The organism is Mesorhizobium sp. LMG17149, assembly GCF_024518695.1.
GTDB lineage: Bacteria > Pseudomonadota > Alphaproteobacteria > Rhizobiales > Rhizobiaceae > Mesorhizobium.
This window is the reverse complement of sequence record NZ_JANIFL010000011.1, coordinates 168,247-223,030: the sequence shown is the minus strand read 5'-3', so window position 1 is coordinate 223,030 and position 54,784 is coordinate 168,247. Positions and strand designations below refer to the sequence as shown.

Genomic DNA, 54,784 nt, shown 5'->3' with positions numbered 1-54,784 from the left:
GCCGCTGATCGCCATCAACCACCTCGAAGGCCATGCCCTGACCGCAAGGCTGACCGACGGGCTCGACTTTCCCTATCTCTTGCTGCTGGTCTCCGGCGGCCATACGCAAATCGTCGCCGTGCGCGGCGTCGGCGATTACCAGCGCTGGGCAACGACCATCGACGACGCGCTCGGCGAAGCCTTCGACAAGACGGCCAAGATGCTTGGCCTGCCCTATCCCGGCGGGCCGAATGTCGAGAAAGCGGCACAGGCCGGCAGTGCCTCGCGCTTTGCCTTTCCGCGCCCGATGAAGGGCTCGGCCCAGCCCGACTTCTCCTTCTCCGGCCTCAAGACCGCCGTGCGCCAGGCGGCGAGCGCCATTGCGCCGCTGAGCGACCAGGACGTCGCCGACATCTGCGCCTCGTTCCAGGCAGCGGTGGCCGATGCGCTGGCGGACCGCGTTTCCCGCGCGCTGACGCGCTTTCGCGAGACATTTCCCGGCACGAAAAACCCGGCCCTCGTCGTTGCCGGTGGTGTCGCCGCCAACCGCACGATCAAGATCATGCTGGAGCGGCTCTGTGCCGAGACCGGCTTCACCTTCATTGCACCACCGCTGAAGCTCTGCACCGACAATGCGGCGATGATCGCCTGGGCCGGCATCGAGCGGCTGCGCGCCGGCATGGAGCAGGAGAACGGCTTCGATTTCGTGCCGCGCTCGCGCTGGCCGCTGGACAGCATCTCGGCGCCGATGGTCGGCTCCGGCCGGCGCGGAGCCAAGGCATGAACGAGCGGGCAATGAGCGGCAACGACACCGCGCCAACCGGCTGGCGCGTTGCCGTGCTCGGCGGCGGGGCCTGGGGCACTGCCTTGGCCTTGGCCATGCTGCGCGCCGGCCATTTCGTCCGCCTTTACGCGCGCGACCCGGAGACGGTGGCCGCGATCGACCGCGGCGAAAATCCACGCTATCTGCCTGGCATCACGCTCCAGCCCGGCATCGTGGCGACGAGCAACATCCAGGCCGCGCTCGACGGTGCCGACTGCGTGCTGGCGGTGACGCCGGCCCAGTCGCTGCGGACTACGCTGGCGGCAGCGAAGGACCATATGCCGGCCGGTGTCCCGCTGGTTCTATGTGCCAAGGGCATCGAAAGCGAGACCGGCGCCTTGCTGTCGGCGATCGTCGAAGAAATCCTGCCGCTAAATCCCGTTGCCGCTCTGTCGGGTCCGAGCTTCGCCACCGACGTCGCCCGCGGCCTGCCGACGGCCGTTGTGGTCGCTGCCCGCGACGAAGCATTGGCCACCGATCTCGCCGCCCGCTTTTCCGCCGAAAACCTGCGCTGCTATTCGAACGACGACCTGATCGGCGTCGAGATCGGCGGCGCCTTGAAGAACGTCTTCGCCATTGCCGCAGGTGCCGTCACTGGGGCGGGTCTCGGTGCCAGCGCCCAGGCTGCCATGGTGACGCGCGGCTTTGTCGAGCTGCGCCGCATCGGCGCTGCTTTCGGCGCCAGGCCCGAAACGCTGATGGGGCTTTCCGGCCTTGGCGACCTGCTGCTGACCTGCTCGTCCACCCAGTCGCGCAATTTCGCCTATGGCCTGGCGCTCGGCCAAGGCAAGCCGCTTGCCGGATTGCCGCTCGCCGAAGGCGTGCCGACGGCGGCGATCGCTGCCCGCATCGCCACCGAGCGCAACATCGACGCGCCGATCATTGCCGCCGTCGCCGCCATACTGGAGGGTGCCATCACCGTCCGGCAGGCTGTGACGGCCTTGATGACCCGGCCGCTGAAGACCGAAACCAACGATTGATCCCCACGACTTTGAACGATCAGGAGAAAAAGATGCTGTTTGCTGTGATTTGCAAGGACAAGCCCGGAAGCCTGCAGGTGCGCCTCGACACGCGGCCCGAGCATATCGCCTTTCTCGAAGGGTTGAACGGCGACAAGAAGCTGGCCTTCGCCGGTCCGTTTCTTGATGCCGAGGGCAAGCCCAATGGCAGCCTCGTGGTCGTCGAAGCGTCCGACCTGGCTGGCGCCCAGGCTCTTTCGGCGGCCGACCCCTACGCCAAGGCCGGGCTGTTCGAAAGCGTCGAAATCCGCCCGTGGAACTGGACGTTCAACAAGCCGGCGGCTAGTTAATCCCGGTCGCCCGCGCGACGCCTAGGAGGAGAAAGACATGAACTACTGGCTGTTCAAATCCGAGCCATTCAAGTTCTCCTTCGAGATGCTGAAGGCCAAGGGCAAGGCCGGCACGCAATGGGACGGCGTGCGCAACTACGCCGCGCGCAACAACATGAAGGCGATGCAGATCGGCGATCTCGGCTTCTTCTACCATTCCAACGAGGGGCTGAACGTCGTCGGCATCGCTGAAGTCTGCGCGCTTGCCCATCCCGACACCACCTCGGACGATCCGCGCTGGGAATGCGTCGACATCCGCGCCGTAAGGGATGTGCCGAACCCGCCGACGCTGGAGCAGGTCAAGGCCAATCCCAGGCTTGCCGACATGGCGCTGGTGCGGCTGGGCCGGCTTTCCGTGCAGCCGGTGACGCCGGCCGAGTGGAAGGAAGTCTGCCGCATGGGCGGCTTGACGCCGGCTCCGTGACGGCGCTGACGCCCAACAGCGCGAGGCAATTCATTCTCGACAACACGGCGCTGATGGCGCCGCCGCACGTCCCGGAGATCCTGCTTCATCTTGCCGACGAAGCGCATGATTTGTGGCAGCGGACCGAGGATGAGCTGGTCGAGATCGGCCTGCCGCCGCCTTTCTGGGCCTTTGCCTGGGCCGGCGGCCAGGGCCTTGCCCGCTATATCCTGGACAATCCCGGCACGGTGCGGGGCAAGCGCGTGCTCGACTTCGCTTCCGGCTCCGGCCTTGTCGCCATCGCTGCCGCCAAGGCAGGTGCCGCCAAGGTGACCGCAGCCGACATCGATCCGTTCTGTGCCACCGCGATCCGGCTCAACAGCGAGATCAACGGTGTCGGGACCGAATTCCTCGGCACGGATTGCATCGGCACCGATGCAGGTTGGGACGTGGTCCTGGCCGGTGATGTTTTCTACGACAAATCTTTCGCGGACCGGCTGATGCCATGGTTCGCAACGCTGAAGGCGCGCGGCGCCGAAATCCTCGTCGGCGATCCCGGCCGCTCGTATATGCCGAAGGCAGGGCTGGAGCCGCTTGCCGTGTATGAAGTGGCCGTCACGCGGGCGCTGGAGGATGCGCTGGTCAAGCGCACGACCGTCTGGCGGTTCGCTTGACGCGATCGCCGAACAGGCGTTCCATCACATACAAATCAGAGGGGGAGCTCATGGATTTTTCGGCAGTGAACTGGCTGGCGGTGGTCGCTGCCGCGATCGCCGCGTGGCTGTTCGGCGCCGCTTGGTACATGGGCCTGAGCAAGGCGTGGCTGAAGGCCGCCAAGCTCGATCCGGCGACGATGAAGAAATCGCCGCTGCCCTTCGTCATCAGCTTCCTCGCCGAACTGGTCATGGCCACCATATTGGCCCTGGTCGTCGGCGCGATGACCGGCGGCGAGCCGACATGGATCGCCGGACTTGTCTTCGGCTTCGTGCTCTGGCTGGGTTTCGTCGCCACGACGCTCTCGGTCAACCATCGCTACGAGAATTTCGGCTGGGACCTGACCCTCATCGACGGCGGCCACTGGCTCGGCGTGCTGCTGATCATCGGCGCCGTGATCGGCTGGTTCGGCGCGGCGGCAACCTGATCAAGAAGGGAGTAGGGCAGTAGGGGAATAGGGGGCAAACGGCACCGACTGCTATCCCTACTGCCCTACTGCCCTACTGCCCTACTGCCCTACTGCCCTACTGCCCTACTGTCCTACTGCCCTTTGTCCGTGGTCCGCGTCTTGGCGACTTCCTCGAGCATCCATTCGCGAAAGGCGACGATGCGCGGATCGGCGGCGGTATTTTCGGGATAGACCAGGAAGTAGGCGAACTCGGGCGCCACCCGCAGGCCGAGTTCGAAAGGCTGCACCAGCCTGCCCTGGGAAAGGTCGTTCGCCACCATGGCGAAATCGGCGAGCGCAACGGCATTGCCGTCGAGCGCTGCCTGGACGGCATCCGTTGAGTTTCCGAACACGACGGTCCGGCTGTCGTCGAAATCAGTGATGCCGGCCGCGGCCATCCACATCCGCCAGTTCGGCCACGTCACGCCTTGCCGCGACCATTCGATATGCGCAAGCGTGTGGTTGAAGAGGTCGCGCGGCTCACGCAGCGGCGACCCCGACGTCAAAAGGCTCGGGCTGCACACCGGAATGAGGATGTTGTCGAACAGCCGGTGGGTGCGAAGACCCGGATATTTGCCGGCGCCGAAACGGATGCCGACATCGATGTCATCGAGTTCGAAATCCCGCACTTCATAGGCAATGTCGAATCGCAATTCGATATCGGGGTGATGCTTGCGAAAATCGTCGACGCGTCGCATCAGCCATTTTGACGCGAACTGCGCGTCGAGCGTTACCTTCAAAAGGGCGGTGCCGCGCGCCAGCTTTTGCGCCCGCGAAACGGCCCGGCCAAGCAGGTCGAGCGCGTCGGCCGAGGCGTCGAACAGCACCGTTCCCGCCTCGGTGAGCCGGATCGTGCGGCTGGTGCGTGTGAACAGCACCAGCCCGAGTTGATCCTCGATTTCCTTGATCTGATGGCTGACGGCGGCCGGCGTCAGGCCGAGCTCATCGGCGGCGCGGGTGAAATTGAGGTGCCGGGCCGCTGCTTCCAGTGTCCTCAAGGCACGAGTCCCGGGTAGAAGACGAGCCATCCTATCCTCAAATAAAACTTGATGATCCAGAGAAAACTACTCGTTTCTCGCAGGGATTTCAATCTGGCATGATGCGATCATCGACACATCATCAAGCCGGATTTGATATCCGGAGACAACGGATCATAACCATGTCCATCATCGTTTTGAATTCATCGACACCCCGCCCGGCCTGGCTGGCCGAAACCCTCGACTGGCTGCGCCACGCCCGGGTCGCGATACGCCTCGCCCGCCGCGACATTACCTACCAGAACGTCGAGGATCTCTCCGATCGCCAACTGCGCGATATCGGCGGCGAGCGCCGTGACGTCGCTCGCGCAATGGACAGAGAACTTGGCCGGCTGGGCCTGCTAGAATGGGCTGGCAGAGACCGCGAAGGTCAGGGAATAGGCAGTAGGAAATAGGCAGTAGAGGAAAATTTAAGTCAGCGCCGACAGGTAGCCTACTGCCTACTGCCTACTGCCTACTGCCTACTGCCTACTGCCTACTGCCTACTGCCTACTGCCTACTGCCTACTGCCTACTGCCTACTCCCCTACTCCCCTACTCCCCTACTCCCCTACTCCCCTACTATCTCACCACCCTCACCACCGTCCGGTCCGACAGCAGCGGCAGCAGCCGCGCCATGGTTTGCGCCGTGACAGCCACACAGCCTTGCGTCGGCGTGAAGCCGGGGCGCGCCAGATGGAAGAAGATGGCGCTGCCGCGCCCGCGCCGGCGCGGCGACAGGTTCCAGTCGAGCACAAGGCAGGCGTCGTAGAGCCGGTCGTCGCGCCGCATGCGTTCGTGGCTGGCGCCATAGGGTATCTTGACCGGCCTGTTGTAGTTGCGGTCGTCGGGCACTTCGCACCAGCCCAGATCGGGCCCGATCGGCGTCATCGCCAGACGGGTCCTGCGGCCGCTGGAGAACTGATCTCCCCGGAAATACCCCGACAGGATCCGCATCGCGGCCAGCGGCGTGGCGCCATCGCCTTCGCGCTTGCCGGCCGAGATGCCACCGCGCCCCAACGCACAGGCAAACACCGTTTTCCCGGCCTGCAGCAGGCCCTGGCTTGGATGCCCAGGCCTTGCCCGCACGGTCAGCACACGCAGCCCTTTTCGCAAAATTGCGCCGGCTGCATTGCGATCGTGTTTTTTCTTGTATGATCGTGCCACGGAACAAATCACTGTGAACGGCTGTTGCGCCGGTCAGCTTCCGCATAAACAGGCAGCGGTCAACTGAATTTTCTTTTCAAAACAACGGATTGATCCATGACTTCACGCACCATACTGATCGTCGACGACGATGACGACCTGCGCGGCACACTGGTCGAGCAATTATCCCTTTACGAGGAATTCGACGTGCTGCAGGAATCGACTGCGGCAAAAGGTGTCGCCGCAGCGCGCGGCGGCCTCATCGATCTGCTCATCATGGACGTCGGGCTGCCCGACATGGATGGCCGCGAAGCGGTGAAGATCCTGCGCAAGGGCGGCTACAAGGCGCCCATCATCATGCTGACCGGCCACGACACCGATTCGGATACGATTCTCGGTCTCGAAGCCGGCGCCAACGACTATGTGACGAAGCCGTTCCGCTTTGCCGTGCTGCTGGCACGCATTCGGGCGCAGCTGCGCCAGCATGAGCAGAGCGAGGACGCCACCTTCTCGGTCGGGCCTTATACTTTCAAGCCCAGCCAGAAACTGCTGCTCGACCCGCGCGGCGGCAAGGTGCGGCTGACGGAGAAGGAAGCCTCGATCATCAAATATCTTTATCGCGCCGACCAGAAGGTGGTGACGCGCGACGTGCTGCTCGAGGAAGTATGGGGCTACAATTCCGGTGTCACCACGCACACGCTGGAAACCCATGTCTACCGGCTGCGCCAGAAGATCGAGCGCGATCCTTCCAATGCGGAAATTCTTGTGACAGAAAGCGGCGGCTACAAGCTGGTTCCTTAAACATTTCATTATCCAATGAGCGGTCGGGCGGGGCCGCTTTCGGGTACGATCCAGTGGAGGGTGGTTTGGATCGAACTCGCAGAGGAGGAGTCGGACTGTCGGTTCGGGGACATAGCTAGATGGCGCTGGATGACGACATCCGCGTCCTGTCCGCCGTGAGGCTCTTCGAGGGCTTCACGCAGGAACAATTGCGCCTGCTCGCCTTTGGCGCCGAGAACACCAGGCTGATTGCCAACCACAAGCTTTATCGCGAGGACGACGAGGCCGATTCCGCCTATATCGTCGTCAGTGGGCGCATCGTGCTCTACCGGGAGCAGGGTGGTGAACGCATTCCGATTGGCACGGCAGGCCCCGGCACGATCCTGAGCGAACTGGCGTTGATCGCCGACACCAACCGGTTGACCAGCGCCTCGGCCGAGATCGATTCGGAAGTGATGCGGCTCAGCCGCAAGATGTTCCGCCGCATCCTGGAGGAATATCCCGAGATCGCGGTCAAGCTCCACCAGCGCATTTCGGAGGAATTTCAGGCGATGATCCGCCGCATCGAGGAACTGGCGCCGCGCTTCTCCGGCTGAAGGCTGCCCGCCTGCGAAGCTGTTGTTTCGCGGCCAAAGGCGGAAGCGCGGCAGCGCTTTTCAACGACATTGGCCGCGATGAACTGATCGTGGCGCACTGCGACCGAAGCGGGAATCGCCAAGGTTCGTTCATCCGGACGCCCGGATCCAGGGGCAAGGGTCCGTTGACAGGCCCGAGGTGAAATCCTAAAGCACCCCGAAGGCGGCCGGCACAGCAGGCGCCATCACCACCAGGCTCCTGGGGGGAGCGAGCCATGCCGTCAGGGCGGTACGAGACGATTATCTTGTATTCCCGCAATGACGCGTTCGGCGACGGATTGATCCGGATTCCGGCTTTGCGCGCCGCCAGAACGGCATTCCCCGATAGTTTCATCGTCTACGGAACCACCCGGTCGTCGTCCCTTGAACATAGCCTCAATCGCCATGCCGGCCATTTGGTCGATGCGATCAATGTGCGCACGCCGCTGGCGCGCCTGGTCGCCGATCACCGCAAGGGCAAGGGGCGATTGGCCGTTGTCGATTTCCGCATCTCGGCGCGTTGGCTGCTTCAAGCCTCGGCATCACTGCTCGGCCGCGGCATCGCCTATGAGGCAAACTTTCCGGCTTTCGCCCTTTCCTGGCGCCTGGGCCAAAGGCCTGAAGCACGACCCGGGCACAATGCCTGGCGCTACCACCGCCTCATCGAACGCCTTGCCGGCAAGCGGCTGCCTTTCGATCATCGGCTGGAGCCGGGCCCGGCCGCGCGAGCGGCGGCCAGGAGCCTTGCGGACGGCAAGCAGGCTCCGTTGATCATTATCGCTGCGCACGGCAGCGCCAGCAAGCGCATGTCGGCGGATCAGGTTGCCGCGATCGCCGACAGCCTGATCGCCGACGGGGCGAACCTTCTCTATGTGAAAACCCCAGGCGATGGTCCCGATATGGCTGAACTGGCTCAGCGCGTGCCGAAGCTGCGGCTTGTCGATTCCGCCGCGATCGGAGGTGTCGATATCGGTGACGTCTTGCTGGCGCTCGGCGAGTTTGCCGATCTTTACATCGGCGCCGAAGGCGGTACCGCACATCTCATGGCAACCGTGATGACGCCGATGGTTATCCTCAGTGGCGGCGCCAACATGGCCCGTTGGAGGCCGCTTTCGAACTGCGTGGACGTGATCGAATCCCGCCATGCCAGTCCGACCGGCCTGGTCGCCAATGTGCCTGCGCCGACAATCATCGAAGCGGCGCAACGGATGCTGGCGACGCGCCGCCGCGACCATCCCCATCTGCCGGATCTCGCTGGCCTGTCAGCCCAGCAATTCGCGACAACGACATGCATGAAGACTTGAAGCGCGCCGTTTGAACTTGAATTCATTTGGTCGCGCTTCGAAGCGCGTTGAGATTCAGGTCGGCCATTTGCAGGCCAGCCTCACCTGAACATCGACGCCATGGTACAATGGGTTCGGTGGGGCGAAGCGCTGCAACCCTGGTGACCACCGGCACATGCAGACGGAGTCTCGGCGGCAGATCTGGCGGCTGTCGCATTTTGGTTCCAATGGAGTTCCTCTCAGTCCTCAATGAGAATAGCAAATGCCAGAGAACAACGCGCTGAACACCAAGCATGGCGGCGAATGGACGATAGCCTGGCGCTTGGTCATACTGGCGGCGACGGCGATTAACGTCGCGATGCTCTTAGCCGCTCTGTTCGTTGCGCAGATTCGTGGTCTGGACGCTTGGATCTTTTATCGAGATCCATCTGCGGTCGCCGAAGTCGGCTTCTATACAGGGTGGATTTCGTCCCTGGGTGCTTCACTGTGGATCGGCTCCGGCGCGGTGACCCTGTTTGCCGGCCTGCTCACGCATCGATGGGATTGCACGTTTCTCGGCGGCCTTACCCTGTTCCTGGGGCTCGATGACCTGTTGTTGATCCATGAGGACGTGCTCCCCATGGTTGCGATACCAGAGATCGTTGCGATGATTGTCTACGCCGCCACCGGGTTGTTCTGGTTCTTTCGGCTGCGACGGAAGACATTCGACGGCACGATCGTCTTTGTGGCCGCAGGCTTCCTGCTCGCGCTGTCGGCATCCATCGACCAGATCGGAGATCTGTTTCCCACCCCTGGTTCTGCGGCAGCCATCGCCGAAGACGTCGTCAAAGAGCTTGGCATCTTCCTTTGGGCGGCAGGTGCCGTTGGGTACGCGGCGATGGTGACACGATTGGGCCGTCCGTGGGTGGATCCAGCCGACTCCACCTCTGCCGACTGACTGCCGCACGCGGGCATTTTCGACCAGACTAGAGCATTTCACCGTTTCACGGAAACGGCGAGCTGCTCTAACTCTTTGTTTTGACGCAATTCTAGACGGAAAACCGCTTCACACTTTTCCTAGAATTGCTCTAGTCCAGATCGAACCGCGCGATGACAGGCACATGGTCCGACGGGCGCTCCCAGCCGCGCGCCGGACGCAGGATCTCGTAGCCGGAAAAGCTGGGCACCAGGTTTGGCGACGACCAGACGTGGTCGAGACGACGGCCGCGATTGGACAGCTCCCAATCCTGCGCGCGATAGCTCCACCAGGTGTAGAGCTTCTGCTCATGCGGCACGTTGAGCCGCATCAGGTCGACCCAGTCGCCGGCGCGGCGCATCGCCTCGAAATTTTCCGTCTCGATCGGCGTGTGGCTGACCACGTTGAGCAATTGCTTGTGCGACCAGACGTCATGTTCGAGCGGGGCGATGTTGAGGTCGCCGACCAGCACCGAGCCGGACACCTCGTCATGTTCTGCCCGGATGGCATTCATCTCGGCGACGAAGTCGAGCTTGTGCTTGAACTTCCTGTTGATGACAGGATCCGGTTCGTCGCCGCCCGCCGGAACGTAGAAATTGTGGAGCAGGATCGCCTTGCCGCCGGCCCGCACCGTCACCGAGAGGTGCCGGCTATCCTCGATTTCGCAAAAGCGTCGCTTTTCGACCACCTCGATCGGCCGCCGAGCCACGGTTGCTACGCCGTGGTAGCCCTTCTGGCCATGGAAGGCGATGTGCTCGTAGCCGAGCTTGCGGAAAGCCTTTTCGGGGAACAGTTCGTCGGGAACCTTGGTTTCCTGCAGGCACAGCACGTCGGGCGCATGCTCGACGAGCAGGCGCTCGACGATCGGCATGCGCAGGCGAACGGAGTTGATGTTCCAGGTGGCGATGGAAAAGGGCATTGGCAATCCAGGACAGCGTGCGACCGGCCAGAACCGATGGGCCCTGGCGGGGGAAGACGCCTTTCGACGGAGTCAGTCCGGGAAACTGCCAGCCGCAAGCCGCAAAGACAAGCCGGGCCACGCCCGCTGAGGCGTGACCCGGCGCTTTCCACAGCTATTGGTGCGATTGGCCTAGCGCGCCTTGTTGGTGTTGAGTTCGCGGTTCGCCGTGTAGTCGATGGCGAAAGTATCCGGCGCGAAGCTGACGCCTTCCTTGGTGTTGAAGATCATCACCGTCGTGTCCTTGCCCTGCGCGTCGGTGATCGTCCACTGCCGCAAGTCGAAGGTTTTCGGATCGAACATCATGGTGATCTTCGAATTGCCGAACACCGATTTGTCGGCGAGCTGGATGGTGGTGAGGTCATCCTCCTGCTTGACGCTTTTGACGCGGTCGCCGGAGAGATCGATCCTGTTGTCGAGCAGCAGCTTCAAGGGTGTCTTCGACAGCGGATAGAGATCGGACGTGTTGAGCCTCTTGTTCAGGATGACCACCGACTGGCCGTCTGAAATCACCCGGAAGTTTGAAGAGCCGTCGTAGTTGAAGCGGATCTTGCCTGGCCGTTCGAGGAAGAACTTGCCGCCGGTCTGCTCGCCCTTGGGGCCGAACTGCACGAATTCGCCGCTCATCGATTTGACCGAGGAAAAGTGGTCGGCGATCTTCTGCGCAGCGGTCGGCACAGCCGCCTGCGCCGAAGCCAGCACCTGGAAGCCGGGCACCGCGTTGAAGGCTGCCGCCCCCGCAAACGCCAGGCCGAGGCCCAGCAACTGACGCCGGGATGGAGCAAATGTGCTGAGCGCTGAAAGATCGTTTTTCATGTCGGTCACTCTCATCTGATTCCTGAGTTGTTCTGTGCTTGGACCCCCAGTTAGGCTGAAATTTGGCGGGTCAGACGTCCCTTGGTCGCTTCAACGCCTTGAAAGGTTCAAGGTTGCCGGACCGGGATGTCACAAGGGTCAGGCTTTGTGGTCAGAACTTGTCCTCTTCGGTCGGCACCAGGATCTCGCGCTTGCCGGCATGGTTGGCCGGGCCGACGATACCTTCCTTTTCCATCTTCTCGATGATCGAGGCGGCGCGGTTATAGCCGATGCCCAGCCGGCGCTGGATATAGCTGGTCGAGGCCTTGCCATCGCGCAGCACCACGGAGACCGCCTGATCGTAGGGATCGTCGGAATCCTCGAAATTGCTGTTGCCGCCACCGGACCCACCCTTGCCCGACGGCTCGTCGTCGTCCTCGCCATCATCCTCGGTGATGGCGTCGAGATATTCCGGCACGCCCTGCAGCTTCAGATGCGCAACGATCTTCTCGACCTCTTCGTCGGCGACGAACGGGCCGTGCACGCGCTGGATGCGGCCGCCGCCGGCCATGTAGAGCATGTCGCCCATGCCGAGCAGCTGCTCGGCGCCCTGCTCGCCCAGAATGGTGCGGCTGTCGATCTTCGACGTCACCTGGAAGGAGATGCGGGTCGGGAAATTGGCTTTGATGGTGCCGGTGATGACGTCGACCGACGGCCGCTGCGTTGCCATGATGACATGGATGCCGGCGGCGCGCGCCATCTGCGCCAGGCGCTGCACGGCACCTTCGATGTCCTTGCCGGCGACCATCATCAGGTCGGCCATCTCGTCGATGATGACGACGATATAGGGCATCGGCTCGAGATCGAGGTTCTCGGTCTCGTAGATCGCCTCGCCGGTCTGGCGGTCGAAGCCGGTCTGCACGGTGCGCGAGATCTTCTCGCCCTTCTTGTCCGCCTGGCTGACGCGGGCGTTGAAGCCGTCGATGTTGCGCACGCCGACCTTGGACATCTTGCGGTAGCGGTCCTCCATCTCGCGCACGGTCCATTTCAGCGCCACCACGGCCTTCTTCGGATCGGTGACGACGGGCGTGAGCAGATGCGGGATGCCGTCATAGACCGAGAGTTCCAACATTTTCGGATCGATCATGATCAGCCGACATTCTTCCGGCTTCAGCCGGTAGAGCAGCGACAGGATCATGGTGTTGATGGCGACCGACTTGCCCGAGCCGGTGGTGCCGGCGACAAGCACGTGCGGCATCTTGGCGATGTCGACGATGACCGCCTCGCCATTGATGGTCTTGCCCAGCGCCAGCGCCAGCTTGGCCTTCGTCGTCTCGAAATCGCGGCTGGCCAGAATCTCGCGCAGATATACGGTCTCGCGCTTGGCGTTCGGCAGTTCGATGCCGATGGCGTTGCGGCCGGGCACCACGGCGACGCGGCAGGCGATGGCGCTCATCGAGCGCGCAATGTCGTCGGACAGGCCGATGACGCGTGACGATTTGATGCCGGGCGCCGGTTCGAGCTCATAGAGTGTGACCACCGGACCGGGACGGACGGCGATGATCTCGCCCTTGACGCCGAAGTCCTCCAGCACGCCCTCGAGCAGGCGGGCGTTCTGTTCCAGCGCGTCCTTGGACAGGCTGGCGTCGCGCACCACGTTCTTCGGTTCGGAGAGGAAGTGCAGCGACGGCATTTCGAACTTTTCCGAGCCGATCAGCGATGTCTGCGCCTCGCGCTGGACGCGGGCGCCGGGCACGGGGCGCGCCGCCGGCGCCTCGACGCGGGTGGCTGCGTCGGAGCGGAACGGCTGCACCTTGGCGGTCGGCGCGCCGCGGCGTTGCACGACAGGCTCATCGTCGAAATCGGCATCCTCGCCCGCATTGTCGAAGCGGTCGTCGAAGATGTCGGCATCGTCGGGGTCGAGCGAGGCGCTGCGGTCATTGACCATGGCGGCGAAGAATTCGGGCTCGACGCGGGCGCGGCCATCCTGGCTCATCCGCTGCTCGGCGAACTCCGCCGATTCGACCCGTTCGGCGGCGCGCCGCCAGGCTGTGGAGCGCTGCTCCATCTCCGGCTCGTACTCGTCCCGCTCCTGCCTGCGGCGCAAGGCACGGCGGTGCATCCACGCGCGCAGCGACAGCCACCAATGGGTGATGGCGCCGAGCGCCAGGATACCCTCGTCGCCTTCGTCCTCGTCATTGTCGAACAAAAGGTCGTCCTCGCGCGGATCGGCGGCGGGCTCGTCCTCCATCACGGCGAAGCCGTTCTTGCGACCGATCAGCGCCGAACCATGGGCAAAGAGCCACAGCGCGGGTGCGGCCAGCAGGATGGCGATGATGCTGGCGATCAGCCCGGTCGGATAGCCGCCGATGACGACGCCGGGGATCTTCAGCACCATGTCGCCAAACACACCGCCGAGGCCGGTGGGCAGCGGCCAGGTCTTGGGCGGCACAACGCAGCCGACCATCGCCGCGGCCAGCAGCGCGAAGCCGAACCAGGACAGCCCGCGCTTGGGCAGCCTGTCGACGCCGCGCGCGGAAAACAGCAGGAAGCCCCAGATGACCGTCGGAACCAGGGCCGCGACGGCGGCGAGGCCGAAGAACTGCATGGCCAGGTCGGAGAACACGGCACCCGCATAGCCCATGGCATTGGTGACGGTGTTGTTCGTCGCGTGGGAAAAACTCGGATCGGCGACATTCCAGGTGGCAAGGCTGGCAACGCCAAAGGCGGCCAGCGCGAACAGGCCGACGCCGACCAGCCGCCCGACCTGACGCCGCGCGAACGCCTGGATGCCGTGCCCCGTATCGGCCAGCGCAAGCGGTGCTGAAGCCCCTGAACGCATGCTCTTCCCCGTCTGTCATGGACTTGCCGGGTGCGTGGCGCATTCCGGCAGATTCGGGCCTCAGACTATCGGTGGGAAGGTTAAGGGCGCATTAACTATAAGAGGTTGAGATGATCAAACCTCGTTACCACTGGTTGAGCCGCTTGCTGCTCGAAGAATGGCGCCGAGTGTGGGCGAAGGGGGGTCGCCAATTTGGGTAGAGGCATGCAACCCGTCTTCCTTCGCGTGGCGGCACTGGCCTGGGCAGGGCTCAGTTTGCTGCTCGCTTTGCACTGGTTCGTCGAACTCGGCATGGTGGGCTTCCCGGACGGCTATGTGACGCCCTTCGCCAGAGCGACCGGTCCGCTGCTGCACATCCTCGCCACAGCCTGCCTCGGACAAGGCCTGTATTTTCTGTTCAGAGGTCTTTTCGGCAAGGGATTTGCAGTGCGAGGCCTCGGCCTGCGGGTTTTGATCGCCGCGGTCCTGACAGTGGCGCCTGTGCTGATCGTCAGGAATTGCCCGCATTCCAGGACATGCAGCAGCGCGTATGAAGCGCTGACGAACACCATGATGGACGACGGCGCCGGCGGATAGAGCTGCCGCCTGCCGAAACAATGGCGGACTGCCGGGCCCGCCATTGGTCGTTTGGAACAAAGATCGGGCCTCGGCCCGACCGGACAAATCAGTTGGCGCCGCCGAGCGCCTGCACATTGGCGCAGAATTCCGCATACGGCTTGCTCATCGCCGCATCCTGGCATTCCTTCTTCATCGCTTCCTGCTTTTCCATCGGCATGGCCATGAAAGCGGTCTTGAAATCCGCCATCGGCTTCATGGTCTTCATGCCGGAATCCGTGAAGAACGGCGCCATGTTGTCGGGCTCATCCAGAGCGCCGGCAAATGCAAAGCCGCTGACCATGGAAAGAGCGAGCGCTCCAAGGCAGATATTCTTGAGGTTCATGAAATGGTTTCCTTCCCTGTTGTTTGGCACGAGCGTCAGAACGACGATCGTCCCCCCAGTTCGAAACCAGAGCGGTCGTTGTTTCCTCAAAAAACCTGATCACACGAACGTGATTGCGCCAAGACGGGCATTGCCGGAATGACTTGCCAAAAAAAGAGGCCCGGATGCGATCCGGGCCTCAATGCGTGAACTCCTTTCGGGAGCATCACGACGGGATAGGAATTGCGGGGCGGCCAATGCCGTCCCGCACGGGCTTACGAGTGGTAGGCCGCTTCGCCATGCGAGGTGAGGTCGAGGCCTTCGCGCTCTGCGTCGGCTGTCGGACGCAGGCCGATGATCAGGTCGACGATCTTGTAGAGGATGGCGCTGCCGATACCCGACCACAGCAGGGTCACCAGGACACCCTTGGCTTGCGCCAGGAGCTGGGTGGCCGTGCCGGCATAGCCGGCAGCAAAGTCGGCCGTCGAATAATCGACAATGCCGGCGCCACCGAGGGCAGGGTTGACCAGGATGCCTGTGCCGAGCGCGCCGATGATGCCGCCGATGCAGTGGACGCCGAAGACATCAAGGCTGTCGTCGTAGTCGAACGTGTTCTTCACCACCGAGACGAAGAAGTAGCAGACGAAGGTGGCGACGATGCCGAGCACGATGGCGCCCATCGGGCCGGCAAAGCCGGCAGCGGGCGTGACGGCGACGAGGCCGGTCACCGCACCCGAAACGGCACCAAGCATGGAGGCTTTGCCGCGCAGCAGCGATTCAAGCACGATCCAGGTGACCGCCGCCGCCGCCGTGGCGACGAAGGTATTGATCATGGCCAGCACCGCATAGGCGTTCGCTTCAAGATTCGAACCGGCGTTGAAGCCAAACCAGCCGACCCACAGCAGCGAAGCACCGACCATGGTCAGCGTCATCGAGTGCGGCGCCATGAGATCCTTCTTGTAGCCGCTGCGCTTGCCGATCATGAGCGCGCCAACGAGGCCGGCAATGCCCGCATTGATGTGAACGACCGTGCCGCCGGCGAAGTCGATGGCGCCGAAGCTGAAGATGAGGCCCGTCGGATCGCTATAAGCGCTCGGGCCGCCCCAGAACCAGACCATATGAGCGATCGGGAAGTAGATGAAAGTGACCCAGAGGATGACGAAAAGGATCAAAGCGGAGAATTTGACGCGTTCGGCGAAGGCGCCGACGATCAGGGCCGGCGTGATGCAGGCGAAGGTCATCTGGAAGACGACGAACACCAGTTCAGGAATGGCGACACCCTTGGTAAAGGTTTCCGACAGGGTCGTCACATCGACGCCGGAGAGAAACATCTTGGAAAGGCCGCCGACGAAGGCGTTGCCCGGGGTGAAGGCGAGGCTGTAGCCGTAGAAAACCCAGATGATCATGACCACGCTGGTGATGGTGAAGACCTGCATCAGCACTGACAGCATGTTCTTGCTGCGAACCAGGCCGCCGTAGAAAAGCGCAAGACCGGGAACCGTCATCAACAGCACCAGAACGGTGGAAACCATCATCCACGTGGTGTCGCCCTTGTCGACGGTGAAAGCTGGCGCTGCTGCGGCCGCGGCGGGAGCCGCTTCCTGCGCGAATGCGGCGACCGTGCCCAATGCTCCGAGCGCGAACGAGCCGAGCAGCGCGGAGCGCGCCGCTGACTTCAAGGTGGAAGGAATATTCATTGAACTCTCCATTGGAATACGTGATCGCCGCTCAGAGCGCGTCGGTGTCTGTTTCGCCGGTGCGGATGCGCACCGCCTGATCGATGCCGAAAACGAAGATCTTTCCGTCGCCGATCTGGCCGGTCTTGGCGGCGGCGGTGATGGCTTCGACAGCCTTGTCCACCATGTCGGAACTGACGGCGACTTCGATCTTGATCTTCGGCAGGAAGCTGACCGCGTATTCCGCCCCGCGATAGATTTCCGTATGCCCTTTCTGACGCCCGTAGCCTTTGACTTCGGTGACGGTCAGGCCCTGGATGCCGACGGCGGTAAGCGCTTCGCGTACCTCGTCGAGCTTGAACGGCTTGATGATTGCCATCACAATTTTCATAAGGTTTCACCCTTCGCTGTTGCGGTCCCCCGCGTTTGCACACCTTCACCGATCCTAAAAAGCCGGAGAGTGCCCACGAGGATTCAAGCTCCGTGCCAAGTGCCGAAGCAGGGTGTTAACCCGTTGTAAACAAAGAGATTAGAGAGCACACCGACGCAACCTGCCCACAGCTGCAGCGGTGCATCTGCCTAAAACTTAGGCAATTTTTGAAAAATGCCTACTCTGCAGGCGATCGCTTGAGCCGGATCAGCCCTTCCTGCGCAACCGAGGCGATCAGCGTGCCGTCGCGGGCAAACAGCGACCCGCGTGTAAAGCCGCGCGACCCCTGTGTCGACGGGCTGTCCTGCGTGTAGAGCATCCAGTCGTCGAGCGCATGGCTGCGATGGAACCACATGGCGTGGTCAATGCTCGCCGCCTGGATATCGCGATCGAAAATGGCGCGGCCATGCGCAAAGGTCGATGTGTCGAGCAGCGTCATGTCGGAGAGATAGGCGAGCACCGCCGCCTGGATGGCGCGGTCCGCCGGCACCGGACCGGTGGTGCGGATCCAGATATTCTGCTTCGGCTCCAGCTTTTCGCGGCTGGTGTAATGCTTCAGCATCACCGGCTTCATCTCGATCGGCCGGTCGCGCTCCCAGTAGCGTTTGATGCCATCGGGCACCGCCTCGCCGAATTTGCCCAGCAATTCGCGTTGCGACAGCAATGTGTCCGGCCCCGGAACGTCCTGCGGCATCGGCACCTGGTGCTCGAGACCGACCTCGTCCTGCTGGAACGAGGCTTCGAGCGAAAAGATCGCCTGGCCGTGCTGGACCGCCACCACGCGCCGCGTGGTGAAGGAGCCGCCGTCGCGAATACGGTCGACCTCATAGACGATCGGCACCTTGGTGTCGCCGGGCCGCATGAAATAGCCGTGCAGCGAATGCACGTGCCGATCGGGATCCACTGTCCGCTGCGCCGCCACCAGCGCCTGGGCGATGGTCTGGCCGCCGAACACGCGCTGCCAGTCGAGCAAGGGGCTGCGACCACGATACAGATTGTGTTCCAGCTTCTCGAGGTCGAGAATGCCGAGAAGCTCGTCCATGGCTGCCGTCATATTTCGCGCCCTCGCCGCAGAAGTGTTATGGCGGTTTCCGACAGGACGGACAGGCAGTCAAGGGTGCAGGACCCGGCCGGCGCGCAGGAGCGAAGATGATGGAACGCAAGGCGGACACGAAAACCGGGCCAAACGCGAAAACAAGATCTGGGCTCGATGTCCTGGTCGCCGGCGCCGGCTATGTCGGCCTGGCCGCCGCCGTGTCGCTGAAGCAGGCGCGGCCGGGTCTCGCCATCGCTCTCGTCGATGCCGCACCTGCTGGCGCCTGGCAGAGGGACGGCCGCGCCTCGGCCATCGCCGCCGCCGCCTGCCGCATGCTCGACCAGCTCGGCGTGTGGGCCGAGATCGTGCCCCAGGCGCAGGCGATCACCGAGATGATCATCACCGATTCGCGCACCGCCGATCCGGTGCGTCCGGTCTTCCTGACCTTCGACGGCGAAGTGGCGCCGGGCGAGCCCTTTGCGCATATGGTCGCCAACAGGGTGCTGAACGGCGCCTTGCGGGCCAGCGCCGAAAAGCTCGGCATCGACATCATCGAAGGCGTCGCCGTGCAGGGGTTCGAGACCAACGGCGCCGGCATCACCGTTCACCTTGCCGACGGCGCGACCCTGAAGGCCCGGTTGCTGGTCGCCGCCGACGGCGTCAACTCGAAGCTGCGCGACATGGCCGGCATCAAGACGGTGAAGTGGGAATATGGCCAGTCGGGCATCGTCTGCACCGTGGCGCATGAACGCCCGCATAATGGTCGCGCCGAAGAGCATTTCCTGCCGGCCGGCCCCTTCGCCACATTGCCGCTCAAGCCCGGCGAGGACGGCACCAACCGATCGTCGATCGTCTGGGTCGAGCGTACGCCCGACGCCGAGAAGCTGGTGGCCGGTGACGATCTCCTCTTCGAACACGAACTCGAACAGCGCTTTGGCCTGAAGCTTGGCGAGATCCGCGTTGCCGACAAGCCGCGCGCCTGGCCGCTCGGCCTGACCATTGCGCGCGCCTTCGTCGCACCCCGCATCGCGCTCGCCGGCGATGCCGCCCACGGCATCCACCCGATCGCCGGCCAGGGCCTCAATCTCGGCTTCAAGGATGTCGCGGCCCTTGCCGAGGTGATCGTCGAGGCCGACCGGCTCGGCCGGGACATCGGCGCGCTCGACGTGCTCGAGCGCTACCAGCAGTGGCGCCGCTTCGACACGGTGCAGATGGGTGTCACCACGGACGCGCTGAACCGGCTGTTTTCCAACGATATCGGCCCGCTGCGCACCGTCCGCGACATCGGCCTCGGTCTCGTCGAACGCATGCCGCGCCTGAAGGATTTTTTTATTCGGCAGGCGTCGGGACTGTCCGCCAGCACGCCGCGATTGTTGAAGGGCGAGGCGATCTGACCCGCCGCCATGGCAGGGGTGTGTTGAGATTCAGGTCAGGCCGAGCCGAAAATGGCGGATTCCGAGAACCGGAGCGGAGCGTACATTTGGGTACGTGAGCACCGGAAGCGCAGGAAGCTGCCATTTGCAGGCCGGGCTCACCTGAATATCAGCACACCCTAGTTGACCTCAAAACCCAGCTTTTGCCGCAGCCGCAATATCCTCTGGTCGGATATTTCGATGCGTTTCTCGCCGCCCTGGGCGGCGCGGTTGACCATCTGCAGCAGATCGTTTCGCTCGGCGACATCGAGACGTTCGCGTAGAAACGGCGCCAGCTTGTCGATGACAACGGTGGCGTCGTCGACTTGCGCCGCCGCCCATTTGGCATAGATCACCGCCTCGTCGGTCTTCTTCTTGTCGGCGATCTCGGAAATCACCGCGCGGATGACGGCCTCGCGCTGCGGCAGGATGGGCCCATCCTCGGAGACGATTGATGTGATCAGCGTAGCCGCCGCTACGACTGGATCATCGATCGCCGTCAGCGGCGACAGCGCCGCCTGCTTGCGCAGCTTCTTGCGGCGTACCGAGCCCTGAACCCGGCCAATGACATCGGCAACGTCACGCGCGGCCTCGTTCATGGCCTTCATCCGGTACCACCAGAACGCCGCCGCGCCCATCACGCCAAGGATAGCAATCAGGAAAGGCATGTCGAAATCCCCAAGAACCCCGGCGACGATAGGAGAACTCTCGCCTTGCTTCAACACGCAAAAGTTGCGCACGGAACCGAAGCCCGAACGCTCAGCCCGACGCTCTGGTTTTCGAAGCAGCCACAACGCTGGCAGGGCTCTATGACCCCGGTATGTCGTAGATGGCCCGGACCTCGATCGTGCCGAGTTCGGCCAGTGGAATACCAGCGGCAATGTCCAGCGCCGCTTCGAGATCTCCGGCCTCGATCATGACGAAACCAAGCAATTGCTCCTTGGTCTCGGCGAACGGCCCGTCGATAACCAGCCGCTTGCCCTGACGCCGCCGCACGGTTTTGGCTGTTTTCACCGATTGCAGCGCCTGCGCGACGATCAGCAGGCCGCTCTCCTCCAGCGCCCGGTCATAGGCCAGCGAATCGGCGTCGAGCTTGGCCGACCTTGCCGGGGCCAGCGCATGAAGATCCTTTTCCTCACCATAAACCAGGCAGACATATTTCATTTCCAGCCCCCTTGCCGCTGTGAACCATAGGATGCGCCGACGAGCGCATCGGTGTTGCCACTGACCGCCGCCGCGTGATCGAGAAGGCATGCCGCGATGCCGATGATGGCAACCGCCGCCAGAAGCCGGCCAAAGCCGGACGCCGGCGGATGCAGCCAGAAGTCTTCTTCTCGTCGCCCGGCTCCGCCGCCTGCACCTTTCCACGATGCCAAAAACATATTGTCCATGTGAACCTCCATCCGGCCACAAATCCGTGGCCATCCGCAGGACGGGCGAAGCAGATCAAAGTCGACATTTCTGAACCGGCATTTTCGGAAAAATCTGGCCACCGGTGCCGGCACGGTGCGGTGGTTCAAAGAGCGCAGTGGCCTTCGCGTCCGAGCGCGCTATAGTTGACCGGACGCCGGCTCGGCCTCGACAACGAACCCCAACCACGACAACCAAGGAGGAATTCATGGACCGCACCGCAAACGCCGTCTGGAAAGGCAATCTGAAAGAGGGCACGGGCACGCTCGACACCCAGAGCGGAACCTTGAAGGGCACGCCCTATTCGTTCAAGGCGCGCTTCGAGGACGAGAGCGGCAAATCCGGCACCAACCCGGAAGAACTGATCGCCGCGGCGCATGCGGGCTGCTTTGCCATGCAGTTCTCGCATTTCCTGGCCGAGAACGGCACGCCTGCCACCGAACTCGACGCCAAGGCCGTGGTGACGCTGGTTCCAGGCACCGGGATCACCGGCAGCGCACTCACCGTGGTCGGCAAGGTGCCCGGCATCGATGCGGCGAAATTCACGGAGCTGGCCGAGAAGGCCAAGGCCGGATGCCCGGTCTCGAAGGCGCTCGGCGCCATAAACGTATCGCTTGATGCCCGGCTCGGCTGAAAGCGCTGCATCCGTGTAAGACCCGGCGCGAGCGCCCAGGCGCGCGCCGGCCTATGCTCCCAGCGCGTCCAGGCGAGCGCGCAGTGCGGCGACTTCCTGCTCCAATGCCTCCAACCGCGCCTCCAGGTCGGAAGCAGGCAGGGCCGATGCACTGCGCTGCACCGAAAGGGCGGCAACGTCCACCGGGCCGCTGAGGAGATGAACGTAGCGGTCCTCGCGCTGGCCTGGTCCGCGCGGGATTTCCTGGATGAGTGGCGGCCGACGGCCGATCAGCATGTCGAGTTCGGCGCGCAGATCTTCGATCGACGGGAACCGCGCCATGCGCTCGCCCCGCGCCAGCAGTTCATGGGCCGTCTGCGGCCCGCGCAGCAACAGCAGGCCGATCAAAGCGGTCTGCGGCGTGGTCAGCGAGAAGCGCTGCGCCATCTGGTGCTCATAGCGTTCGACACGCGAACCGAACATCTGCCGCACCAGCCCCTTTTGTTCGAGCAGCTTCAGCCCCCGGTGCACCTCGGTCTGCTCCAGCGCCATCACCGGCTCGCGCGCCGTCTTCTGGTTGGCGGCGGCCAGTGCCGCGTTGAGCGTCAGCGGATAGACATCCGGCGTCAGCTCCTTCTTCTCGATCAGGCAGCCGAGAATGCGGGCTTCGATGGGAGAGAGGATGGGAAGGTCATCGCTCATTGGACTAAAATCCTTTCTGAGGCCGGCGGGACAGCGCCCCCCTCTGTCCTGCCGGACATCTCCCCCACGTGGGGAGAGATCGGCAGCTTCGCCGAGCGCGCGTCGTCCTTCAACCCTAAGAGATTGGCGAAAGCCGCAATGACAGCCAATCTCCCCACCCGTGGGGGAGATGTCCGGCAGGACAGAGGGGGGCGCTACGGATCGCTACATCAGAGGTTTGCAGCAAATCCGCTCCGCCTAAACCCTTCTCTCCACCATCATCTTCTTGATCTCGGCGATCGCCTTGGCCGGGTTGAGGCCTTTCGGGCAGGTCTGCGCGCAGTTCATGATGGTGTGGCAGCGATAGAGCCGGAACGGGTCTTCGAGGTTGTCGAGCCGCTCACCGGTGGCCTCGTCGCGGCTATCGATCAGCCAGCGATAGGCCTGCAAGAGCGTTGCCGGGCCGAGATAGCGGTCGCCGTTCCACCAGTAGCTCGGGCACGAGGTCGAGCAGCAGGCGCACAATATGCATTCGTAGAGCCCGTCGAGTTTCTCGCGGTCCTCATGGCTCTGCAGCCACTCCTTGGCCGGCTCCGGCGACACCGTCTTCAGCCAAGGCTGGATCGAGGCATGCTGGGCATAGAAATTGGTGAGGTCGGGCACAAGATCCTTGACCACCTGCATATGCGGCAGCGGGTAGACTTTTACCGCGCCGGAAATGTCGTCGCAGCCCTTGGTGCAGGCGAGCGTGTTGGAACCGTCGATGTTCATGGCGCAGGAGCCGCAAATGCCTTCGCGGCAGGAACGCCGCAAGGTCAGCGTCGGGTCGATCCTGTTCTTGATCCACAGCAGCGCGTCGAGCACCATCGGCCCGCAATCGTCCATGTCGACGAAATAGGTGTCGATGCGCGGGTTCTCGTCATCGTCCGGCGACCAGCGGTAGATGCGGTATTCCCGCAGATTGGTGGCGCCCTCCGGCTTCGGCCAGGTCTTGCCCTGCTGGATCTTCGAGTTCTTGGGGAGCGTGAGTTCAACCATGTTCGATCCTCAATACACCCGGGCCTTGGGCGCGATCTTGGCGAGGCTGATGCCGCCGTCCTTTTCAGCCAGCTGCGGCTCGGTGTGCACCGGCCGGTAGGAGAGCGTCACCTTGCCGTCTTCGCTGAGCCTGGCCAGCGTGTGCTTGCGCCAGACAGCGTCGTCGCGCGCCGAAAAGTCCTCGCGTGCGTGTGCGCCGCGGCTCTCCTTGCGCGCCTCGGCGCTGTAGACCGTGGTGATGGCATTGGCCATCAGGTTTTCCAGCTCCAGCGTCTCGACCAGATCGGAGTTCCAGATCATCGAGCGGTCGGACACTTTGATGTCCTTCAACTCGCCCCAGATCTGCGAAACGCGCTTGCAGCCGCTTTCGAGGGACTCCTGCGTGCGGAATACGGCCGCGTCTTCCTGCATCGCCTTCTGCATCTTTTCACGCAAGCTGGCCGTCGGCGTCGAGCCATTGGCGTGGCGCAGCCGGTCGAAGCGGTCCATGATCTTTTCGACCGAGGCTTCGTTGGGCGAAGGGATCGCCGACTTGCGGTCGATGACCTGGCCGGCGCGGATCGCGGCCGCGCGGCCGAACACCACAAGATCGATCAGCGAATTCGAACCGAGCCGATTGGCACCATGCACTGAGGCGCAGCCGGCTTCGCCGACAGCCATCAATCCGGGCGACACCTGGTCTGGATTGAGCGCCGTCGGATTGAGCACCTCGCCCCAGTAATTGGTCGGCACGCCGCCCATATTGTAGTGGACCGTGGGCAGCACCGGAATCGGCTCCTTGGTGAGGTCGACACCGGCAAAGATCTTGGCCGATTCCGAAATGCCCGGCAGCCGCTCATGCAGGACGGCGGGATCGAGATGGTCGAGATGCAGGAAGATGTGGTCCTTGTTCTTGCCGACGCCGCGACCTTCACGGATTTCCAGCGTCATGCAGCGCGAGACGACGTCGCGCGAGGCAAGGTCCTTGGCGGACGGCGCATAGCGCTCCATGAAGCGCTCACCCTCGGAATTGACGAGATAGCCACCCTCGCCGCGCGCACCCTCGGTGATCAGGCAGCCGGCGCCATAGATGCCGGTCGGGTGGAATTGCACGAACTCCATGTCCTGCAGCGGAAAGCCGGCACGCGCGGCCATGCCGCCGCCGTCGCCGGTGCAGGTGTGCGCCGAGGTGGCCGAAAAATAGGTGCGTCCATAGCCGCCGGTCGCCAGCACCACCATCTTGGCCGAGAAGCGGTGGATGGTGCCGTCATCCAGGTTCCAGGCAAGAACGCCGGTGCAGGTGCCGTCCGGCTCCATGATCAGGTCGAGCGCGAAATACTCGATGAAGAACTGCGCGTTGTTCTTCAGCGACTGGCCGTAAAGCGTGTGCAGGATGGCATGGCCGGTGCGGTCGGCGGCGGCACAGGTGCGCTGCACCGGCGGGCCTTCGCCATAGTTCATCATGTGGCCGCCGAACGGCCGCTGGTAGATCTTGCCCTCTTCGGTGCGCGAAAACGGCACGCCGTAATGTTCGAGCTCGTAGACCGCGGCCGGCGCTTCGCGCACCAGATATTCCATGGCGTCGACATCGCCCAGCCAGTCCGAGCCCTTGACGGTGTCGTACATGTGCCACTGCCAGGAATCGGGACCCATGTTGGACAGCGAGGCGGCAATGCCGCCTTGCGCCGCCACCGTGTGCGAGCGGGTCGGGAACACCTTGCTGATGCAGGCGGTGCGCAGGCCCTGTTCGGCCATGCCGAGCGTGGCGCGCAGGCCGGCGCCGCCGGCGCCGACGACCACCACGTCGAACTTGTGGTCGACAAAGGTATAGCCTGCCGTGTTGGCTTGTTTCGCGTCCTTGGCCAACTCAGCCTCCGAATGCCAGCTTGAGCAGGGCGAAGATCGAGGCGACGCCGACCGCTATGGTGAAAAATGTATTGAGCGCGATCAGCGCCAGCTTCATGCCTTCGCCATGCACGTAATCCTCGATGATCACCTGCATGCCGAGCCGCATATGGGTAAGCCCGGAAATAAGCACCAGGGCCATCACCAGCGCGACGAACGGGTTGGCAAGAGCTGCCCGCACATGTGCGTAGTCGGCGCCGTTGAGCGCGATCAGGAAGCCGACGAAGAACAGGATCAGCGGGATGTTGGCGATCGCGGTCAGGCGCTGGCGCCAGAAATGCCCGGTGCCCTCGCGGGCGGAGCCGAGGCCGCGGACCTTCGCCAGCGGCGTGCGCATGTCGGTGTTTTTGCCGCTCATGGTCAGGCTCCCCGCGCCATATAGCCGGCGATCCAGATCAGCAGCGTGAGCAGGATCGAGCCGGCCAGCGTCGCCCAGGCGATCTTCGAGGCGGTATGCTTCTCGAGGCCGGCGCCGGTGTCCCAGACCAGATGGCGCACGCCACCCAGCATATGGTGCATCAGCGCCCAGGTGTAGCCGAACAGGATGAGCCGGCCGAGCCAGGTGCCGAAGGCCCAATTGGCCCAATCGAAGGTCGCCTGCGAGCTTGCCGCCGCCATCAGCCACAGGGCGACCAGCAGCGTGCCGAAATACAGCGCGCCACCGGTGATGCGGTGAATGATCGACATCGTCATGGTGATCGGCGGCCGGTACACGGTGAGGTGCGGCGAAATCGGCCGTTCACGTCTGGCAAATTCGCGGGTGGCTGGTGATTTGCTCATGGCTCCCCCAGTTCGGCGTCTCTCTGGAGCCTCAGGTGGAAATGCGGCATTGCCGCTTCCGGTTGCGACTTCGGACAGCCGGTTTCTAATGCTCTTTTTGCACCGCGTCAAAGCCAGAAAACCGTTTCGAAAACGTAATTTAGTCTGACTAAAAGGCCGGCTTAGGCTTCAATCGATTAGGCCGGGAGGCCCGAAGCCGGCTCGATATCGCTGCAGTGCAACATGTCTGGCCCAAGGGCCCAGCGGTGTTGAGATTAGCGCTAGCGTTTGCAGGTCTGCGGCGTCGACCCCTTCTTCATCACCAGCGCCTCGCGTCCGTCGATCACGATTGCGTCATGCGTGGCCGCCTGGTAGCGGCTGCTCTGGTTGGCGGGCGACGCCGCAAACTCCTCGGTCGCGCCATCGGACCCGACCACACGCAACGACGTGCCTAGATTTTGGATGGAGATCATACCGTTGTTGCCGCATCTGTAAGTGGCCGTGCCTATGCCGGATCGCGGCGCGGTAAGGTCGGTGATGATCTTGGCTGCAGCTGCCGGAGGCGCCGCGGCTGCGACGGACTGCTGAGCCGGCGCAGGTGAGACGACGACGATATTGGCCGCCTTCGGCGCGCCGTCCTGTGGCACACAGCCAGCGACGACCCCGAGCAACGGGAAAACGGACGCCCAAATTGCCCGGCGTAGCGCCATATGCTGTCCTCCCGCGCGGCAAACCAGCCGCGATGCTTTGCCAAGATCAAGGTCATCCCGACGCCGAGACGGACACCAGCCGCGATGGTGCGGCCAAGCATGGCCGAATGATGACCACCAGGTTTTCCATCCAGTCGGATATTAACGGATATTAACCATGTTTACCGAGACATCGCCGCCAAACGCGCCGGCCTCTTAACAAAGGTTAAGAAAACGTTAATTTCTGATTCGAGGAGGCTTTCCCTCAGGACACGGAGGACGCCATGCGTTCGAATTCAGGCAGATCGCGCCTTGCGGCGCTCATCGTAGCGGCATCGGTCGTTGGCCTTGCAGTGCCCGCGCTCGCAGGCGCCCGGCATCAGGATCGCGTCTACGCGGATTCCTTCGGCAATCTCGTTATCGACAGCGCCGCCGGCTACAAGCGCATCATCGTCGGCGAAGGCAAGCTGGCCAAGCAGCTATCCGACTACACCAGCGGCGGCCAGCCCAAGGTGATCTACGAGAACGAAGCCGACGAAATCAGCGGATACAGCGATTGCTACCGGCCGCCGGCGCTGGTGAAGGGCCGCTCCTATATGTACGGTCTCTCCGACGGCGAGATGCCCGAGCTCAGCCCCTGCCGCTAGACACTTTGTTTGGACGCAATTCCCAAGGGAAAGCGCTATGCGCTTTCCCGGGAAAACCGTTTCACACTTTTCCTGAAATTGCTCTGGCTTCCATTCCGGCTGACGACCAGTTGCCGGCAGGTCCGGCGGAGACGCGCACGCAATCGCGCCCGGCATTCTTCGCCTGATAGAGCGCCTGGTCGGCGCGCCGCATCAGATCGGCAAAATCTTCGCTTGGATGAAGTTCGGCGACGCCGAAGCTCGCGGTGCAGCGGTTGTCCGCCGGCAGCCCGTCGATGGGCAGCCCGCCAAAGGCGCTGCGCGTGCCCTCGGCGAACAGCCGCGCCGCGGCAAGGTTGGTTCCCGGCAGGATGATGGCGAACTCCTCGCCGCCAATCCGGCCGGCAACGTGATGCGCGGCTGCAGCTTCGCGCAGGAAGCCTGCAAAAGTCTCGATCACCCGGTCGCCTGACGCATGGCCGAAACTGTCGTTGACGCTCTTGAAATGATCGAGATCGGCGATGACCAGCGCGACCGGCACGCCTTGCCGCATCGCGCCAAGCACCGCCAGCTCGGCATGCCGGGTGAAGCCGCCGCGGTTGAGCAGGCGCGAAAGCGTGTCCGTCTCCGACTTCGACGTCACTTCGGCAAGCACGTCGCGAACCAGGATGGCCAGCATCAGCAGCGCCAGCGCCAGCGCAAAGACAGTGCCGAGCGATTGCGACACCAGCGCGTAGTTGCTTTGCAGGTAGGCCTGCGGATTGGCGCCCCAGCCACCAAGCGCATGCGCGATGAACGGTTTGGAGGCAAACTGCAGACCGCTCGCCGCCAGCACGGCCATCAACATGCGATCGAGACGGGCAAGCATTTGCCTCGATGACCAGACAATGGCCAGCCCGACAAACTGCATGACCGCATAGGGAAGCTGGTAAGCCATGATGCGGATCAGCGACTGGCGGGGCAGATCTTGCACGAAATACACAGCTATGGTGGTGGTCAACAGGAACAACAGCATCGGCTTCCAGGGCAGTGCCACGCCGTATTTGCGGGCAAGCCCGCCATTGAACGCAATGGTGGCGGCAAGGAAAACCGCGAAGGCGGCCACGACCGGGAGCCGCGCGTCGGAGAAAGCGGGAATGGAGAATTCGATGGCCGAATAGGCCATGCCCAGCAGATAGCCAAATGCCAGCCAGCGCGCCGGCGCGCGGCCGACATCATGGAAGGCGACCGCCATGAAGGATGCCGCCAGCAGGCCGGCAACCGACAGATTGATCAACAGGATGAAGTTAGCGCCGCTCATGTTCTCCCGCACCCGCGCCGACAGCTAATCATCGACGGGCGAAGAAGACGTTAACGCTGTCCCGTCCGGGCAGATTCAGCCGGTCTTGAACCGCTCCGGCAGGAACGCCGTTTCCGGCCGCTCATAGGACAGGCGTACACTGTCGCGGCCGTTCTTCTTGGCTTTGTAGAGCGCATCGTCGGCACGGCGCATCAGCGGCTCCAGCGCCTCGCCCCCGCTGCGGGCCGCCACGCCGAAGCTTGCCGTCACCCTCGTTCCCTGGGGAAGTCCGTCGACATGGCCGGCCGAATAGACGGTGCGCACCGCCTCGGCGAACAGCCGGGCCGCGGCAAGATCGCTGAGTGGCAGCAGCACCGCGAATTCCTCGCCGCCGATACGCCCGGCAACACCGCGCGCGCCGGCCGCCGACCGAAGCTTGGCGGCGAAGTCGGCGATCACCCGATCGCCCGCGCCATGTCCATGCACATCGTTGAGCGCCTTGAAGTGATCGAGGTCAGCCAGCACCAGCGCGACCGGGAACCGGGCCGAGGCGCAGTGCTGCAAGAGCAGCATGCCGCGTTCCTCGAAGCCACGCCGGTTGAGCAGGCCCGACAGGGGGTCGGTATAGGTCTCGGTCTTCAATGCCTTCAACACGTCGAGTGCCGCGGCGGAAAACAGGCACAGCGCGATGAGCAGCGAGAGCAGCGCGTGCGACAGCAGCGCCGTCGTCCAGTAGGACGAGCCATAGAACCCGTCATAGCTGGCGAAGGACCCATGCGCGATGACGACGGCAAGGGTGCGCACGAAGAAATTGACGCCCGACAGCAGCGACAGCACGAACAGGATTTTTTCGGTCGGGCCGTTGTTGCGCACCGGGCGCAGTTCGGCAGCAACCAGAAGGCTGATGCCGCCGAATGCGAAATTCATCGCCAGGATGCGCCAGGTGAGATCCGGCGCGACGAACAGGAACCAGCACAACGACGCCAGGCCGCCGCCGGCCAGCAGGGCGATCCCCACATAGGGCACCTTGCGGCCATAGCGGTGGATGACAGCGCTGGCCAGGCAGCACGCGGCGATGGTGAAGCAGATGTTCGACGTAAGCTTGGTCAGCGGCATCCCGATGGGCAAGGTGAAATACTGCAGCAGGAAGCCAGCCGCCGAGAGACTGTAGCTGATCGCCAAAACGGCCAGATAGGGGCGGTGGCGCTGATAGGACCATAGCACAAGGAACGCCGCGCCGAGCGCCAGCGCGATCGTCGGGTTGAGCAGCGCAATGAGCAGACCCGTGTCCAACCGACTGTGACTTCCCCTGGCTTACGTCAGGGAAGAGCTTAGAGGGCAAGCCCAAACAAGCGGTTAAGCGAAAGCGATAAGCAGGACCGCCGTCTCAAAATAATGTCACGGAACCGCAGTCCCCAGTCAGCGTTCCTCCGTTCACAATCTGGAGCGACCCATGGCCGACACAATCACACTGACCGACCACGATGCGATCCGCTCATGGGCTGCCGGGCGCGCCGGCTTTCCCGCAATCGTCGACATATCGCCGGAAGCGGGGACGCAGCCCATGTTGAGGCTGGTCTTCGGCCAGCACGCCTATCAGGATCAGGACCAGCCTGAACGGCCGCTCAATGCGGGAGGCTATGAACTCGTCGAATGGGACGAATGGTTCAAGCTCTTCGAGGAACAACAGCTTGCGCTTGTGGTCGCGGCCGAACAGCCGGGACGCCGCGAGGAGTTCCACGAGCTCGTCCGCCGCGACGGAAAGAGCTGACCCGAGCCGGGCGCGGCTCGGGTTCTGTTCAAATCCGGGTTACTTCCACTCGCGGATGTCGACGAAGTGGCCGGCGATCGCCGCCGCGGCCGCCATCGCCGGCGACACGAGATGGGTGCGGCCCTTGAAGCCTTGCCGGCCCTCGAAATTGCGGTTCGAGGTCGAGGCGCAGCGTTCATGCGGCTTTAGCCGGTCGTCGTTCATGGCAAGGCACATCGAGCAGCCCGGCTCGCGCCAGTCGAAGCCGGCGGCGACAAAGATCTTGTCGAGACCTTCGGCTTCCGCCTGTTCCTTGACCAGGCCGGAGCCGGGCACAATCATCGCATCGACATGCGGGCTGACCGTCTTGCCTTCGACCACCTTGGCGACGGCGCGCAGATCCTCGATGCGGCCGTTGGTGCACGAACCGATGAAGACGCGGTCGAGCGTGATGTCGGTGATCTTGGTGCCCGGCGTCAGACCCATATAGTCGAGCGCGCGCTGCTTGGAGGTGCGCTTGTTTTCATCGGCGATGTCGTCCGGGTTCGGCACGATGCCCTGCACCGACACGACATCCTCGGGCGAGGAGCCCCAGGAGACGATCGGCGGCAGCTTGGCCGCGTCGAGCACGATCACCTTGTCGAAATGCGCGCCTTCGTCGGACTGCAGCGTCTTCCAATATTCGAGTGCCGCATCCCAGGACGCGCCCTTCGGCGCGCGCGGCTTGTCCTTGACATAGGCGAAGGTCGTCTCGTCGGCGGCGATCAGGCCGGCGCGCGCGCCGCCTTCGATCGACATGTTGCAGATCGTCATGCGGCCTTCCATCGACAGCGCACGGATCGCTTCGCCGGCGTATTCGATGACATAGCCGGTGCCGCCGGCGGTGCCGATCTCGCCGATGATGGCGAGGATGATGTCCTTGGCGGTGACGCCCTCCGGCAACTGGCCGTCGACACGCACCAGCATGTTCTTGGCCTTGCGCTGGATCAGCGTCTGCGTCGCCAGCACATGCTCGACCTCGGACGTGCCGATGCCATGCGCCAGCGCGCCGAAAGCGCCATGCGTCGAGGTGTGGCTGTCGCCGCAGACGATGGTCATGCCGGGCAGAGTAAAGCCCTGCTCGGGTCCGATGATGTGGACGATACCCTGGCGGATATCGTTCTCGGAATAATATTCAACGCCGAAATCCCTGGCGTTCTTGGCCAGCGCCTCGACCTGGATGCGGCTTTCCTCGTTCTTGATGCCGAACTTGCGCTCGGGCGAGGTCGAGACATTGTGATCGACCACGGCCAGCGTCTTTTCCGGATGCCGGACTTTACGGCCGGTCATGCGCAGGCCTTCGAAGGCCTGCGGGCTGGTCACTTCATGGACCAGGTGGCGGTCGATGTAGAGCAGGCAGGTGCCGTCGTCCTGGCGATCGACGACATGGTCGTCGAAAATCTTGTCGTAGAGGGTGCGCGGTGCGCTCATGTGCGTAAATCCGTCGATATGAGAATGGGAAAGAGCAGGTACCGGACCTCAGGCCCGGCGAAAGGGACCCGAACAGGTCGGCCTAGGGTAGTCGGCTGGTCAGCGCCCCGGACACGCGCGCGGAAAAACGCGACGGCAGGCGTTTCCTGTCCTGCAGCACGAACCCCTTGTAGGCCGGATCGCCAAAAAGCTCTTCCATGGCGTGGCTCATACCAATGTTTTGGGTTTTCGGCAATTGCGGCGTTCAGCGCCTTTACCTCCTCCCTTGTGGGAGAAGGGAAGTGGGGTCACAACACTTCAAACACAAACGTCTTCACCAACGCGTCCGGCTCGGCGATCGCATAGCAGCGGAACCACGGGCTCTCCTCGACCGCCCGCCATTTCCCAGCTTGCTCCAGCTCATCGAACACCGCCTGGAAGCCGCCGCTCTCAAACACCTGGTCGCGCACGGTGAAGATCGCATGGCCGCCCTGGCGGGTGATGCGCACCAGTTCGTGCAGGCCGGATGCCGGCGCATGGCTGATGGTGAACACGCCGGTCGAGAAGAAGGCGCGGAAGTGGCCGTCAGGCCATGGCAGCGTTTCGCCCAGCATTGCCTGCTTCAGGTCGCTGTAGGCATTGCGGCTGCCGGCGATCTTCAGCATATCGTGCGAGAGGTCGAGCCCCGCAATGTAGCGGTAACCGAGCGCCTTCAGCGAGGGTCCCGACAGGCCAGTGCCGCAGCCGGCATCGAGCAAGGGGCCATCGCCCGCCGGCACATGACGCGCCACCCAGGCGGTGATCAGGAAAGGCAGGAGGTAGCCGAGCGAGGCGGTCTCGCTGTCATAGGTCGCAGCCCACGCGGCATAGGCCTCCTCAAGCGCTTCCGGCGTGTCGGCCGTATAGACGGAATCCAGCGCCGCATTGGCTTTGTCGACGATCATGGGGACCTCCTCAAGGGGAATGCTCGGGGATCGTAGCGCTGCCTTGGCCGAAAAACTATTCCTCGTGCTGGCGGCGCAGCCGCCGCTCCAGCGCCCTGAGCGCCAGCGACAGGCCGACGGTCAGGATGAGATAGATGTAGGCCGTTATCGAATACGTCTCGAAGAAGCGAAAGGAGCCGGCGGCGTAGACCTTGCCCATCTGCGTGATGTCGGCAACGCCGAGCACCGAGACCAGCGAGGAATCCTTGACCAAAGCGACGAAATCATTGCCGAGCGGCGGCAGGATGGTGCGGATTGCCTGTGGGAACACGATCAGCCGGAAACGCTGCGCGCGTGTCAGCCCAAGCGCCTTCGCCGCTTCGATCTGACCCTTCTCCACCGCCTGGATGCCGGCCCGGAAAACCTCCGAGATGAAAGCCGAATAGCCGATGGTCAGCGCCATGATAGCGCGCCAGAGCAGCGACACGTCGCGCACCAAAAGCTCGCCGAACAGGCCGGCACTTTGCAGCGGCGCGGTCAGCGCGTTCCAGGCCGCGACGAAGGCCGGCGCGCCGGCAAAGGCGATCCAGAACAACAGCACCAGGATCGGCACGCCGCGGACGATCTCGACATAGAAGCGCGCGATCTGGCGCAGCCAGCGCGAACCGGACATTCCCATCAGCGCGATGCCAAGACCCATGGCCGAAGCCAGCACGAAGGCGATCACGGTGACGAAGATGGTGACGCCGATGCCCTTGGCGACGGTGGCGAACACCTGGGCATAGAGGTTGCTGGTGGCGACGAAGACGGCCACCGCGATCGCGAGGGCTGCGGCAACGACAAGCCACCAGGGGAAGTCGGCTTTGGACGAAGAGGCGGGAGGCATCAAAAGGATTGCGCCAAGGCGCCCCCCTCTGTCCTGCCGGACATCTCCCCCTCAAGGGGGGAGATTGGCAGCTTCGTCGACGGCACTCTTTTTACAACTTTGGTGATTGGCGAAAGCGGAAAAAACAGCCGATCTCCCCCCTTGAGGGGGAGATGCCCGGCAGGGCAGAGGGGGGCGTTCAAGCGCGAAGTCAGCGGGAAATCACTGCCCCATCTTGTAATCAAGAAACCATTTCTTGTTCAGCGCATCGAACGTCCCGTCCGCCTTCAACGCAGCGATTGCCGCGTTGATCGGCTTCACCAGGTCGGAACCCTTGGGGAAAATGAAACCGAAATCCTCGGTGCCGAGCGGCCCGCCGATCAGTTTCAGTTTGCCCTCGGAGGCGTCGACATAGCCTTTGCCAGCGGTGCCATCGGTCAAAACGACATCGACGTCACCGGACTTCAGTGCCTGCACGGTCGCGCCGAAGGTTTCGAACAGTTTGATGCGCGGGTTCTGCTCATTGCCGTCGAGCACGCTATAGACGGCGGTGTAGAAGGGCGTGGTGCCGGCCTGCGCGCCGATCAGCCCGTCCTTGAAGCCGCCGAAGGTCTTGGCGTCAGTGAAGCGGCTCTCATCGCCGCGCACCAGCATGAACTGTTCCGAGCGCATATAGGGGTCGGAGAAATCGACCTTCTCCTTGCGGTCGTCCTTGATGGTGATGCCCGTCATGCCGATGTTGTACTGGTTGTCGGAAACCGCCTGGATCATCGCGTCCCAGGAGGTGTTCTGGTATTCGACGGCAAAATTCAGCCGCTTGGCGATCTCGTTCATCGCATCATATTCCCAGCCGATCTGTTTGCCGGTCTTGGCATCGATGAACTGCAGCGGCGGATAGGCGTTTTCGGTCACAACCACCACCTTTTTGCCGCCGAGGTCGGGCAGCGCCTGCGCAAAGGCGGCAACGGGCGTCAGGACGAGGGCAAGCAGGCCTGCCAGCAGCAGTTTCGATTTGGTCATGACACACTCCCCGGAAATTGACGGACCCGGACATGGCCGGGCTTGCAGGAAAATACGGCGCCGACTTTAGCTTTCCGCAAGCGTCATGCAAGACGATCCGCTGCGTCAGGATGCGCGAAAGCGGATTCCAGTGCCTTCATTTCCGGGATTCAGGAATGAACGGTGTCGCGGCAGCGATCAGCTCCGCTTCGCGATGCCGGCATCTGCCTTGCGCAAGCCGGAGACGAACCGCGTCAGCGTGCGGTGCAGGGATTTCAACTCGTCGGCATCCAGCGGCAGGTTGCAAAGCATCGCCGCCGGCACGCTTTTAGCCTGCTCACGCAACGCTTGGCCCTTCGCTGTCGGCTCGACCATAACCCGGCGCTCGTCGGCGGGGTCGCGCCGGCGTGTGACCAGTCCGCCAGCCTCCATCCGCTTGAGCAGCGGCGTCAGCGTCGCGGAATCCAGGCCAAGCGCTTCGCCAAGCTCGCCAACCGTGCTTGGAGCCCGTTCCCACAGCGCCAACATGGCCAGATATTGCGGATAGGTCAGGCCGAGCGGATCGAGCAGCGGGCGGTAGAGCTTCGTCATCAGCCCGCTTGCCGAATAGAGCGCGAAGCAGAGCTGTTGGTCGAGTTTCGCCTCCCCGGCGAAATGCGCTGGGGCTTGCTTGGACTTGGTTGTCGTTTCCGCGGTCATGCTGCCTTTGCCGGAAGCGCCTTAGCCGAAAGCGCCACCTCGATGTTGCCCTTGATGGCGTTGGAATAGGGGCAAACCTGGTGCGCCGCCGATACAAGCGCTTCCGCCGCCGCCTGATCAAGACCCTTTGTTTCCGCTGCCAGCGAAACGCCGAGCACAAATCCGCCCTGCGCATTGCTGTGCAGGCTGACATTGGCCGTCACCGAGGCATCCTGCAGCGGCAGTTTCTGCTTGCCGGCGATGAAGCGCATGGCGCTTTCAAAGCAGGCGGCATAGCCGGCGGCAAAAAGCTGTTCGGGATTGGTGGCGCCACCTTTGCCGCCAAGCTCCTTGGGCATGGCAAGATCGAGGTTGAGCAAGCCATCATCGCTCTGGACATGGCCGGCGCGGCCGCCGACGGCGCGGGCTTGGGTAGAATACAATGCAGGCATTTCATTTCTCCATTTAAATCGTGCACGATTGTTTAGTACACGATGTAAATCGAGTCAACCGCCGGACTGTCCCGCCAGCCCCCGGAAACGAAAAAAGGCGGCCGAAGCCGCCTTTTCAAACTTGCTCGATGAAAATTTATTCGGCGGTGGCTGCTTCGGCTGCCTTTGCGGCTTCAGCTGCCTCGGCCGCGGCCTTCTTCTCGGCGGCGTCCTGGGCGGCCTTCTCGACGGCCAGGGCCTCGGCTGCTGCCACCTTCTCGGCCTCGATGCGGGCCTTCTCGGCGTTCAGCGCATCGCGCTCCTCATCGTTCAGCTTGCGGGCGCGCACGCCGGTGTTTTCCGAAATACGGGCCGATTTGCCGCGACGATCGCGCAGGTAGTAGAGCTTGGCGCGACGCACCTTGCCGCGGCGAACGATCTCGACGCCTTCAACCATCGGCGAGTAGACCGGGAACACGCGCTCGACGCCTTCGCCGTAGGAAATCTTGCGAACCGTGAAGTTCTCCTGGAAGCCGGCGCCTGCGCGGGCGATGACGACGCCCTCATAGGCCTGGACGCGGGTGCGGGTGCCTTCGGTCACGCGGACCTGGACGCGCACGGTGTCGCCGGGCTGGAATTCGGGAAGCTTGCGCTTGGCTTCGATCTTGGCGGCCTGTTCGGCTTCGAGCTGACGGAGGATATCCATCTCAAAAGTCCACTTCTTGTTCTTCCGACAGTCAGAGCGTCCGACACTCGCCTTGCAGTTCCATTGACCGCTTGGCTATGCCTTTTGTCTCCAAGACATTTGTCTTTGAAACATCAGACAGGGGCGACTACACCGTCATTGTTGACGGGTCCGGCAGATTCTTTCTGGCCGGTACGGTCGCGCACATACAGCTATTTCGCCGCTTTGTCACGCCTTGGCCGCGCATTTTCTGCTCGCATGGCACCATCGTAATCCTGCCGTGCCGGGTTGCGCCGGTCGTTCAGGCTTTCTAAGCCTGAAATAACACAGTTTTGAGCGGCCGCAATTCATGTCTGTCTTCGATGCCATCCTGCTCTTTCTGGCGGGCCTTCTGTCAGGCGCCGCCAATGCGGTCGCCGGTGGCGGCACCTTCATCACCTTCGGCGCCATGACGTTGGTCGGCCTGCCGCCGATCGTCGCCAACGCCACCTCCTCGGTGACCCAATTTCCAGGCTACATCACTTCGACCCTCGCCTACTCGGCCGATATCAGGCATTTCTGGCGCGGCGCGCTGCTGCTGTGCCTGATCTCGGCCGTGGGCGCTCTGGCCGGCGCGCTGATCCTTTTGGCGCTCGACAATCCGTCGTTTCGCGCTCTGGTGCCGTGGCTGCTCCTGGCCGCGACAGCCCTGTTCGCAGCCGGCCCCTGGCTGAAACCAGTGCCGAAGCCCGGCCATGAAGCGGCGGTGGGCTCACTCGCCGGCTCCCTGGCGCAGTTTCTCACCGCCATCTATGGCGGCTTCTTCGGCGCCGGCATGGGCGTGATGATGCTGGCGACGCTCGGCCTGACGCAAGCCGGCGACTATCACCGGCTGAACGCGTTGAAGAACATGCTGGCCATGGTCATCGCCGCTGTTGCGATCGTCGTCTTCGTCTCGGGCGGCGTCGTCGCCTGGCCGCAGGCGATCATCATGATCCCGGGCGGCGCGCTGGGCGGCTATGCCGGCGTCTGGATCGCCAAGCGCGTGCCGCAAAACGCGGTGCGCGGCTTCGTCGTCGCCGTCGGGCTGTTTTTGGCTTTCTATTACTTTTGGAAAGGGTGAGCGGCGGCGCCCAACAAATCCGGACGCCTCTCCTTGGTCAGCTTCTCTGACTCCGCCCGACGCCATGCGGCGATCTTCTTGTGGTTGCCGGAAACCAGCACCTCGGGTATCTCGCGGCCTTCGAACTCCTGCGGCCTTGTATAGTGCGGATGTTCGAGCAGGCCGTTTTCGAAACTCTCCTCCTCGCCCGACACCGCGTTGCCCATCACGCCGGGCAACAGCCGCACCACCGCATCGAGCAGAACGAGCGCTGCCGGCTCACCACCCGAGAGGATGAAATCACCGATGGAGACTTCCTCCAATCCCCGCGCGTCGATCACCCGCTGGTCGACGCCTTCGAAGCGGCCGCACAGGATGACGGCACCCGGCCCAGCGGCCAGCTCGCGCACACGCGCCTGGGTCAGCGGCTTGCCGCGCGGGCTCATCAGCAGCCGAGGCCGCGCATCGCCTTCCGGCGAAGCGTGGTCGATGGCTTTCGCCAGCACGTCGGCGCGCATCACCATGCCGGCGCCGCCGCCGGCGGGCGTGTCGTCGACGGTGCGATGGCGGTCGGTGGCGAAGTCGCGGATCTGGATCGCCTCCAGCGACCACGTCCCGGCCTCCAGCGCCCGGCCGGCCAACGAGAGGCCGAGCGCGCCGGGAAACATCTCGGGGTAAAGCGTCAGCACCGAAGCGGAAAAACTCACCGGTTGCCCCCGGCATCGCTCGGTCCGCGCGGCCGGCCCTTCGGATCGAAGTCTTCCTCGCGCGGGCCATCGCCATCCTCGTCGTCGACCAGCCCGGCAGCAGCCGGATCGACACGGACAAAACCCTCGGCGATCGACACTTGCGGCACGGCGGCTTGTGTGAACGGGATCAGCACGCCCTTGCGCCCGCCCAGCGTCACGTCGAGAATGTCGCCGCCGCCGAAATTGTGCACCGCGACCACCTTGCCAAGCACGGCAGCCGTGTCGTCGCGGACTTCGAGGCCGACGAGGTCGGCATGGTAGAATTCGTCTTCCTCGCCGTCGTCCGGCAGCATCGAACGGTCGACGAACAGCTCCGTGCCTGCCAGCGCCTCGGCCGCATTGCGGTCGGCAATGCCCTTGAAGCGGACCACGACGACGGTGTTGGCAGGCCTGATGTCGACGATCTGGAAGGCGCGCCCGTCCCTGGCGTAGAGCGGCCCGTAATCGGCCAGCGCCAGCGGCTCACCTGTGAAGGTCTTCACCCGCAATTCGCCTTTGATGCCATGGGCGGCGCCGATCACGGCCATCTGGACAGGGTTCTGGGGCTTGCTCATGGCGCTTTTACCTTCGTCATCCACGGGCGGAGCAGGCGCGAAGCGACTGCGCAGACCCGAGGATCCATTCCGTTACGGCGACCAAAAAGCACGGCAGTTCAGAAAGGGTCACGAGTCTCGTTCCTGCCAACTCTCTATTTGCAAACACTTCGCGTGGTCTCCACCGCAAAGCTATCAGACTTGTAACGCAGCAACGCTCGCAGGTCACGGCATGGATCCTGGGGTCTCCGCGACGTCGCTTCGCTCCTGCTCCGCCCCAGGATGACGAAGGGGGCGGGCATTTCAGCCAATCACCAAGGTAGTCACCTGCCACCAATCGATGGTCTCCTAACCTCAGCCGGCTGTCATTTCAATGACGGCTCTTCACCGCTTCCTAACCCGAATACCCGAAAATGCCGCCATGCAGGAATTCCTGATCCCGGCCAAACCCGATCTCCAGGCGGCGCGCGAAAGCTGGCTGAAAATGCTCGCGCGAGAACGTCGGCTGTCGCCCAAGACCGTGGAAGCCTATGAGCGCGACACGCGCCAGTTCCTGCATTTCCTCACCGGCCATTGCGGCGGCTCGCCCGGCATTTCGGACATCGCCGATCTGCGCCCGGCCGACCTGCGCGGCTTTCTCGCGGCGCGGCGCAATGCCGGTGCCGGTGCCCGCACGCTCGGCCGGGGTCTCGCCGGCATCCGCTCGCTGCTGCGTTTCCTCGAGCGGCGCGGCCTCGCCAATGCGGCCGGGGCGGCAGCACTGCGCGCGCCGCGCCAACCCAAATCGCTGCCCAAGCCGCTGACAGCGAGCGATGCCAAGCATGTTGTTTCCATTGAAGGCCAACTGGCGGAGGAACCCTGGATTGCTGCCCGCAACGCCGCCGTGCTGACACTGCTCTACGGCTCCGGCCTGCGCATTTCCGAGGCGCTTGGCCTCGCCGGCGCCGATCTGGCGTCGGCGGACGACACGGTGCTTCGCGTCACCGGCAAGGGCGGCAAGACGCGCCTGGTGCCGGTGCTGCCGGTGGCGCTCAGGGCGATCGCCGAATATCGCCGGCTCTGCCCCTACCATCTCGACCCCAAGGGCCTGTTGTTTCGCGGCGCCCGCGGCGGTCCGCTCAACCCGACCATTGTCCAGCGCGACATGGCCAAGCTGCGCTCGGCGCTCAACCTGCCCGATACCGCGACGCCGCATGCGCTGCGCCATTCCTTCGCCACGCATCTGCTCGGCCGCGGCGGCGATTTGCGCACCATCCAGGAACTGCTCGGCCACGCCAGCCTGTCGACGACGCAGATCTACACCGGCGTCGACACTGCGAGGCTGCTCGAGATTTACGAGCAGGCCCATCCACGGGCATGAACGCCAGTAGCGTCGCATAGTATCGGTGGCCAAACGTTCACCATTGGCCGAAAGCCTCCCCAACGTCGTCATCCCTGGGCGAAGCAGGAGCGAAGCTCCGTCGCGGAGACCCTGGGATCTATGCCGCGACCTTTGCCATGGAGTGCTGCGGAGCGGAATTCTGCACTGTTGCAGCGTTCCAGAGTCCCGGCATGGATCCTCGGGTCTGCGCCGCGTCGCTACGCTCCTTGCTCCGCCCGTGGATGACGAAGGAATGGGCGTTTCCGCTAATCATTGAGTCATGAGCACCATCGACGTCCGCTGAGGGCGATAGCCGGTCGAAGACAATTTCGCAGTACCAATTAACCGTTTTGCCGCTTTTCGGTTCTAGGAATGGGATCATGAAACGCGTCATCGCCATCGCCGACCGTGCAGCTTCCGTGTCGCTGAAGCTGCTCGTCGCGCTCAACGTTCTGTTCTTCCTGTCGTTCCTCGCCGCGCTGCTGTTTGCGGCCGGCAAGGCGCATGCCGAAATCCCGACCTGCACCGGCGCCGACATGCTGTCGGCCTTGCAGAAGAACGATCCGGCGACCTACCGCAAGATCGAAGCGGAAGCCGCCGCGACGCCGAACGGCAAGGGCCTGTTATGGAAGCTGGAAAAGCCCGGCGAGAAGCCGTCCTTCCTGTTCGGCACCATGCATATGACCGACCCGCGCGTCACCACGCTGCCTCCCGACGCGCAGAAAGCCTATGACGCCGCCGGCACCATCGTCATCGAAACCACCGACGTGCTCGACAAGCAGAAGATGATGGTCGCGATGCTCAAGGAGCCGGACCTGATGATGTTCACTGATTCGACGACGCTGGCGTCGCTGCTGTCGCCCGACGATGCGGCGGCCATGAATGCCGCCCTCGACGCACGCGGCATTCCTCCGGCAACGGTTGCCAAGATGAAGCCGTGGATGCTCTCGGCCATGATGGCACTGCCGGCCTGCGAGCTGGCCCGCCAGTCAGGCGGCGCCCCGGTGCTCGATGTCAGGCTGGCCGAAGGTGCAAAGGCTTCCGGCAAGCCGGTGGAAGGATTGGAGACTGCTGAAAGCCAGTTGCGCGCCATGGCCTCGCTGCCGCTGGCGTTTCACATGAAGGGCCTCGTCGACACGCTGAAGCTCGGCGATAAGATCAACGACATCAACGAAACCATGATCGTGCTCTACCAGCGCGGCGACACCGGAATGTTCTGGCCGCTGTTTCGCGCGGCCATGCCGGAAGGCACGGACGACCCCGCGGGCTATGCGGCATTCGAGGAAACCATGATCACCAGCCGCAACAAGGTGATGGTCGATCATGCCGAACCGATCCTTGCCAGGGGCAACGTCTTCATGGCGGTCGGCGCCCTCCACCTCCCCGGCCCCGAAGGCTTGGTCGAGGATTTTCGCAAGGCCGGTTACACCGTCACGCCTATAGGACTTTAGCTACTTCAGTTTACTTCGCCACGATCTGGGCCAGCATCGCCGGAACGATGATCCGGTGGAACGGCATGATGATCGCAAGATAGGCGCGGCCGAGCCAATTGTGCGTCTTGACGATCGTCGTCGCGGCCACCTCTTGCCGGCCCATGCCGAGATCCCTGACTTCGACCAGGACACGGAAATCGAGATGCCTGTCGTCGAGGCCAAGCACAACCTTGCCGGGAAACTGGCTGATGAGCGGAAATATCCCGATCCGGCCCGACGGCAACACCGCAGTTTCCAGGCCCGTCTTCAGCCGGAACGGCTTGACGGCAAGGTTGCGCAGCGCCATGAGCCTGCCGACCCAGGGCGGCGTTCGCCCCAGGGCGCGTTCCGCCGCGCCGAGTGCCGTTAAAGAAAGACCCTGGGTGATCAGCACAAAGCGGTCGGCGAACTGGGCTCCGGCGAGAACATCGCAGTGATTCGGGACAAACTCTGCTATGGGATTCGTCACGACAAAAATCCTCCGGAAAAACCCATAATAGGCACCAACTTGGCGCGTTGCGTGGCGAAACAACGCCATTCCGGCGCCGGAACGGCGGGATTGTCCTTGTTTTTGGCGTTTTCCAACCCTAGCGTGAAACCAGTTCAATGATTGCGCGTTATATGGTGTTGATTGATATTTTTCATCCACGGAGGACACTTTTATGGCGAACGCACCGAATCCAAACGACCCGTTCAATCCCAACACCACCAACACCACCATCAAGCAGAGCGGTGGCGGCGGTAGTGGCTGGCTGATTGCGCTGGTCGTCGTTATTCTGGCGGTTGTCGCGTATTATATTTTCGGAAGAAGCGGTGAGCACCCGGCACCCGCCGAGCCGCCGGCGGCCAGCACACCGGCGCCCGCACCGGCACCGGCCGAACCGATGAAGCCGGCCGAACCTGCGCCAGCACCCGCGCCTGCTCCGGCGCCTGCAGAACCGGCGCCTGCCCCGGCACCAGCGCCTGCACCGGCTCCGGCACCGGCCCCAGCGCCTGCACCGGCCAACTGATCGGCTCGATATCAAATACGAACGGCCCGCCGAAAGGCGGGCCGTTTTGTAGGGATCGCTACGTTCGTCACCCTCGGGCTTGACCGAGGATAGTGCCTTTAGATGTGGATCGGCTTGAAGAACGTTGCCAGCGCCGCCTCCTTGATCGCCTCCGACATCGTCGGATGCGCGTGGCAGGTGCGGGCGAGATCCTCAGACGAGCCGCCGAATTCCATCAGCACCGCCGCCTCGTGGATCATCTCGCCTGCGCCGAAGCCGACAATATGCACGCCGAGTACGCGGTCGCTCGTCTTGTCGGCGAGGATCTTCACAAAACCGTCGGTGTGCAGCATGGCGCGCGCCCGGCCATTGGCGCTGAACGGGAACTTTCCCACCTTGTAGTCGATACCGGCCTTCTTCAGCTCTTCCTCGGTCTTGCCGACCGAGGCGATTTCCGGGCTGGTGTAGACGACGCTCGGAATGACGTCATAGTTCACGTGGCCGGCCTGGCCGGCAATGGTTTCGGCCACCGCCACGCCCTCGTCCTCGGCCTTGTGTGCCAGCATCGGCCCGGCGATGACATCGCCGATGGCATAGATGCCCGAGACATTGGTCTTGAGATGACCATCGGTCTTGACCCGGCCGCGCTCGTCGACCTCGACGCCGGCTTCCCCGAGCCCGAGCCTGTCGGCATAGGCGCGGCGGCCGGTGGCGATCAGCACGGCATCGGCCTCGATCGTCTCGGCGGCGCCGCCCTTGACCGGCTCGAAGGTGACGGTCGCACCCTTCTTGGCCTTGGCGACACCGGTGACCTTGGCGCCGAGCTTGAACTCGAAGCCCTGCTTTGAAAGCAAGCGCTGGAACTGCTTGGAAACCTCGCCGTCCATGCCGCCGAGGATGGTGTCGAGGAACTCGACCACGGTGACCTTGGCGCCGAGCCGTGCCCACACCGAGCCGAGCTCGAGCCCGATGACACCGCCGCCGACCACCACCAGATGGCCGGGAACCTTATCAAGCGACAATGCGCCGGTCGACGACACGATCACCTTCTCGTCGATGTCGACCTTGACGCCGGGAATGCCGGCGACATCCGAGCCGGTGGCGATGACGATGTTCCTGGTCTCGATCTCCTCGACCTTGCCGTCCTCGGAGGTGACAGACACCTTGCCGGCGGCGAGCACCTTGCCGGTGCCGCGGAAACTATCGATCTTATTCTTCTTGAACAGAAAGGCGACGCCGTTGACGTTCGACGACACCGTCGCATCCTTGTGCGCCATCATCTTCTTCAGGTTCAATTTCGGCGCTGATATCTCGACGCCGAGCGTGTCGAAGGAGTGACCGGCCTCGGCGAACATCTCGGAGGCATGGAGCAGCGCCTTGGAAGGGATGCAGCCGATGTTGAGGCAGGTACCGCCGAAGGTCGCGTTCTTCTCGACCACCGCGACCCTGAGCCCGAGCTGCGCCGCCTTGATGGCGCAGACATAGCCGCCCGGTCCCGATCCGATGATAACGACGTCATAAGCCATGATACTGTCCTTCTGTTTGAGCATGATGCCGTGTGACGCGGTTTTCGGATAACATCCTGCTCGATCTGCTTGAGAGCGCTCAGCGGCCGCCGCTTACATTCAGGATCGCGCCTGTCGTATAGGACGCGGCGTCGGAGAGAAGATAGAGAACCGCGCCGGCGACTTCATCCACTGTACCGGCTCTTTTCATCGGCAGCAGGTCGCGGAACCGCTCCACCCTGTCCGGCTGCCCGCCGGAAGCGTGGATGTCCGTGTCGATGATGCCAGGGCGCACCGCATTGACGCGGATGCCTTCCAGCGCCACCTCGCGGGCGAGCCCGATGGTGAAGGTGTCGATGGCGCCCTTGGAGGCGGCATAATCGACATACTCGCCCGGCGAGCCCAATGTCGCTGCCGCCGACGAGATGTTGACTATGGACCCGCCCGACCCGCCATGGCGGGTCGACATGCGCTTCACCGCCTCACGGGCGCAGAGGAACGAGCCGACGACATTGACGCGCATCATGCGCTCCAGCCGCGAAACGTCCATCTCGTCGACGCGCGCCTTGACGTCGACGATGCCGGCATTGTTGACGAAGGCATCGAGCCGTCCATAGGCGCGGTCGACGGCCTCGAACATGGCCACGATATCGGCCTCGCTGCCGACATCGCCCTTGACCGCAAAAGCCTCGCCGCCGGCAGCCTCGATATCGGCGACCAGTGCATTGGCGGCATCCTGATTCGAAGCATAATTGACCGCGACCCGGTAGCCGGCCTCCGACCCAAACCGGCAGATCGCGGCTCCAATGCCGCGGCTGCCGCCGGTGACCAGCAGCACCTTTTGCGTCCCGCTCATTCCTGGCATCCCTTCAAGGCAAACACATCCCACGGCACTTTCGAAAACCCGCTGCCGCCATAAGCGCTGGACTGCCGCAGCGACGGCCCGAGATCCGGCAGGATCAGCATCTTCGGCGCTTCGACACCTTCGGCCGGCAGCAGCCCGATTTTGCCCTTGTCATCCGCCGTGTAGATGACGCCATGCCAGGGCGTGCAGGCGGCAAGTTCCTCGCCGGTGACGTCGCCCTCGGGGCATTTGTACATCAGCGCGCCGTTCGGCCGTGACACGCCCTCGCTCCACATGACGATACCGTTCAGCACCACATCGTTGTCGAGGATCATGCGGAAGCTGTTGGTGACCGTCGCCGAGGTGCCGGTCGGCGTGAAACCGATTTCGCTGCCGCTTTGGGTGTCGCCATAGACAGCGAGTTCGATCGGACAGGCGGCATTTGCGGCAGAGTCGGTGAACAACACGGCCAGCATTCCGGCTGCACATCGGATAGTGGGCGATAGGACGCTTTGCATCAGCGCGACCTACTTGCTCTCGCGGCCATCGGCGTTTTCCAGCACGCCGAAATCGGTCAGCAGCAACAACGGCTCGCCTGCTGCGTCCAGTCCCCAGAATGACGGATAAAATCCATCACCCCAGCCGCTCCAGAACATCGCGATGTTGAGCGGGTTGCCGGCAACCGGATGATGCATGACGAACCTGTCCTGGTTGGGTGCGAATTCGGCGGCCAGCACGTCGTCATAGTAATTCTCGTCGGCCTTGAGCTTGTCCTGTTCGGCCGACATCAGCGCCATCGCCGTCTTGTCCATGAAAGAGCCAAGGCCGGCATCGACGGGGTAGCCGAACATTTCGTCGTCCTTCAGGGTCGACACGTCCTGGTCTGGCAAGGTCGCCAGTTCCCAGCGGACCGGCGTGCCTGGGCGGAGCCGAAGGAACGCTGCTGCCACACGTCCCTGGGCCTCGAACAGAGAAACCGGATAACTTCCAGGTTTGACCTTGCGGCTCAATGCTGGCCAGTCATCGCCTGTGACCAGAGGATCGCAGGCCATAATCTCGCCCGTCGGCAATTCGAGTTGGCCGATCGGGGTGACCGTTATCTTTCGCTCCGCCAATTGCACGTCACTAAGGGCAAAGATGCCGAGGTTGCTGCTCACCTTTGCCGGATTCCATCCGGCGGCGATTGCCAGCGAAGGAACAGCAGTGGACAAGCCAAGCCAGAAAATACTGCGCCGAAAAGTCCGCTGCGCGCCGCCCGCGGCCCGGCCCAGTTTGAACCCGAACCGTTCCAGCCAGCCGCTCACGGGGCGGTTGGCCTTGCTCACAGATCGAGCACCAGCCGTTCCGGATCCTCCAGGCTTTCCTTGACGCGGACCAGGAAGGTCACCGCTTCCTTGCCGTCGACGATGCGGTGATCGTAGCTGAGCGCCAGATACATCATCGGCCGGATCACGATCTGGCCGCCGACCACGACAGGCCTGTCCTGGATCTTGTGCATGCCCAGAATGCCCGACTGCGGCGCGTTGAGGATCGGCGTCGACATCAGCGACCCGTAAACGCCACCGTTGGAAATCGTAAACGTGCCGCCTTGCATGTCGGCGACCGACAGCTTGCCGTCGCGCGCGGCGATGCCCAGCCGGCCGATATCCTTTTCGATCTCGGCGATCGACATCTGGTCGGCATTGCGCACCACCGGCACGACAAGACCCTTCTCGGTGCCGACGGCGACGCCGATATGGGCATAATTCTTGAAGATGATGTCGGTGGCGTCGATCTCGGCGTTGACCGAGGGGATTTCCTTCAGCGCATGCGTAACGGCCTTGGTGAAGAAGCCCATGAAACCGAGCTTCACGCCGTGCTTCTTTTCGAACACGTCCTTGTACTTGGTCCGTAGCGCCATCACCGCTGACATGTCGACCTCGTTGAAGGTGGTCAGCATGGCTGCGGTCGACTGCGCCTCCTTGAGACGGCGGGCGATGGTCTGGCGCAGTTTGGTCATGCGCACGCGCTCCTCGCGCGACGCATCGTCGCCCGAGGACGGCGCGCGTACGGCAACCGGTGCAGGTGCCGCCTTCGGCGTCTCCGCCGGCTGCGACGGCGCACCCTTGGAGATGGCGTCGAGCACGTCGCCTTTCAGCACCTGGCCACGCTTTCCCGAACCGGAGATCTGGTCGACCGAGAGATTGCTTTCGGCGATCAGTTTCGCCGCGGCCGGTGCCGGTGGCATGGTGCGCGGCTCGACCGGGCCGGCATCGCCGGCGATCTTGGCGGTCTCGGCCGCGGCCTGCTTGCCGGTCGATGCTGCATCCGGCGACGAGGCCTGCGACACCGCCTGCGGCTTGGTCGCTGGTGCGGCGGCAGTGCCACCTGCCGAAATCGAACCGAGCAGCGCACCGACACCGACAGTCTCACCTTCCTTGGCGGTGATATCGCTTAAGGTTCCGGCAGCGGCGGCAGGCACCTCCACCGTCACCTTGTCGGTCTCGAGCTCGACCAGCGGCTCGTCGGCGACGATCGCGTCGCCGACCTTCTTGAACCATTTGCCGATGGTCGCTTCGGTGACGGATTCGCCGAGAGTGGGAACGCGGATTTCGGTAGCCATTGTGCCTGTCCGTTTTCTTTCGGTTCTGTTATTCGCCCAGATCTTCTCTATTCGCCGAGCGCGTCTTCGAGCAAGGCGGCGAGCTGGGCGAGATGCTTCGACATCAGTCCGGTCGCCGGCGAGGCGGCGGCCGGACGGCCGGTGTAGCGCACCCGCTGATGCTTGGCATCGATATGCGCCAGCACCCATTCCAGATAGGGGTCGATGAACGACCATGCGCCCATGTTCTTGGGCTCCTCCTGGCACCACACCATCTCGGCATTGCGGAAACGCGACAGTTCGGTGATCAGCGCCTTGGCCGGGAACGGATAAAGCTGCTCGACGCGCAGCAGATAGATGTCGTTGATGCCGCGCTTCTCGCGCTCCTCGTAAAGGTCGTAATAGACCTTGCCCGAACACAGCACGACGCGGCGGATCTTCGAATCCTTGGTGAGCTTGATCGCCTGGCCGGAAAGCAGCTGCGCATCGTCCCACAGCAGCCGGTGGAACGAGCTTTCGCCCGAAATTTCCGGCAGAGTCGACACCGCCCGCTTGTGGCGCAGCAGCGACTTCGGCGTCATCAGGATCAGCGGCTTACGGAAGTCGCGCTTCAGCTGCCGGCGCAATATGTGGAAGTAGTTGGCCGGCGTCGTACAGTTGGCCACTTGCATGTTATCTTCGGCGCAAAGCTGCAGGAAGCGTTCGAGCCGGGCCGAGGAGTGTTCCGGACCCTGGCCTTCATAACCATGCGGCAGCAGGCACACGAGGCCCGACATTCTGAGCCACTTGCGTTCACCCGAAGAGATGAACTGGTCGAACACCACCTGGGCACCGTTGGCGAAATCGCCGAACTGCGCTTCCCACAAGGTCAGCGCCTTGGGCTCGGCCAGGCTGTAGCCATATTCGAAGCCCAGCACCGCCTCTTCCGACAGCATCGAGTTGATGACTTCGTAGCCGGCTTGAGCCGCCGACAGATTGTTGAGCGGGATGTAGCGGGTCTCGTCGCGCTGGTCGTAAAGGACCGAATGGCGCTGCGAGAAGGTGCCGCGTTCTGAATCCTGCCCCGACAGGCGGATCGGATTGCCGTCGAGCAGTATGGCGCCAAAGGCCAGCGCCTCGGCCGTCGACCAGTCGATGCCTTCGCCCGACTCGATCGCCTGACGGCGGTTTTCGAGGAAGCGGATGATCGTCTTGTGCGCCTCGAAATCCTTCGGCACCTCGGTCAGCTTCTTGCCGATTTCCTTCAGCGTCTTGACCGGCACGGCGGTCTTGCCGCGCCGCTGTTCGTCCTGGTTGTCGGCGGTGCGCAGGCCAGACCAGGCGCCGTCGAGCCAATCGGCCTTGTTGGGCTTGTAGTGCTGGCCGACTTCCCACTCGGATTCCAGATGCGCCCGCCAGTCGGCCTTGAGCTGGTCGAGCTCGGCCTGGGTGAGGTGACCCTCGGCGATCAGCCGGTCGCCATAGATCTGCACCGTCGTCTTGTGGGTGCGGATGTTGCGATACATGATCGGCTGGGTGAAGGCCGGCTCGTCGCCCTCATTGTGGCCGAAGCGGCGGTAGCAGAACATGTCGACCACGACAGGCTTGTGGAACTTCATGCGGAATTCGATCGCCACCTTGGTGGCGTGCACCACGGCTTCCGGATCGTCGCCATTGACGTGGAAGATCGGTGCTTCAATCATCTTGGCGACGTCGGACGGATAGGGCGACGAGCGCGAGAAGCGCGGATTGGTGGTGAAGCCGATCTGGTTGTTGATGATGAAATGCAGCGTGCCGGCGACGCGGTGGCCGCGCAGGCCGGACAGGCCGAGGATCTCGGCAATCACGCCCTGGCCGGCGAAGGCGGCATCGCCATGCAGCAAGAGCGGCAGTACCTTGGCGCGCTCTTCCAGCGGCACGATCTCCTCGCGGCTGCGGCCGAACAGGTAATCCTGCTTGGCGCGCGCCTTGCCCATCACCACCGGATCGACGATTTCCAGATGCGAGGGATTGGCGGTCAGGGACAGATGCACCTTGTTGCCGTCGAATTCGCGGTCCGACGAAGCGCCCAGATGGTACTTGACGTCGCCCGAACCCTCGACCTCGTCAGGTGCGGCCGAGCCGCCCTTGAACTCATGGAAGATGGCGCGGTGCGGCTTGGCCATCACCTGGGAAAGCACGTTGAGCCTTCCGCGATGCGCCATGCCGAGCACGATTTCCTTCATGCCGAGCTGGCCGCCGCGCTTGACGATCTGCTCCAGCGCCGGGATCAGCGCTTCACTGCCATCGAGGCCGAAGCGCTTGGTGCCCTTGTACTTGACGTCGATGAACTGCTCAAAACCTTCGGCCTCGACCAGCTTCTGCAGGATCGCCTTCTTGCCGGTGGCGGTGAAGGTGATCTCCTTGTCGGCACCTTCGATGCGGGCCTGGATCCAGGCCTTTTCCTCGGGGTCGGAAATATGCATGAACTCGACGCCGAGCGTCGAGCAATAGGTGCGCGTCAGGATTTCCAGCATCTGCCGGATGGTGCCGAATTCGAGCCCGAGCACATTGTCGAGGAAGATCGGCCGGTCATAGTCGGCAGCGGTGAAGCCGTAATTTTCCGGCGACAGCTCGTTGTAGTCCTCGAGCGGCTTGGCGATGCCGAGCGGGTCGAGATTGGCATGCAGATGGCCGCGCATGCGGTAGGCGCGGATCATCATGATGGCGCGCACCGAATCGCGCGTCGCCTGATGCACGTCGGCGTCGGACAGGACGACGCCGTTGGTGACCGCCTTGTCCTTGACTTTCTTTTCGATCGTCTTCTCGACGATACCCCAATTGCCGTCGAGCGCCGACACCAGTTCGCCATTGGCCTGCAGCGGCCAGGAGGGCTTGGCCCAGGAGGCGCCCTTGGCATTCCTGCGCACATCGCCGGCATCGTCCTTCAGCCCGGCAAAGAACTCCTGCCATTCGGGATTGACCGAGGCTGGATCGTCTTCATAGGCGGCATAGAGCGCATCGATGTAATCGGCGTTGCCGCCGTAAAGGAAAGAGGTGAGCGAAAATTGGTCGTTGGCCTGATCTTGTCTTGCCATTTTTGTCCGCGGAGCCCGGCTCCGTCTCCTGTTTTTGGAGGGAGTAGGGGAATAAGGGAATAGGGGAGTAGCGCTTTTTGCCGCTGCTATTTTCCCTACCGCCCTACTACCTACTCCCCTATTCCCTTAACCTTTGATCGCCTCGACCAGCGTCGTGCCCAGCCGCGCCGGCGAGGGCGATACCCTGATCCCGGCGGATTCCATTGCCGCGATCTTGTCTTCGGCGCCGCCCTTGCCGCCGGAGATGACCGCGCCGGCGTGGCCCATGGTGCGGCCGGCCGGCGCCGTGCGCCCGGCGATGAAGCCGGCCATCGGCTTCTTGCGGCCACGCTTGGCTTCGTCCTTGAGGAACTGCGCGGCGTCTTCCTCGGCCGAACCGCCGATCTCGCCGATCATGATGATCGACTTGGTCTCCTCGTCGGCGAGGAACATCTCGAGCACGTCGATGAATTCGGTGCCTTTGACGGGGTCGCCGCCGATGCCGACGGCGGTGGTCTGGCCGAGGCCGACATTGGTGGTCTGGAACACTGCCTCATAGGTAAGCGTTCCCGACCGCGAAACAACGCCGACCGAGCCCTTGCGGAAGATGTTTCCGGGCATGATGCCGATCTTGCATTCGTTGGGCGTGAGCACGCCCGGGCAGTTCGGCCCGATCAGGCGCGAGGTCGAGCGGTCGAGCCTGGCCTTGACCCTGATCATGTCCATCACCGGGATGCCTTCGGTGATGCAGATGATCAGCGGGATCTCGGCCTCGATCGCTTCGAGGATGGCTTCGGCGGCACCCGCCGGCGGCACATAGACGACCGAAGCGTTGGCACCGGTCTTTTCCTTGCCCTCGGCGACCGTGGCGAAGATCGGCAGGCTTTCACCCTTGGCGCCGGTCCACGTCTCGCCACCCTTCTTGGGATGAATGCCGCCGACCATTTTCGTGCCGTGATAAGCCAGCGCCTGCTCGGTGTGGAACGTACCGGTCTTGCCGGTCAGGCCCTGCACCAGCACCTTGGTGTTCTTGTCGACGAGGATGGACATGGGAGCCCTTTTCTAAAAACCGTTGATCGAGGAAAACATGGTCAGAGCCGCTTCAGGTCAGCGACCGTGAGGTCGCTCTTGGCGTTGCCGGTGTTGAGCGTCGTGGCCGGTTCGAACATCAGCACGACAGGCTCCGTGGTGAGTGAGCGCGGACGGTGTTCGACACCGCGCGGCACGACGATGAAGTCGCCCTCGCCGAGTTCGACCGGACCGTCGCGGAAATCGATGGCGATGCGCCCGCGCAGCACGAGGAAGGCTTCGTCCTCATTGTCATGCGCGTGCCAATCGAAGACCTCGCCGAACTTGGCGACCTTCGCCTGGCTGTCGTTGACGTCGCCGGCGATATGCGGATCGAAGACCTTCTTGATCTTTTGATCCGCCGCCTCGACCAAGTTTATCTTGCGCGGAGGCATCCGCTCAACCCTTCACCGCCGCCACGATCTTCTTGGCAGCATCATCGAGATCATCGGCCGACACCACGTTGAGACCGCTGTCGTTGATGATCTTCTTGCCAAGCTCGGCATTGGTGCCTTCCAGACGCACCACCAGCGGCACTTCCAGTCCGACTTCCTTGACCGCGGCAATGACGCCCTCGGCAATGATGTCGCACTTCATGATGCCGCCGAAGATGTTGATCAGGATACCCTTGACCGCCGGATCCCGGGTGATGATCTTGAACGCCGCCGTGACTTTTTCCTTGGATGCGCCGCCACCGACATCGAGGAAGTTGGCGGGCTCGGCACCATAGAGCTTGATGATGTCCATCGTCGCCATGGCGAGGCCGGCGCCGTTGACCATGCAGCCGATATTGCCGTCGAGCGCGACATAGGCGAGGTCGTATTTCGACGCCTCGATCTCCTTCTCGTCCTCTTCGGTGGTGTCGCGCAGTTCGAGCACGTCAGGGTGGCGGAACAGCGCGTTGTTGTCGAACGACACTTTCGCGTCGAGCACGCGCAGCCGGCCGTTCTTCATGACGATCAGCGGGTTGACCTCGAGCAGGCTCATGTCCTTTTCGACGAAGGCTTTGTAGAGGATCGGGAACAGCGTATCGCCGTCCTTGGCAGCATCGCCGTCGAGCTTCAGCGCACCGTTGAGCGCCTTCAGGTCGGCCGATGTGACGCCTTTTTCCGGATCGATGGCGACAGTGATGATCTTCTCCGGCGTGTCATGCGCGACCGCTTCGATGTCCATGCCGCCCTCGGTCGAGACGACGAAGGCGATGCGGCCGACCGAACGGTCGACCAGGATCGACAGATAGAGCTCGCGTTCGATGTCAGCGCCGTCCTCGATATAGAGGCGGTTGACCTGCTTGCCGGCCGGGCCGGTCTGCTTGGTCACCAGTGTGTTGCCCAGCATCTCGTTGGCGTTGGCGACGACATCGGCCACCGACTTGGCCAGCCGCACGCCGCCCTTGGCGTCCGGGCCGAGCTCGGTGAATTTGCCCTTGCCGCGTCCGCCGGCATGGATCTGGCTCTTCACCACATAGAGCGGGCCCGGCAGCGCCTTGGCGGCGGCTTCCGCTTCGCTCGCCTTGAACACCGGCACGCCTTCGGCCACGGGCGCGCCAAAGCTCTTCAGCAGCGCCTTGCCCTGATACTCATGGATGTTCATCTGGATGGTCTCCGGATCGACTGGGGGTTCACTTGCTGGAGATTCATTTGGAGGCGAGTTGCGGCGCGATCTTGACGCAGGCCTCGGTCAGGCCCTGCACCGTCGCCACAGAGGAGTCGAACATCTTCTGCTCGCTCTTGTTGAGTTCGATCTCGATGATACGCTCGACGCCGCCGGCGCCGATCACCACGGGAACGCCGACATAGGTGTTCTTGACGCCATACTGGCCGGAGAGATACGCCGCGCAGGGCAGCACGCGCTTCTTGTCCTTGAGATAGGCTTCGGCCATCGAGATCGCCGAAGCCGCCGGCGCGTAATAGGCCGAACCGGTCTTGAGCAGGCCGACGATCTCGGCGCCGCCGTCGCGGGTGCGCTGCACGATCTGGTCGAGCTTCTCCTTCGAGGTCCAGCCCATCTTGATGAGGTCGGGCAGTGGAATGCCCGATACCGTCGAATAGCGGATCATCGGCACCATGGAATCGCCGTGGCCGCCGAGCACGAACGCGGTGACGTCCTCGACCGAGACCTTGAATTCCTCCGCCAGGAAATAGCGGAAGCGCGCGCTGTCGAGCACGCCGGCCATGCCGACGACATGGCTGTTGGGCAGTCCTGAGAACTTCTGCAGCGCCCAGACCATGGCGTCGAGCGGGTTTGTGATGCAGATGACGAAGGCCTTCGGCGCATACTTCTTCAGCCCGGCGCCCACCTGTTCCATGACCTTGAGATTGATGCCCAAAAGGTCGTCGCGGCTCATGCCGGGCTTGCGCGGCACGCCGGCGGTGACGATGCAGACATCGGCGCCTTCGATGCCGGCATAGTCGTTGATGCCGGTGAGCCTGGAGTCGAAGCCATCGACCGGCGACGACTGCGCGATATCGAGCCCCTTGCCCTGCGGGATACCTTCGGCAATATCGAACAGCACCACGTCGCCGAGGTCCTTGAGGCCGATCATGTGAGCGAGCGTGCCGCCGATCATGCCAGAGCCGATAAGCGCTATCTTGTTGCGTGCCATGTGAGGATGTTTTCCCTTTGTCGGTGACGACGTCTCAAATCTCTGGTGACTTGATGGCGGCGTCGAAGAAGAGGCCGGAATGCTGCGGGGAACCGCGAATTTTCGCCGCACCCAATAGCCCCGGCACGGAAAAAATTCAAACGATTATTTTGGTGTCAGTGTTTTCAATCGGTTAGATCACTTGGTATTTACGTAAACGTCAAAGTTTGTAAGCCGACTTCGGAAGAAATAACCGATGAAGATGGAAATCGTAAGGCCGAATGCGGGCGATGACACCCTTGTGATGCGGGTAGCCGAGGAGGTTCGAGTTGTAGACGTCGGCGGGACAGCGCCCCCCCTCTGTCCTGCCGAGGGAGGGGACACGAAGGATCGCTACCGACGGATTCTCTGGAAATTCAGGCCTGCGCCTGCTGTGCCTCTGGCGCCGGCTTCCCCTTCTGCCGCGCCGCCCAATCCTCCAGCCAGTCGCGGCTTTGCATCTCGATCAGCCGCGATGCGGTGCGCTCGAACTCGAAGACTTCGACGCCGCGCTTGGCTGCATAAAGCGCTTGCGGCGGCGCATCGGCGCTCACCACCATCCGCACATGATGGTCGTAGAGCGTGTCGATCAGAAGGATGAAGCGCTTG

The 54,784-nt window shown here is 63.2% G+C and carries 61 protein-coding genes (2 of these 61 running past the window's edge); 20 read left to right on the top strand and 41 right to left on the bottom strand.

The features are described 5' to 3' along the window. The 6 genes in view from tsaD to NP945_RS24935 are tightly spaced (at most 50 nt apart) and all read left to right on the top strand, a layout consistent with a single transcriptional unit that may run on beyond the window. A protein-coding gene (gene tsaD / locus NP945_RS24960; RefSeq protein WP_256747851.1) for a tRNA (adenosine(37)-N6)-threonylcarbamoyltransferase complex transferase subunit TsaD crosses the window boundary here: on the top strand, nt 1-763 show its 3' portion. Its footprint begins 323 nt before the window's first position; the window shows 763 of its 1,086 coding nt (coding positions 324-1,086); its start codon lies beyond the left edge, outside the window; the stop codon is at nt 761-763. After that, nucleotides 760-1,782 (top strand): NAD(P)H-dependent glycerol-3-phosphate dehydrogenase, encoded by a 1,023-nt coding sequence (locus NP945_RS24955; RefSeq protein ID WP_256747817.1) that lies wholly within the window; start codon nt 760-762, stop codon nt 1,780-1,782. The genes tsaD and NP945_RS24955 overlap by 4 nt, the downstream gene beginning before the upstream one ends. Before the next feature lie 32 nt (nt 1,783-1,814). After that, the gene (locus NP945_RS24950) at nt 1,815-2,111 is read left to right on the top strand and encodes a YciI-like protein (RefSeq protein ID WP_127269714.1); all 297 of its coding nucleotides are present in this window, start codon (nt 1,815-1,817) and stop codon (nt 2,109-2,111) included. A gap of 37 nt (nt 2,112-2,148) precedes the next feature. Beyond that, the gene (locus NP945_RS24945; RefSeq protein WP_027163062.1) at nt 2,149-2,574 is read left to right on the top strand and encodes an EVE domain-containing protein; all 426 of its coding nucleotides are present in this window, start codon (nt 2,149-2,151) and stop codon (nt 2,572-2,574) included. Further along, nucleotides 2,571-3,227: a methyltransferase gene (locus NP945_RS24940; RefSeq protein WP_256747850.1), complete on the top strand. Its 657-nt coding sequence runs from the start codon at nt 2,571-2,573 to the stop codon at nt 3,225-3,227. Before NP945_RS24945 ends, NP945_RS24940 begins: the two co-directional genes overlap by 4 nt. A gap of 50 nt (nt 3,228-3,277) precedes the next feature. After that, the gene (locus tag NP945_RS24935) at nt 3,278-3,694 is read left to right on the top strand and encodes a DUF1761 domain-containing protein (RefSeq protein WP_256747816.1); all 417 of its coding nucleotides are present in this window, start codon (nt 3,278-3,280) and stop codon (nt 3,692-3,694) included. Nucleotides 3,695-3,807: 113 nt separating this feature from the next. Here NP945_RS24935 and gcvA read toward each other — a convergent pair whose 3' ends face one another. Next, nucleotides 3,808-4,743: a transcriptional regulator GcvA gene (gene gcvA / locus NP945_RS24930; protein ID WP_256747815.1), complete on the bottom strand. Its 936-nt coding sequence runs from the start codon at nt 4,741-4,743 to the stop codon at nt 3,808-3,810. A 131-nt stretch (nt 4,744-4,874) separates the two neighbouring features. Here gcvA and NP945_RS24925 point away from each other — a divergent pair, with 131 nt between their 5' ends. After that, complete coding sequence (locus NP945_RS24925; RefSeq protein WP_256747814.1) at nt 4,875-5,147, top strand: hypothetical protein; 273 nt, start codon at nt 4,875-4,877, stop codon at nt 5,145-5,147. A 165-nt stretch (nt 5,148-5,312) separates the two neighbouring features. Here the strand turns inward: NP945_RS24925 and NP945_RS24920 are convergent, their stop codons facing one another. Then, nucleotides 5,313-5,849, bottom strand: a complete 537-nt coding sequence (locus NP945_RS24920) for a L,D-transpeptidase (protein ID WP_174800339.1) — start codon at nt 5,847-5,849, stop codon at nt 5,313-5,315. A 144-nt stretch (nt 5,850-5,993) separates the two neighbouring features. On the opposite strand from NP945_RS24920, the gene NP945_RS24915 reads away from it, so the two are divergent. From NP945_RS24915 to NP945_RS24900, 4 genes are all read left to right on the top strand, one after another. After that, nucleotides 5,994-6,677: a response regulator transcription factor gene (locus NP945_RS24915; RefSeq protein ID WP_013528898.1), complete on the top strand. Its 684-nt coding sequence runs from the start codon at nt 5,994-5,996 to the stop codon at nt 6,675-6,677. 119 nt (nt 6,678-6,796) lie between these two features. Beyond that, a complete protein-coding gene (locus NP945_RS24910) occupies nt 6,797-7,252 on the top strand; it encodes a cyclic nucleotide-binding domain-containing protein (RefSeq protein ID WP_023811239.1) in 456 nt (151 codons plus the stop codon). A 254-nt stretch (nt 7,253-7,506) separates the two neighbouring features. After that, nucleotides 7,507-8,574, top strand: a complete 1,068-nt coding sequence (locus NP945_RS24905; RefSeq protein ID WP_256747813.1) for a glycosyltransferase family 9 protein — start codon at nt 7,507-7,509, stop codon at nt 8,572-8,574. Nucleotides 8,575-8,815: 241 nt separating this feature from the next. Next, nucleotides 8,816-9,490: a hypothetical protein gene (locus NP945_RS24900; RefSeq protein ID WP_256747812.1), complete on the top strand. Its 675-nt coding sequence runs from the start codon at nt 8,816-8,818 to the stop codon at nt 9,488-9,490. Between the two features lie 130 nt (nt 9,491-9,620). Here NP945_RS24900 and NP945_RS24895 read toward each other — a convergent pair whose 3' ends face one another. The 3 genes from NP945_RS24895 to NP945_RS24885 all read right to left on the bottom strand — a co-directional run bounded on the left by NP945_RS24895 (nt 9,621) and on the right by NP945_RS24885 (nt 14,103). Further along, the gene (locus NP945_RS24895; protein ID WP_127267331.1) at nt 9,621-10,427 is read right to left on the bottom strand and encodes an exodeoxyribonuclease III; all 807 of its coding nucleotides are present in this window, start codon (nt 10,425-10,427) and stop codon (nt 9,621-9,623) included. 171 nt (nt 10,428-10,598) lie between these two features. After that, nucleotides 10,599-11,282: an outer-membrane lipoprotein carrier protein LolA gene (locus NP945_RS24890; protein ID WP_127267333.1), complete on the bottom strand. Its 684-nt coding sequence runs from the start codon at nt 11,280-11,282 to the stop codon at nt 10,599-10,601. A gap of 151 nt (nt 11,283-11,433) precedes the next feature. Continuing rightward, nucleotides 11,434-14,103, bottom strand: a complete 2,670-nt coding sequence (locus NP945_RS24885; protein WP_127267330.1) for a DNA translocase FtsK — start codon at nt 14,101-14,103, stop codon at nt 11,434-11,436. A gap of 204 nt (nt 14,104-14,307) precedes the next feature. On the opposite strand from NP945_RS24885, the gene NP945_RS24880 reads away from it, so the two are divergent. After that, nucleotides 14,308-14,679: a hypothetical protein gene (locus tag NP945_RS24880; RefSeq protein WP_127319580.1), complete on the top strand. Its 372-nt coding sequence runs from the start codon at nt 14,308-14,310 to the stop codon at nt 14,677-14,679. An 88-nt stretch (nt 14,680-14,767) separates the two neighbouring features. On the opposite strand, the gene NP945_RS24875 is transcribed toward NP945_RS24880, so the two are convergent. The 4 genes from NP945_RS24875 to tesB form a co-directional block, all read right to left on the bottom strand. Further along, entirely contained in the window at nt 14,768-15,043 is a 276-nt protein-coding gene (locus tag NP945_RS24875; RefSeq protein WP_127267328.1) for a hypothetical protein, read from the bottom strand. A gap of 254 nt (nt 15,044-15,297) precedes the next feature. Further along, complete coding sequence (locus NP945_RS24870) at nt 15,298-16,719, bottom strand: ammonium transporter (protein ID WP_127267327.1); 1,422 nt, start codon at nt 16,717-16,719, stop codon at nt 15,298-15,300. A 31-nt stretch (nt 16,720-16,750) separates the two neighbouring features. After that, nucleotides 16,751-17,089, bottom strand: coding sequence for a P-II family nitrogen regulator (locus NP945_RS24865; RefSeq protein WP_013892292.1), 339 nt, complete (start codon nt 17,087-17,089; stop codon nt 16,751-16,753). A 217-nt stretch (nt 17,090-17,306) separates the two neighbouring features. After that, nucleotides 17,307-18,182: an acyl-CoA thioesterase II gene (gene tesB, locus NP945_RS24860; RefSeq protein ID WP_256747811.1), complete on the bottom strand. Its 876-nt coding sequence runs from the start codon at nt 18,180-18,182 to the stop codon at nt 17,307-17,309. Nucleotides 18,183-18,280: 98 nt separating this feature from the next. On the opposite strand from tesB, the gene NP945_RS24855 reads away from it, so the two are divergent. Continuing rightward, nucleotides 18,281-19,558 (top strand): ubiquinone biosynthesis hydroxylase, encoded by a 1,278-nt coding sequence (locus NP945_RS24855; protein ID WP_189367505.1) that lies wholly within the window; start codon nt 18,281-18,283, stop codon nt 19,556-19,558. 158 nt (nt 19,559-19,716) lie between these two features. Here the strand turns inward: NP945_RS24855 and NP945_RS24850 are convergent, their stop codons facing one another. From NP945_RS24850 to NP945_RS24840, 3 genes are all read right to left on the bottom strand, one after another. Next, nucleotides 19,717-20,244, bottom strand: coding sequence for a hypothetical protein (locus NP945_RS24850; protein ID WP_127270047.1), 528 nt, complete (start codon nt 20,242-20,244; stop codon nt 19,717-19,719). A gap of 139 nt (nt 20,245-20,383) precedes the next feature. Beyond that, complete coding sequence (locus NP945_RS24845; RefSeq protein ID WP_128363319.1) at nt 20,384-20,740, bottom strand: YciI family protein; 357 nt, start codon at nt 20,738-20,740, stop codon at nt 20,384-20,386. Next, nucleotides 20,737-20,967 carry a hypothetical protein gene (locus tag NP945_RS24840; RefSeq protein WP_256747810.1) on the bottom strand — a complete coding sequence of 77 codons (231 nt, stop codon included), beginning with the start codon at nt 20,965-20,967 and terminating at the stop codon, nt 20,737-20,739. The genes NP945_RS24845 and NP945_RS24840 overlap by 4 nt, the downstream gene beginning before the upstream one ends. Nucleotides 20,968-21,194: 227 nt before the next feature. On the opposite strand from NP945_RS24840, the gene NP945_RS24835 reads away from it, so the two are divergent. Beyond that, nucleotides 21,195-21,620, top strand: coding sequence for an OsmC family protein (locus NP945_RS24835; RefSeq protein WP_127322672.1), 426 nt, complete (start codon nt 21,195-21,197; stop codon nt 21,618-21,620). 51 nt (nt 21,621-21,671) lie between these two features. Here NP945_RS24835 and NP945_RS24830 read toward each other — a convergent pair whose 3' ends face one another. The 6 genes from NP945_RS24830 to NP945_RS24805 all read right to left on the bottom strand — a co-directional run bounded on the left by NP945_RS24830 (nt 21,672) and on the right by NP945_RS24805 (nt 26,671). Next, on the bottom strand, nt 21,672-22,301 hold the full coding sequence (locus tag NP945_RS24830) for a YceH family protein (RefSeq protein WP_127322671.1): 630 nt from the start codon (nt 22,299-22,301) through the stop codon (nt 21,672-21,674). 237 nt (nt 22,302-22,538) lie between these two features. Continuing rightward, nucleotides 22,539-23,318 (bottom strand): succinate dehydrogenase iron-sulfur subunit, encoded by a 780-nt coding sequence (locus tag NP945_RS24825; protein ID WP_256747809.1) that lies wholly within the window; start codon nt 23,316-23,318, stop codon nt 22,539-22,541. Nucleotides 23,319-23,327: 9 nt separating this feature from the next. Then, the gene (gene sdhA / locus NP945_RS24820) at nt 23,328-25,163 is read right to left on the bottom strand and encodes a succinate dehydrogenase flavoprotein subunit (protein WP_127322425.1); all 1,836 of its coding nucleotides are present in this window, start codon (nt 25,161-25,163) and stop codon (nt 23,328-23,330) included. Nucleotide 25,164: 1 nt separating this feature from the next. Continuing rightward, entirely contained in the window at nt 25,165-25,560 is a 396-nt protein-coding gene (gene sdhD / locus NP945_RS24815; RefSeq protein ID WP_127330207.1) for a succinate dehydrogenase, hydrophobic membrane anchor protein, read from the bottom strand. A gap of 2 nt (nt 25,561-25,562) precedes the next feature. Continuing rightward, entirely contained in the window at nt 25,563-25,982 is a 420-nt protein-coding gene (sdhC, locus tag NP945_RS24810; protein ID WP_032900823.1) for a succinate dehydrogenase, cytochrome b556 subunit, read from the bottom strand. Nucleotides 25,983-26,242: 260 nt separating this feature from the next. Further along, entirely contained in the window at nt 26,243-26,671 is a 429-nt protein-coding gene (locus NP945_RS24805) for a hypothetical protein (protein WP_256747808.1), read from the bottom strand. A gap of 263 nt (nt 26,672-26,934) precedes the next feature. On the opposite strand from NP945_RS24805, the gene NP945_RS24800 reads away from it, so the two are divergent. Next, nucleotides 26,935-27,297, top strand: coding sequence for a hypothetical protein (locus NP945_RS24800; protein WP_256747807.1), 363 nt, complete (start codon nt 26,935-26,937; stop codon nt 27,295-27,297). A gap of 61 nt (nt 27,298-27,358) precedes the next feature. Here the strand turns inward: NP945_RS24800 and NP945_RS24795 are convergent, their stop codons facing one another. Both NP945_RS24795 and NP945_RS24790 read right to left on the bottom strand, forming a co-directional pair. Further along, nucleotides 27,359-28,576: a diguanylate cyclase gene (locus NP945_RS24795; RefSeq protein ID WP_256747806.1), complete on the bottom strand. Its 1,218-nt coding sequence runs from the start codon at nt 28,574-28,576 to the stop codon at nt 27,359-27,361. 75 nt (nt 28,577-28,651) lie between these two features. Then, entirely contained in the window at nt 28,652-29,848 is a 1,197-nt protein-coding gene (locus NP945_RS24790) for a diguanylate cyclase (RefSeq protein ID WP_256747805.1), read from the bottom strand. A 160-nt stretch (nt 29,849-30,008) separates the two neighbouring features. Between NP945_RS24790 and NP945_RS24785 the strand changes: the two genes are divergently transcribed. Next, nucleotides 30,009-30,326, top strand: a complete 318-nt coding sequence (locus NP945_RS24785; RefSeq protein ID WP_127267369.1) for a hypothetical protein — start codon at nt 30,009-30,011, stop codon at nt 30,324-30,326. 39 nt (nt 30,327-30,365) lie between these two features. Here the strand turns inward: NP945_RS24785 and leuC are convergent, their stop codons facing one another. The 7 genes from leuC to rplS form a co-directional block, all read right to left on the bottom strand. Beyond that, entirely contained in the window at nt 30,366-31,775 is a 1,410-nt protein-coding gene (gene leuC, locus NP945_RS24780; protein ID WP_127267368.1) for a 3-isopropylmalate dehydratase large subunit, read from the bottom strand. A 287-nt stretch (nt 31,776-32,062) separates the two neighbouring features. Next, on the bottom strand, nt 32,063-32,698 hold the full coding sequence (locus NP945_RS24775; protein ID WP_256747804.1) for a class I SAM-dependent methyltransferase: 636 nt from the start codon (nt 32,696-32,698) through the stop codon (nt 32,063-32,065). A 55-nt stretch (nt 32,699-32,753) separates the two neighbouring features. Continuing rightward, a complete protein-coding gene (locus tag NP945_RS24770; protein ID WP_256747803.1) occupies nt 32,754-33,563 on the bottom strand; it encodes an amino acid ABC transporter permease in 810 nt (269 codons plus the stop codon). 201 nt (nt 33,564-33,764) lie between these two features. Then, nucleotides 33,765-34,562: a transporter substrate-binding domain-containing protein gene (locus NP945_RS24765; RefSeq protein ID WP_256747802.1), complete on the bottom strand. Its 798-nt coding sequence runs from the start codon at nt 34,560-34,562 to the stop codon at nt 33,765-33,767. A gap of 177 nt (nt 34,563-34,739) precedes the next feature. Continuing rightward, complete coding sequence (locus NP945_RS24760; protein ID WP_256747801.1) at nt 34,740-35,240, bottom strand: MarR family winged helix-turn-helix transcriptional regulator; 501 nt, start codon at nt 35,238-35,240, stop codon at nt 34,740-34,742. Then, complete coding sequence (locus NP945_RS24755; protein ID WP_256747800.1) at nt 35,237-35,671, bottom strand: organic hydroperoxide resistance protein; 435 nt, start codon at nt 35,669-35,671, stop codon at nt 35,237-35,239. The genes NP945_RS24760 and NP945_RS24755 overlap by 4 nt, the downstream gene beginning before the upstream one ends. A 136-nt stretch (nt 35,672-35,807) precedes the next feature. Further along, nucleotides 35,808-36,356 (bottom strand): 50S ribosomal protein L19, encoded by a 549-nt coding sequence (gene rplS, locus NP945_RS24750; protein ID WP_023811269.1) that lies wholly within the window; start codon nt 36,354-36,356, stop codon nt 35,808-35,810. 328 nt (nt 36,357-36,684) lie between these two features. Between rplS and NP945_RS24745 the strand changes: the two genes are divergently transcribed. After that, nucleotides 36,685-37,437 carry a sulfite exporter TauE/SafE family protein gene (locus NP945_RS24745; protein WP_256747799.1) on the top strand — a complete coding sequence of 251 codons (753 nt, stop codon included), beginning with the start codon at nt 36,685-36,687 and terminating at the stop codon, nt 37,435-37,437. On the opposite strand, the gene trmD is transcribed toward NP945_RS24745, so the two are convergent. Further along, nucleotides 37,419-38,123, bottom strand: coding sequence for a tRNA (guanosine(37)-N1)-methyltransferase TrmD (trmD, locus tag NP945_RS24740; RefSeq protein WP_256747798.1), 705 nt, complete (start codon nt 38,121-38,123; stop codon nt 37,419-37,421). The two genes, NP945_RS24745 and trmD, sit on opposite strands and share 19 nt — an antisense overlap. Next, complete coding sequence (gene rimM / locus NP945_RS24735; RefSeq protein WP_127330189.1) at nt 38,120-38,719, bottom strand: ribosome maturation factor RimM; 600 nt, start codon at nt 38,717-38,719, stop codon at nt 38,120-38,122. The genes trmD and rimM overlap by 4 nt, the downstream gene beginning before the upstream one ends. Nucleotides 38,720-39,119: 400 nt before the next feature. Between rimM and NP945_RS24730 the strand changes: the two genes are divergently transcribed. Further along, nucleotides 39,120-40,058, top strand: a complete 939-nt coding sequence (locus tag NP945_RS24730; RefSeq protein WP_256747797.1) for a tyrosine recombinase XerC — start codon at nt 39,120-39,122, stop codon at nt 40,056-40,058. Between the two features lie 380 nt (nt 40,059-40,438). Then, nucleotides 40,439-41,509, top strand: a complete 1,071-nt coding sequence (locus NP945_RS24725) for a TraB/GumN family protein (RefSeq protein WP_256747796.1) — start codon at nt 40,439-40,441, stop codon at nt 41,507-41,509. A 10-nt stretch (nt 41,510-41,519) separates the two neighbouring features. Here NP945_RS24725 and NP945_RS24720 read toward each other — a convergent pair whose 3' ends face one another. Continuing rightward, a complete protein-coding gene (locus NP945_RS24720) occupies nt 41,520-42,179 on the bottom strand; it encodes a DUF2867 domain-containing protein (RefSeq protein WP_372337987.1) in 660 nt (219 codons plus the stop codon). 13 nt (nt 42,180-42,192) lie between these two features. Between NP945_RS24720 and NP945_RS24715 the strand changes: the two genes are divergently transcribed. Further along, the gene (locus tag NP945_RS24715) at nt 42,193-42,540 is read left to right on the top strand and encodes a hypothetical protein (protein WP_127273296.1); all 348 of its coding nucleotides are present in this window, start codon (nt 42,193-42,195) and stop codon (nt 42,538-42,540) included. Nucleotides 42,541-42,638: 98 nt separating this feature from the next. Here NP945_RS24715 and lpdA read toward each other — a convergent pair whose 3' ends face one another. The 11 genes from lpdA to zapE all read right to left on the bottom strand — a co-directional run. Then, nucleotides 42,639-44,069, bottom strand: coding sequence for a dihydrolipoyl dehydrogenase (gene lpdA / locus NP945_RS24710; RefSeq protein WP_256747795.1), 1,431 nt, complete (start codon nt 44,067-44,069; stop codon nt 42,639-42,641). Nucleotides 44,070-44,124: 55 nt separating this feature from the next. Then, entirely contained in the window at nt 44,125-44,880 is a 756-nt protein-coding gene (locus tag NP945_RS24705) for an SDR family oxidoreductase (RefSeq protein WP_256747794.1), read from the bottom strand. Next, entirely contained in the window at nt 44,877-45,344 is a 468-nt protein-coding gene (locus NP945_RS24700) for a hypothetical protein (protein ID WP_256747793.1), read from the bottom strand. Before NP945_RS24700 ends, NP945_RS24705 begins: the two co-directional genes overlap by 4 nt. A 51-nt stretch (nt 45,345-45,395) precedes the next feature. Beyond that, nucleotides 45,396-46,094 carry a DUF4241 domain-containing protein gene (locus tag NP945_RS24695; RefSeq protein WP_256747848.1) on the bottom strand — a complete coding sequence of 233 codons (699 nt, stop codon included), beginning with the start codon at nt 46,092-46,094 and terminating at the stop codon, nt 45,396-45,398. Nucleotides 46,095-46,189: 95 nt separating this feature from the next. Then, on the bottom strand, nt 46,190-47,470 hold the full coding sequence (odhB, locus tag NP945_RS24690; protein ID WP_256747792.1) for a 2-oxoglutarate dehydrogenase complex dihydrolipoyllysine-residue succinyltransferase: 1,281 nt from the start codon (nt 47,468-47,470) through the stop codon (nt 46,190-46,192). A gap of 47 nt (nt 47,471-47,517) precedes the next feature. Next, the gene (locus NP945_RS24685) at nt 47,518-50,505 is read right to left on the bottom strand and encodes a 2-oxoglutarate dehydrogenase E1 component (protein WP_127267775.1); all 2,988 of its coding nucleotides are present in this window, start codon (nt 50,503-50,505) and stop codon (nt 47,518-47,520) included. Between the two features lie 126 nt (nt 50,506-50,631). Further along, complete coding sequence (gene sucD, locus NP945_RS24680; RefSeq protein ID WP_256747791.1) at nt 50,632-51,534, bottom strand: succinate--CoA ligase subunit alpha; 903 nt, start codon at nt 51,532-51,534, stop codon at nt 50,632-50,634. Between the two features lie 41 nt (nt 51,535-51,575). Continuing rightward, a complete protein-coding gene (locus tag NP945_RS24675; protein ID WP_256747790.1) occupies nt 51,576-51,947 on the bottom strand; it encodes a cupin domain-containing protein in 372 nt (123 codons plus the stop codon). Between the two features lie 4 nt (nt 51,948-51,951). Continuing rightward, complete coding sequence (gene sucC / locus NP945_RS24670; protein WP_024504973.1) at nt 51,952-53,145, bottom strand: ADP-forming succinate--CoA ligase subunit beta; 1,194 nt, start codon at nt 53,143-53,145, stop codon at nt 51,952-51,954. A 43-nt stretch (nt 53,146-53,188) separates the two neighbouring features. Continuing rightward, the gene (gene mdh, locus NP945_RS24665) at nt 53,189-54,157 is read right to left on the bottom strand and encodes a malate dehydrogenase (RefSeq protein ID WP_013528846.1); all 969 of its coding nucleotides are present in this window, start codon (nt 54,155-54,157) and stop codon (nt 53,189-53,191) included. Nucleotides 54,158-54,552: 395 nt separating this feature from the next. Further along, on the bottom strand, nt 54,553-54,784 hold the end of the coding sequence (zapE, locus tag NP945_RS24660) for a cell division protein ZapE (protein ID WP_127330165.1). The gene runs 968 nt beyond the window's last position; 232 of the gene's 1,200 nt are visible here — the last part of the coding sequence; its start codon lies beyond the right edge, outside the window; its stop codon occupies nt 54,553-54,555.

Excerpts from the sequence above, each read along its gene's own strand:
- NP945_RS24885 (WP_127267330.1), bottom strand. The coding sequence starts at position 14,103 with ATGCGTTCAGGGGCTTCAGCACCGCTTGCGCTGGCCGATACGGGGCAC.
- rimM (WP_127330189.1), bottom strand. The coding sequence starts at position 38,719 with ATGAGCAAGCCCCAGAACCCTGTCCAGATGGCCGTGATCGGCGCCGCC.
- NP945_RS24715 (WP_127273296.1), top strand. The coding sequence starts at position 42,193 with ATGGCGAACGCACCGAATCCAAACGACCCGTTCAATCCCAACACCACC.
- sucD (WP_256747791.1), bottom strand. The coding sequence starts at position 51,534 with ATGTCCATCCTCGTCGACAAGAACACCAAGGTGCTGGTGCAGGGCCTG.
- NP945_RS24840 (WP_256747810.1), bottom strand. The coding sequence starts at position 20,967 with ATGGACAATATGTTTTTGGCATCGTGGAAAGGTGCAGGCGGCGGAGCC.
- NP945_RS24755 (WP_256747800.1), bottom strand. The coding sequence starts at position 35,671 with ATGCCTGCATTGTATTCTACCCAAGCCCGCGCCGTCGGCGGCCGCGCC.
- mdh (WP_013528846.1), bottom strand. The coding sequence starts at position 54,157 with ATGGCACGCAACAAGATAGCGCTTATCGGCTCTGGCATGATCGGCGGC.
- NP945_RS24685 (WP_127267775.1), bottom strand. The coding sequence starts at position 50,505 with ATGGCAAGACAAGATCAGGCCAACGACCAATTTTCGCTCACCTCTTTC.
- NP945_RS24785 (WP_127267369.1), top strand. The coding sequence starts at position 30,009 with ATGGCCGACACAATCACACTGACCGACCACGATGCGATCCGCTCATGG.
- NP945_RS24910 (WP_023811239.1), top strand. The coding sequence starts at position 6,797 with ATGGCGCTGGATGACGACATCCGCGTCCTGTCCGCCGTGAGGCTCTTC.
- NP945_RS24895 (WP_127267331.1), bottom strand. The coding sequence starts at position 10,427 with ATGCCCTTTTCCATCGCCACCTGGAACATCAACTCCGTTCGCCTGCGC.
- NP945_RS24795 (WP_256747806.1), bottom strand. The coding sequence starts at position 28,576 with ATGAGCGGCGCTAACTTCATCCTGTTGATCAATCTGTCGGTTGCCGGC.
- NP945_RS24865 (WP_013892292.1), bottom strand. The coding sequence starts at position 17,089 with ATGAAAATTGTGATGGCAATCATCAAGCCGTTCAAGCTCGACGAGGTA.
- NP945_RS24745 (WP_256747799.1), top strand. The coding sequence starts at position 36,685 with ATGTCTGTCTTCGATGCCATCCTGCTCTTTCTGGCGGGCCTTCTGTCA.
- NP945_RS24765 (WP_256747802.1), bottom strand. The coding sequence starts at position 34,562 with ATGACCAAATCGAAACTGCTGCTGGCAGGCCTGCTTGCCCTCGTCCTG.
- NP945_RS24950 (WP_127269714.1), top strand. The coding sequence starts at position 1,815 with ATGCTGTTTGCTGTGATTTGCAAGGACAAGCCCGGAAGCCTGCAGGTG.
- odhB (WP_256747792.1), bottom strand. The coding sequence starts at position 47,470 with ATGGCTACCGAAATCCGCGTTCCCACTCTCGGCGAATCCGTCACCGAA.
- leuC (WP_127267368.1), bottom strand. The coding sequence starts at position 31,775 with ATGAGCGCACCGCGCACCCTCTACGACAAGATTTTCGACGACCATGTC.
- NP945_RS24770 (WP_256747803.1), bottom strand. The coding sequence starts at position 33,563 with ATGCCTCCCGCCTCTTCGTCCAAAGCCGACTTCCCCTGGTGGCTTGTC.
- rplS (WP_023811269.1), bottom strand. The coding sequence starts at position 36,356 with ATGGATATCCTCCGTCAGCTCGAAGCCGAACAGGCCGCCAAGATCGAA.
- NP945_RS24890 (WP_127267333.1), bottom strand. The coding sequence starts at position 11,282 with ATGAAAAACGATCTTTCAGCGCTCAGCACATTTGCTCCATCCCGGCGT.
- NP945_RS24725 (WP_256747796.1), top strand. The coding sequence starts at position 40,439 with ATGAAACGCGTCATCGCCATCGCCGACCGTGCAGCTTCCGTGTCGCTG.
- NP945_RS24825 (WP_256747809.1), bottom strand. The coding sequence starts at position 23,318 with ATGGTTGAACTCACGCTCCCCAAGAACTCGAAGATCCAGCAGGGCAAG.
- NP945_RS24955 (WP_256747817.1), top strand. The coding sequence starts at position 760 with ATGAACGAGCGGGCAATGAGCGGCAACGACACCGCGCCAACCGGCTGG.
- NP945_RS24705 (WP_256747794.1), bottom strand. The coding sequence starts at position 44,880 with ATGAGCGGGACGCAAAAGGTGCTGCTGGTCACCGGCGGCAGCCGCGGC.
- NP945_RS24945 (WP_027163062.1), top strand. The coding sequence starts at position 2,149 with ATGAACTACTGGCTGTTCAAATCCGAGCCATTCAAGTTCTCCTTCGAG.
- NP945_RS24775 (WP_256747804.1), bottom strand. The coding sequence starts at position 32,698 with ATGATCGTCGACAAAGCCAATGCGGCGCTGGATTCCGTCTATACGGCC.
- gcvA (WP_256747815.1), bottom strand. The coding sequence starts at position 4,743 with ATGGCTCGTCTTCTACCCGGGACTCGTGCCTTGAGGACACTGGAAGCA.
- NP945_RS24900 (WP_256747812.1), top strand. The coding sequence starts at position 8,816 with ATGCCAGAGAACAACGCGCTGAACACCAAGCATGGCGGCGAATGGACG.
- NP945_RS24805 (WP_256747808.1), bottom strand. The coding sequence starts at position 26,671 with ATGGCGCTACGCCGGGCAATTTGGGCGTCCGTTTTCCCGTTGCTCGGG.
- NP945_RS24845 (WP_128363319.1), bottom strand. The coding sequence starts at position 20,740 with ATGAAATATGTCTGCCTGGTTTATGGTGAGGAAAAGGATCTTCATGCG.
- NP945_RS24880 (WP_127319580.1), top strand. The coding sequence starts at position 14,308 with ATGCAACCCGTCTTCCTTCGCGTGGCGGCACTGGCCTGGGCAGGGCTC.
- tesB (WP_256747811.1), bottom strand. The coding sequence starts at position 18,182 with ATGACGGCAGCCATGGACGAGCTTCTCGGCATTCTCGACCTCGAGAAG.
- NP945_RS24700 (WP_256747793.1), bottom strand. The coding sequence starts at position 45,344 with ATGCTGGCCGTGTTGTTCACCGACTCTGCCGCAAATGCCGCCTGTCCG.
- NP945_RS24915 (WP_013528898.1), top strand. The coding sequence starts at position 5,994 with ATGACTTCACGCACCATACTGATCGTCGACGACGATGACGACCTGCGC.
- sdhD (WP_127330207.1), bottom strand. The coding sequence starts at position 25,560 with ATGAGCGGCAAAAACACCGACATGCGCACGCCGCTGGCGAAGGTCCGC.
- NP945_RS24870 (WP_127267327.1), bottom strand. The coding sequence starts at position 16,719 with ATGAATATTCCTTCCACCTTGAAGTCAGCGGCGCGCTCCGCGCTGCTC.
- NP945_RS24925 (WP_256747814.1), top strand. The coding sequence starts at position 4,875 with ATGTCCATCATCGTTTTGAATTCATCGACACCCCGCCCGGCCTGGCTG.
- NP945_RS24905 (WP_256747813.1), top strand. The coding sequence starts at position 7,507 with ATGCCGTCAGGGCGGTACGAGACGATTATCTTGTATTCCCGCAATGAC.
- NP945_RS24875 (WP_127267328.1), bottom strand. The coding sequence starts at position 15,043 with ATGAACCTCAAGAATATCTGCCTTGGAGCGCTCGCTCTTTCCATGGTC.
- NP945_RS24800 (WP_256747807.1), top strand. The coding sequence starts at position 26,935 with ATGCGTTCGAATTCAGGCAGATCGCGCCTTGCGGCGCTCATCGTAGCG.
- NP945_RS24935 (WP_256747816.1), top strand. The coding sequence starts at position 3,278 with ATGGATTTTTCGGCAGTGAACTGGCTGGCGGTGGTCGCTGCCGCGATC.
- NP945_RS24835 (WP_127322672.1), top strand. The coding sequence starts at position 21,195 with ATGGACCGCACCGCAAACGCCGTCTGGAAAGGCAATCTGAAAGAGGGC.
- NP945_RS24850 (WP_127270047.1), bottom strand. The coding sequence starts at position 20,244 with ATGCCTTTCCTGATTGCTATCCTTGGCGTGATGGGCGCGGCGGCGTTC.
- sdhC (WP_032900823.1), bottom strand. The coding sequence starts at position 25,982 with ATGAGCAAATCACCAGCCACCCGCGAATTTGCCAGACGTGAACGGCCG.
- NP945_RS24855 (WP_189367505.1), top strand. The coding sequence starts at position 18,281 with ATGGAACGCAAGGCGGACACGAAAACCGGGCCAAACGCGAAAACAAGA.
- NP945_RS24675 (WP_256747790.1), bottom strand. The coding sequence starts at position 51,947 with ATGCCTCCGCGCAAGATAAACTTGGTCGAGGCGGCGGATCAAAAGATC.
- NP945_RS24730 (WP_256747797.1), top strand. The coding sequence starts at position 39,120 with ATGCAGGAATTCCTGATCCCGGCCAAACCCGATCTCCAGGCGGCGCGC.
- NP945_RS24830 (WP_127322671.1), bottom strand. The coding sequence starts at position 22,301 with ATGAGCGATGACCTTCCCATCCTCTCTCCCATCGAAGCCCGCATTCTC.
- lpdA (WP_256747795.1), bottom strand. The coding sequence starts at position 44,069 with ATGCTCAAACAGAAGGACAGTATCATGGCTTATGACGTCGTTATCATC.
- sucC (WP_024504973.1), bottom strand. The coding sequence starts at position 53,145 with ATGAACATCCATGAGTATCAGGGCAAGGCGCTGCTGAAGAGCTTTGGC.
- NP945_RS24760 (WP_256747801.1), bottom strand. The coding sequence starts at position 35,240 with ATGACCGCGGAAACGACAACCAAGTCCAAGCAAGCCCCAGCGCATTTC.